At 63.0% G+C, this 56,408-nt stretch carries 53 protein-coding genes and 1 pseudogene (2 of these 54 cut by a window edge); 23 read left to right on the forward strand and 31 right to left on the reverse strand.

Annotation, left to right across the window (positions count from 1 at the left end; translation table 11 throughout):
• A protein-coding gene (locus RGQ15_RS14470; protein WP_311161168.1) for a TAXI family TRAP transporter solute-binding subunit crosses the window boundary here: on the reverse strand, positions 1-419 show its 5' portion. 598 nt of this gene lie to the left of the window's left edge; only the first 419 of its 1,017 coding nucleotides appear in the window; its start codon is at positions 417-419; the stop codon falls past the left edge of the window.
• Positions 420-534: 115 nt separating this feature from the next.
• On the opposite strand from RGQ15_RS14470, the gene RGQ15_RS14475 reads away from it, so the two are divergent.
• Positions 535-1,491 carry a LysR family transcriptional regulator gene (locus RGQ15_RS14475; protein ID WP_311161169.1) on the forward strand — a complete coding sequence of 319 codons (957 nt, stop codon included), beginning with the start codon at positions 535-537 and terminating at the stop codon, positions 1,489-1,491.
• Here RGQ15_RS14475 and RGQ15_RS14480 read toward each other — a convergent pair.
• The 5 genes from RGQ15_RS14480 to RGQ15_RS14500 all read right to left on the reverse strand — a co-directional run bounded on the left by RGQ15_RS14480 (position 1,422) and on the right by RGQ15_RS14500 (position 6,620).
• Positions 1,422-1,826 (reverse strand): hypothetical protein, encoded by a 405-nt coding sequence (locus RGQ15_RS14480; protein ID WP_311161170.1) that lies wholly within the window; start codon positions 1,824-1,826, stop codon positions 1,422-1,424. The two genes, RGQ15_RS14475 and RGQ15_RS14480, sit on opposite strands and share 70 nt — an antisense overlap.
• A complete protein-coding gene (locus RGQ15_RS14485; protein WP_311161172.1) occupies positions 1,813-3,078 on the reverse strand; it encodes a glycosyltransferase in 1,266 nt (421 codons plus the stop codon). The genes RGQ15_RS14480 and RGQ15_RS14485 overlap by 14 nt, the downstream gene beginning before the upstream one ends.
• A gap of 447 nt (positions 3,079-3,525) precedes the next feature.
• A complete protein-coding gene (locus RGQ15_RS14490; RefSeq protein WP_311161173.1) occupies positions 3,526-4,194 on the reverse strand; it encodes a type 1 glutamine amidotransferase domain-containing protein in 669 nt (222 codons plus the stop codon).
• Between the two features lie 537 nt (positions 4,195-4,731).
• Entirely contained in the window at positions 4,732-5,970 is a 1,239-nt protein-coding gene (locus RGQ15_RS14495; protein ID WP_311161175.1) for a histidine kinase dimerization/phospho-acceptor domain-containing protein, read from the reverse strand.
• A complete protein-coding gene (locus RGQ15_RS14500) occupies positions 5,967-6,620 on the reverse strand; it encodes a response regulator transcription factor (RefSeq protein ID WP_311161176.1) in 654 nt (217 codons plus the stop codon). The genes RGQ15_RS14495 and RGQ15_RS14500 overlap by 4 nt, the downstream gene beginning before the upstream one ends.
• A gap of 215 nt (positions 6,621-6,835) precedes the next feature.
• Between RGQ15_RS14500 and RGQ15_RS14505 the strand changes: the two genes are divergently transcribed.
• The 7 genes from RGQ15_RS14505 to RGQ15_RS14535 all read left to right on the forward strand — a co-directional run bounded on the left by RGQ15_RS14505 (position 6,836) and on the right by RGQ15_RS14535 (position 11,997).
• Entirely contained in the window at positions 6,836-7,417 is a 582-nt protein-coding gene (locus tag RGQ15_RS14505) for a thermostable hemolysin (RefSeq protein WP_311161177.1), read from the forward strand.
• Positions 7,414-8,796 carry an AMP-binding protein gene (locus RGQ15_RS14510; protein WP_311161178.1) on the forward strand — a complete coding sequence of 461 codons (1,383 nt, stop codon included), beginning with the start codon at positions 7,414-7,416 and terminating at the stop codon, positions 8,794-8,796. Before RGQ15_RS14505 ends, RGQ15_RS14510 begins: the two co-directional genes overlap by 4 nt.
• Positions 8,793-9,590, forward strand: a complete 798-nt coding sequence (locus RGQ15_RS14515) for an SDR family NAD(P)-dependent oxidoreductase (protein ID WP_311161179.1) — start codon at positions 8,793-8,795, stop codon at positions 9,588-9,590. Before RGQ15_RS14510 ends, RGQ15_RS14515 begins: the two co-directional genes overlap by 4 nt.
• Positions 9,587-10,447, forward strand: coding sequence for a TauD/TfdA family dioxygenase (locus tag RGQ15_RS14520; protein ID WP_311161181.1), 861 nt, complete (start codon positions 9,587-9,589; stop codon positions 10,445-10,447). Before RGQ15_RS14515 ends, RGQ15_RS14520 begins: the two co-directional genes overlap by 4 nt.
• Before the next feature lie 16 nt (positions 10,448-10,463).
• A complete protein-coding gene (locus RGQ15_RS14525) occupies positions 10,464-11,072 on the forward strand; it encodes a DUF6134 family protein (protein WP_311161183.1) in 609 nt (202 codons plus the stop codon).
• Between the two features lie 96 nt (positions 11,073-11,168).
• Entirely contained in the window at positions 11,169-11,426 is a 258-nt protein-coding gene (locus tag RGQ15_RS14530) for a PepSY domain-containing protein (RefSeq protein WP_311161185.1), read from the forward strand.
• Positions 11,419-11,997: a cytochrome b/b6 domain-containing protein gene (locus RGQ15_RS14535; protein WP_311161187.1), complete on the forward strand. Its 579-nt coding sequence runs from the start codon at positions 11,419-11,421 to the stop codon at positions 11,995-11,997. Before RGQ15_RS14530 ends, RGQ15_RS14535 begins: the two co-directional genes overlap by 8 nt.
• A 102-nt stretch (positions 11,998-12,099) precedes the next feature.
• Here RGQ15_RS14535 and RGQ15_RS14540 read toward each other — a convergent pair whose 3' ends face one another.
• Positions 12,100-13,083, reverse strand: coding sequence for an alpha/beta hydrolase (locus RGQ15_RS14540; protein WP_311161188.1), 984 nt, complete (start codon positions 13,081-13,083; stop codon positions 12,100-12,102).
• Between the two features lie 385 nt (positions 13,084-13,468).
• Between RGQ15_RS14540 and RGQ15_RS14545 the strand changes: the two genes are divergently transcribed.
• The 4 genes from RGQ15_RS14545 to RGQ15_RS14560 all read left to right on the forward strand — a co-directional run bounded on the left by RGQ15_RS14545 (position 13,469) and on the right by RGQ15_RS14560 (position 17,477).
• Positions 13,469-14,749, forward strand: coding sequence for a flavin-containing monooxygenase (locus RGQ15_RS14545; protein ID WP_311161189.1), 1,281 nt, complete (start codon positions 13,469-13,471; stop codon positions 14,747-14,749).
• A 119-nt stretch (positions 14,750-14,868) separates the two neighbouring features.
• A complete protein-coding gene (locus tag RGQ15_RS14550) occupies positions 14,869-15,285 on the forward strand; it encodes a RidA family protein (RefSeq protein ID WP_311161191.1) in 417 nt (138 codons plus the stop codon).
• Positions 15,286-15,289: 4 nt separating this feature from the next.
• On the forward strand, positions 15,290-15,964 hold the full coding sequence (locus tag RGQ15_RS14555) for a DUF1028 domain-containing protein (RefSeq protein WP_311161192.1): 675 nt from the start codon (positions 15,290-15,292) through the stop codon (positions 15,962-15,964).
• A 16-nt stretch (positions 15,965-15,980) separates the two neighbouring features.
• A complete protein-coding gene (locus RGQ15_RS14560) occupies positions 15,981-17,477 on the forward strand; it encodes an aldehyde dehydrogenase (protein ID WP_311161193.1) in 1,497 nt (498 codons plus the stop codon).
• A 39-nt stretch (positions 17,478-17,516) separates the two neighbouring features.
• On the opposite strand, the gene RGQ15_RS14565 is transcribed toward RGQ15_RS14560, so the two are convergent.
• The 6 genes from RGQ15_RS14565 to RGQ15_RS14590 are packed head-to-tail and all read right to left on the reverse strand — an operon-like array spanning position 17,517 to position 24,670.
• A complete protein-coding gene (locus RGQ15_RS14565) occupies positions 17,517-19,112 on the reverse strand; it encodes a GMC family oxidoreductase (protein ID WP_311161195.1) in 1,596 nt (531 codons plus the stop codon).
• Entirely contained in the window at positions 19,112-20,767 is a 1,656-nt protein-coding gene (locus RGQ15_RS14570; protein ID WP_311161196.1) for an amidohydrolase, read from the reverse strand. Before RGQ15_RS14570 ends, RGQ15_RS14565 begins: the two co-directional genes overlap by 1 nt.
• Before the next feature lie 45 nt (positions 20,768-20,812).
• Positions 20,813-21,829, reverse strand: a complete 1,017-nt coding sequence (locus tag RGQ15_RS14575; RefSeq protein WP_311161197.1) for an extracellular solute-binding protein — start codon at positions 21,827-21,829, stop codon at positions 20,813-20,815.
• A gap of 32 nt (positions 21,830-21,861) precedes the next feature.
• On the reverse strand, positions 21,862-22,665 hold the full coding sequence (locus RGQ15_RS14580) for an ABC transporter permease (protein WP_311161198.1): 804 nt from the start codon (positions 22,663-22,665) through the stop codon (positions 21,862-21,864).
• Complete coding sequence (locus RGQ15_RS14585; RefSeq protein ID WP_311161199.1) at positions 22,662-23,600, reverse strand: ABC transporter permease; 939 nt, start codon at positions 23,598-23,600, stop codon at positions 22,662-22,664. The genes RGQ15_RS14580 and RGQ15_RS14585 overlap by 4 nt, the downstream gene beginning before the upstream one ends.
• Positions 23,597-24,670 (reverse strand): ABC transporter ATP-binding protein, encoded by a 1,074-nt coding sequence (locus tag RGQ15_RS14590; protein WP_409201343.1) that lies wholly within the window; start codon positions 24,668-24,670, stop codon positions 23,597-23,599. Before RGQ15_RS14590 ends, RGQ15_RS14585 begins: the two co-directional genes overlap by 4 nt.
• 377 nt (positions 24,671-25,047) lie before the next feature.
• Here RGQ15_RS14590 and RGQ15_RS14595 point away from each other — a divergent pair, with 377 nt between their 5' ends.
• The 4 genes from RGQ15_RS14595 (at position 25,048) to RGQ15_RS14610 (ending at position 31,722) form a co-directional block, all read left to right on the forward strand.
• Entirely contained in the window at positions 25,048-25,989 is a 942-nt protein-coding gene (locus RGQ15_RS14595) for a LysR substrate-binding domain-containing protein (RefSeq protein WP_311161202.1), read from the forward strand.
• Positions 25,990-26,074: 85 nt separating this feature from the next.
• Positions 26,075-28,180, forward strand: coding sequence for an FAD-dependent oxidoreductase (locus tag RGQ15_RS14600; RefSeq protein ID WP_311161203.1), 2,106 nt, complete (start codon positions 26,075-26,077; stop codon positions 28,178-28,180).
• Positions 28,177-29,340: an acetylornithine deacetylase gene (gene argE, locus RGQ15_RS14605; RefSeq protein ID WP_311161204.1), complete on the forward strand. Its 1,164-nt coding sequence runs from the start codon at positions 28,177-28,179 to the stop codon at positions 29,338-29,340. The genes RGQ15_RS14600 and argE overlap by 4 nt, the downstream gene beginning before the upstream one ends.
• Before the next feature lie 1,188 nt (positions 29,341-30,528).
• The gene (locus tag RGQ15_RS14610) at positions 30,529-31,722 is read left to right on the forward strand and encodes a hypothetical protein (protein WP_311161205.1); all 1,194 of its coding nucleotides are present in this window, start codon (positions 30,529-30,531) and stop codon (positions 31,720-31,722) included.
• Positions 31,723-32,012: 290 nt separating this feature from the next.
• Here the strand turns inward: RGQ15_RS14610 and RGQ15_RS14615 are convergent, their stop codons facing one another.
• The 5 genes and pseudogenes from RGQ15_RS14615 to RGQ15_RS14635 form a co-directional block, all read right to left on the reverse strand.
• Positions 32,013-33,251, reverse strand: coding sequence for a polysaccharide pyruvyl transferase family protein (locus RGQ15_RS14615; protein WP_311161207.1), 1,239 nt, complete (start codon positions 33,249-33,251; stop codon positions 32,013-32,015).
• Positions 33,252-33,397: 146 nt separating this feature from the next.
• Positions 33,398-33,855 (reverse strand): annotated as a pseudogene (locus RGQ15_RS14620) (hypothetical protein).
• Positions 33,856-33,861: 6 nt separating this feature from the next.
• On the reverse strand, positions 33,862-34,032 hold the full coding sequence (locus RGQ15_RS14625; RefSeq protein WP_311161209.1) for a hypothetical protein: 171 nt from the start codon (positions 34,030-34,032) through the stop codon (positions 33,862-33,864).
• A complete protein-coding gene (locus RGQ15_RS14630; protein ID WP_311161210.1) occupies positions 34,029-34,661 on the reverse strand; it encodes a response regulator transcription factor in 633 nt (210 codons plus the stop codon). Before RGQ15_RS14630 ends, RGQ15_RS14625 begins: the two co-directional genes overlap by 4 nt.
• Positions 34,662-34,712: 51 nt before the next feature.
• Positions 34,713-35,105, reverse strand: a complete 393-nt coding sequence (locus tag RGQ15_RS14635) for a response regulator transcription factor (RefSeq protein WP_311161211.1) — start codon at positions 35,103-35,105, stop codon at positions 34,713-34,715.
• Positions 35,106-35,324: 219 nt separating this feature from the next.
• On the opposite strand from RGQ15_RS14635, the gene RGQ15_RS14640 reads away from it, so the two are divergent.
• Entirely contained in the window at positions 35,325-36,818 is a 1,494-nt protein-coding gene (locus RGQ15_RS14640; RefSeq protein ID WP_311161213.1) for a sensor histidine kinase, read from the forward strand.
• On the opposite strand, the gene RGQ15_RS14645 is transcribed toward RGQ15_RS14640, so the two are convergent.
• From RGQ15_RS14645 to RGQ15_RS14700, 12 genes are all read right to left on the reverse strand, one after another.
• Positions 36,815-37,612, reverse strand: a complete 798-nt coding sequence (locus RGQ15_RS14645; protein WP_311161215.1) for an alpha/beta hydrolase — start codon at positions 37,610-37,612, stop codon at positions 36,815-36,817. The genes RGQ15_RS14640 and RGQ15_RS14645 overlap by 4 nt on opposite strands.
• Before the next feature lie 12 nt (positions 37,613-37,624).
• Entirely contained in the window at positions 37,625-38,110 is a 486-nt protein-coding gene (locus RGQ15_RS14650) for a hypothetical protein (RefSeq protein ID WP_311161217.1), read from the reverse strand.
• A gap of 127 nt (positions 38,111-38,237) precedes the next feature.
• A complete protein-coding gene (locus RGQ15_RS14655; protein ID WP_311161218.1) occupies positions 38,238-38,921 on the reverse strand; it encodes a glutamine amidotransferase in 684 nt (227 codons plus the stop codon).
• A 72-nt stretch (positions 38,922-38,993) separates the two neighbouring features.
• Entirely contained in the window at positions 38,994-39,740 is a 747-nt protein-coding gene (locus tag RGQ15_RS14660; protein ID WP_311161219.1) for an isochorismatase family protein, read from the reverse strand.
• A 145-nt stretch (positions 39,741-39,885) separates the two neighbouring features.
• Positions 39,886-40,431 (reverse strand): carboxymuconolactone decarboxylase family protein, encoded by a 546-nt coding sequence (locus RGQ15_RS14665; RefSeq protein ID WP_311161221.1) that lies wholly within the window; start codon positions 40,429-40,431, stop codon positions 39,886-39,888.
• Between the two features lie 27 nt (positions 40,432-40,458).
• The gene (locus tag RGQ15_RS14670; RefSeq protein WP_311161222.1) at positions 40,459-41,166 is read right to left on the reverse strand and encodes a hypothetical protein; all 708 of its coding nucleotides are present in this window, start codon (positions 41,164-41,166) and stop codon (positions 40,459-40,461) included.
• Between the two features lie 19 nt (positions 41,167-41,185).
• Positions 41,186-42,040 carry an alpha/beta fold hydrolase gene (locus tag RGQ15_RS14675; protein WP_311161223.1) on the reverse strand — a complete coding sequence of 285 codons (855 nt, stop codon included), beginning with the start codon at positions 42,038-42,040 and terminating at the stop codon, positions 41,186-41,188.
• Positions 42,041-42,141: 101 nt separating this feature from the next.
• Positions 42,142-42,348, reverse strand: a complete 207-nt coding sequence (locus RGQ15_RS14680) for a hypothetical protein (protein WP_311161225.1) — start codon at positions 42,346-42,348, stop codon at positions 42,142-42,144.
• Positions 42,349-42,360: 12 nt separating this feature from the next.
• A complete protein-coding gene (locus tag RGQ15_RS14685; protein ID WP_311161227.1) occupies positions 42,361-43,842 on the reverse strand; it encodes a catalase in 1,482 nt (493 codons plus the stop codon).
• Between the two features lie 249 nt (positions 43,843-44,091).
• Positions 44,092-44,655, reverse strand: a complete 564-nt coding sequence (locus tag RGQ15_RS14690; protein WP_311161228.1) for a cysteine hydrolase family protein — start codon at positions 44,653-44,655, stop codon at positions 44,092-44,094.
• A 21-nt stretch (positions 44,656-44,676) separates the two neighbouring features.
• Entirely contained in the window at positions 44,677-45,645 is a 969-nt protein-coding gene (locus RGQ15_RS14695) for an alpha/beta hydrolase (RefSeq protein ID WP_311161229.1), read from the reverse strand.
• A 101-nt stretch (positions 45,646-45,746) separates the two neighbouring features.
• Positions 45,747-46,682 carry an MBL fold metallo-hydrolase gene (locus tag RGQ15_RS14700; protein ID WP_311161230.1) on the reverse strand — a complete coding sequence of 312 codons (936 nt, stop codon included), beginning with the start codon at positions 46,680-46,682 and terminating at the stop codon, positions 45,747-45,749.
• A gap of 239 nt (positions 46,683-46,921) precedes the next feature.
• Between RGQ15_RS14700 and RGQ15_RS14705 the strand changes: the two genes are divergently transcribed.
• Positions 46,922-49,717 carry an ATP-binding protein gene (locus tag RGQ15_RS14705; RefSeq protein ID WP_311161232.1) on the forward strand — a complete coding sequence of 932 codons (2,796 nt, stop codon included), beginning with the start codon at positions 46,922-46,924 and terminating at the stop codon, positions 49,715-49,717.
• 158 nt (positions 49,718-49,875) lie between these two features.
• On the opposite strand, the gene RGQ15_RS14710 is transcribed toward RGQ15_RS14705, so the two are convergent.
• Positions 49,876-50,763 (reverse strand): NAD(P)-dependent oxidoreductase, encoded by an 888-nt coding sequence (locus RGQ15_RS14710; RefSeq protein WP_311161234.1) that lies wholly within the window; start codon positions 50,761-50,763, stop codon positions 49,876-49,878.
• A gap of 152 nt (positions 50,764-50,915) precedes the next feature.
• Here RGQ15_RS14710 and RGQ15_RS14715 point away from each other — a divergent pair, with 152 nt between their 5' ends.
• From RGQ15_RS14715 to RGQ15_RS14735, 5 genes are all read left to right on the forward strand, one after another.
• Positions 50,916-52,304: an FAD-binding oxidoreductase gene (locus RGQ15_RS14715; RefSeq protein ID WP_311161236.1), complete on the forward strand. Its 1,389-nt coding sequence runs from the start codon at positions 50,916-50,918 to the stop codon at positions 52,302-52,304.
• 243 nt (positions 52,305-52,547) lie between these two features.
• Positions 52,548-54,044, forward strand: a complete 1,497-nt coding sequence (locus tag RGQ15_RS14720) for a tripartite tricarboxylate transporter permease (RefSeq protein ID WP_311161238.1) — start codon at positions 52,548-52,550, stop codon at positions 54,042-54,044.
• Between the two features lie 26 nt (positions 54,045-54,070).
• Positions 54,071-55,063 (forward strand): tripartite tricarboxylate transporter substrate binding protein, encoded by a 993-nt coding sequence (locus tag RGQ15_RS14725; protein ID WP_311161240.1) that lies wholly within the window; start codon positions 54,071-54,073, stop codon positions 55,061-55,063.
• Positions 55,060-55,527 carry a tripartite tricarboxylate transporter TctB family protein gene (locus RGQ15_RS14730; RefSeq protein ID WP_311161241.1) on the forward strand — a complete coding sequence of 156 codons (468 nt, stop codon included), beginning with the start codon at positions 55,060-55,062 and terminating at the stop codon, positions 55,525-55,527. Before RGQ15_RS14725 ends, RGQ15_RS14730 begins: the two co-directional genes overlap by 4 nt.
• Positions 55,473-56,408: the 5' portion of an AbrB family transcriptional regulator gene (locus RGQ15_RS14735; RefSeq protein WP_311161242.1), read on the forward strand. The gene runs 156 nt beyond the window's last position; the window shows 936 of its 1,092 coding nt (coding positions 1-936); its start codon is at positions 55,473-55,475; its stop codon lies off the right edge, out of view. The genes RGQ15_RS14730 and RGQ15_RS14735 overlap by 55 nt, the downstream gene beginning before the upstream one ends.

Raw genomic sequence — 56,408 nt, forward strand, 5'->3', positions numbered from 1 at the left:
TTGGGCAGCACGAGATGCAGGAACTCGGGTGACAGGTTTGCGACGATGCGCAGCTTGTCATGCGGCTTGCCCTCGAATGTGCCGGTGCCCTTGTACATGGCGCTGGTGACGTCGGCCGACGCCATGCCGGCCTCAAGTTCGCCATTCTGGACGGCTGCGTTGTTGAAGACCGATGCCGTGGTCGCCTGGGCGATCGCGATCAGGCCGGGCACGCCGCAGGGGCCGCCCTTGTCGCAGGCGAGCGCACCCGGAGGCGCCGAAAGCGCGCTGGCCAGCGAACCGCCCAGGGCGAAATAGGTTCCGCCCGCCCCGCCGGTGCCGATCCGCAGGAAGCCCGGTTGCTCGGCCATTGCCGGCGCCGAGATCGCCGCATGGGCCAGAAAGGCCCCCAGCAGGAGCGAGAGTTTGCGATGATGCATGTTGAAGATTCCCTGTTCGTTTCAGATTTTTTGTGCCGCCAGTAAAGCTGCCCTATTCAATAAGGACAAATGACTTTAACTAAGCATTACGAAAGTTTTCCTTATGGGTTGAGCGATGAACCTGATCCAGATGAACGTCTTTCGCGAAGTGATGCGTCACGGCTCGATCACCGCTGCGGCACAAGCCCTGGGCCGGACCCAGCCGGCTGTCAGCCTGATGCTGAAGCAACTTGAGGATGAGCTTGGCCTGCGCCTGTTCGAGCGGCGCGGTCGGCGGCTGGTGCCCGTTCCCGAGGCGGATTATCTTCTGGCCGAGGCAGACCAGATCCTCGACCGCATGGCCGGGCTGTCCCGGACGATGAAGGTGATGTCGGCGGGACGCAGCGGGTCGCTGCGCGTCGCGGCGATGCCGGGCCCTTCGGCGCATCTTTTCCCGCGCTTCCTGAGCGAGGCTCTCAAGGATCTGCCAGAGGTCGAGGTCTCGATCGCTTCGCGCAGTTCGCTGCAGATCTACGAGATCGCCAGCCTGCAAAGCATTGATTTCGGATTTGCCGACCTCGCCTCCGAGCCCGACCACAACCGCCATTACACGCAGATGATCATTTCTGGACGCTGCTTCTGCGCGCTGCCCCGGGGCCACCGCCTCGCAGAACGGGCCGAGATCGGGATCGCCGACCTGAACGGCGAACTGCTGGGCACGCTTCAACACGGGCATGTTCTGCACAGCGCCTTGCGGGACGCGTTCCAGCAGGCTGGGGTCCGCTTTCGTACTCTGATCGAAAGCCAGGCATTCCTGCCGCTTCTGCCCTTTGTCGCGAACCGCCAATGTATCGCGATCGTCGACCCGCTGACCGTTGCGACCGAACGCGAAATCGACGCGATGCGCGATCAGGTGGTCTTCCGGCCCCTGAAGGCGGCAACGCGCTATCACTATGCGATCGTCTCGCCCAGCCACCGCCCGTTGTCGCGTCTCGCCGGAAATCTGCGCGATCTGTGGCGGGACTACCTGCTTGCCGTGCTGGCCAAGATCGACGCCTGCCCGGAAGTCGAAGATGGAAGGAAGCCCGCCTGAGGGCGTTGTTGCGAAAGTGCGGAAACGCTGCGCATTGCCAGCCAGCGCCGATATGCGCCGATCCGACCCTGCTTCCCGCGATAGATCCGGTTGTCGCGCAACTGGAAACCCTGAAGGTGCGGGTGCACCTTGGCCGCTGCCCGCATCGCCGTCGAACGTGCCCGTGCCAGCACGCATCGCCACACCTCGGCTTCCGGCATCCAGATCGCTGTCAACTCACCGGCCCGGTGGAACTGGGCCAGCATGACGGCCTCGCGGCGGGAGGTTTGTGCAAATGCGCAGCCCTGGTCAAGGCCGGGGCCATACACGTTGCATTGCGCTTCAGGTGCGATCATGCCGGCCCTCCAGCGCGCTGCCATACAGGTCGAGCAGGTGATCGACCCATTGCGCGGGAGTTGTGGACAGCTGGCCTGCCTCGTCCATGGCACGCAGGCTCATGCGGCGAACTTCCTCGGCTGAAAGATCGTGCAAATCGGCGATGCACGCGGCAAACGCCACCACATCTCGGGTGTTGCAACTTTTGCCGATGCCCAGTCGTGTGATGCCCTCACTCAGAAAGGCTGTCTCGGCAATGATGACCGGCAGCCCACTTCGCGCGGCCTCGATCGCGACCAGTCCGAATGGTTCCGGATAGCGCGACGGCATGAGCAATGCGCGTTTGGATGAGACGATTTCGGCCATTTCGTTGCGGGATTTCCAACCGGTAAAGAGGATGTCGGGGTTGGCAGCGGCAAGGGCTTCGCGCAGCGGGCCTTCGCCGACCACGGTCAGTTCGACATGGGCGCTCCGTGTGGCCGCAATCGCATCCTCGATACCCTTTTCCGCTTCGACCCTTCCGATGAAGACAAAGCCGCGATTTTCTTCCGCACGCACGCGTTCTGATGTCAGCGGTGACGTGGGATTGGGCAAGGGGACCAGCAGATCACGATTGAGGCCCGCTTTTTCCAGGTAGGTGGTCATCTGCTCATGGATCATCACGACCCCGGCCCAAGGCACTTCCAACAAGCGTCGGTTCAATGTCGCCTGTCGCATCGCACGCCAGAGTTTCTGCGCGTAGGACCGCTTGTCACAGTTCGTGCCGAGGCATCCCACCGTCAATGGCGTCAAGCTGCAAGGGCGATTGCGGCGGTAATCCATGTAGCCGCCATTCGGACAGGCCAGGAAGAAATCATGTGCATGTATGAATGTCCGCTCTGCCACATTGCGAAGGGCATCGAATATCGCCGGTGAAAGGATCTTCGACCAGCCGTGCAAATGGTAGACGACACCGGGCGAATCGTTGGTCGCAATCCACCCTGCAAGCAGATCGCGTGCCGCCGGATTGTATATCCCGTGCGTCGCGGCCCGCAGTGGTGTCTCGGTCACCAAACCCCGTCCGCCCAACGCCACGATCTCGACACCGGCCGATGTCAGCTGCGCGCCGGTACCCTCATCCCCGGCCACGAACGTCACGGAAATGCCTCGCTCGACAAGAAGTTCGGCGGACAGAATGGCGAGGCCCGTCGCTCCTCCCCAAGCCGTGCTTGCGTCATTCACGATGACGACCTTGTCGGGAATCGGTGCGCCTTGTTCCCGTTCAGGCTTCAATGAATCATCCTTCTGATCTCCACGAGGGTCGCGGGGGTCGCATGCATCAAAGCGCAGTCTCCCGATATCGGGCCCGAGGTCTCGGCGCGGACCTGACCGCACGGGCGCGACAACGGAAGACGACGCGCCATCTGATGGCACGACATCGGCGTCTGCTTTCAACGCCCGTGCAAGCCCAAGCACTGCAGCTACGCCTATTTCGTGAAGGCTAGGTCAACTTGGATCGTGTGTCTTCCAAATTAGCGCTGACGGCTTGCTGTGCGGCACCCGTCGCCGCGTCGCTTGGCAGCATTCATTCGCATAATTAGGCATTGCCAAAAGGGACGGCGGAGCCCGCGATCGCAAGACAGCAAACGTTGGACGTTTTCCAGAGCCTCGGGCCCGGCTACGAAATGGGCGATCGAGGCGCAGGTTGGCGACACACTGACCAATGGTGGCGGTCGCGCGTCACGCCTTCACCAGATCGGCAATCGCTTCGCCGACGGCGGTGGCGGATTGTGGGTTCTGACCGGTCACGAGGCGGCCATCCACAGCGATTTTTTCGGTCCAGTCGGGGCCGGGCTGCATCTCGGCCCCGAGTTCCGCAAGGCGCGAAGACAGCAGGAAGGGCACGACGTTTTCCAGCTCCACCGCGCGTTCCTCGTCATCGGTGAAGGCCGCGACCTTGCGACCCGCAACCAGCGGCCTTCCGTCCGAGAGTGTGACATTGGTCAGCGCGGCCGGGCCGTGGCAGACGGCGCCAACGACGCCACCCTGTTCCCAGATGGCGCGCGTCATGTCGTTCACCGCCTGCGTCTTCGGGAAATCCCAGACCGCTCCATGGCCACCGGCGAAGAAGATCGCCGAGTAGTCGCCCGGGTTGACCTCTGCCAATTTTACGCTGGCCGCGATGCGGGCGCGGAAATCCGGATCGTTCCAGTAGCGGGCATTGGTCGCATCCTCCAGATCGAGCCCATCGACAGGAGGATCGCCGCCGTCGATCGAAGCGAAGGCCACCGGAAGCCCCTCGCGTTCGAAGACGGCGAGGGGGTGGGTAACTTCCGAAAGGTAATAGCCGGTTGGGCCGTGTCCGGCCTTGTCTGCGTGCGAGGTCATGACGATCAGGATCGGTTTCATGCGTGTCTCCGTGGTTTCGGGGTTAACGTCCCAAGCTGGTGCCTGTTCCAGCGAAGTCGTCCAGACCGTATAGGCGCGGGGACCTTTGCCGTAGAAGGTGGCGGGACCGGGTTGGCGAAAGGCCAGACGTGGCGCAGCCGTTCGATCAGCTGGGGATCTGGGCGTAGAACGCCGCGCCCAGAACGTCCACTGCCTGCTTGCAGGGTGCTTTCACTTCCGGTCTCGGCCCTGGGCGTCGGCGGAACAGGTCAGTTCGTGTCTGGTGCTCGAGGAGGATCCCGAAGGGCCTTCGACATAGTCCGTGCGCCAGCCGCCCCCTTCTTTGAACCGCAGGACCCATATGATGTGAATGATGCTGGTGTGGAAATAGAGGCCCGTAGGCAGGCCACGTGACTGGGATCGACATGGGAGCCGGCAGAGCAGCTTGGGGGGCGCCATCCTTCGCTGGAGATGGAACGCCAAGATCAAGGCAAAATTCGACGCATCGACCGCCATGTATGTTCGTCTTGGGAACAAGCTTCCTTGTGTCGAGCCGGGTCAGTCCGCCGGGCGAACCGCCCGCGCCGAGAAATCCAGCGTCAGAGTGGCGATCTCTCCGGTTATCCGTGCATCGAAGCCAAGGCCGTTGCGCTCGGCGATCTTGCGCATGATCGTCAGGCCCAGTCCGGCCCCGGTCGAGCCTGTCGACTTCGCAAAAGTCTCGTGCCGGAACTCGGCTCCCGGCGCGACCGGGTTGCGGATGCGCAGGACAGGGCCGGGGCGTAGGGTCACGGACACAGGTCCGGTGCCGTGGTCGATCGCATTGCGCAGTGCATTGCCAAGCAGAAGCGCCGCCGCATCGGGATGGATGGCAATCTCGGCCTGCTCGATATCGCCATCGTCGAAGGTGATCGAGGCCCGTTCCTCGGCGGTGATCACGATCCGGATGATCCGCAGCAGATCGCAGCGGGACTGCCCGCCGATCCCGGCCTCGGCGCGGGACAATTGAAGCAGCCGCTCGATGATCCGGCCCAGACGATCCAGCGCGGCGGTCATGGCACGCGCGGCGTGCGCACCGCCGCGCCCCGCGGCGATCAGCTGCGCCTGCGCCGAGGCGCTGGCCAGCGGCGTACGCAATTCATGCGCGGCATTGGTGGCGAATTGGCGCTCGGATTCAACGTGGTTGTTGATGCGCTGCAAATAGCCGTTGAGGGCGACGGGGATCGGCTGCAATTCGCGCGGCAGGCCGGCATCGGCAAAGGGCGACAGATCCATCGCGGGTCGATCCTTCATCCTTGCGGCAAAGCGCAGGGCCGGGTCCAGCGCGGTGGCAATGGTGCGCCGCACGGTCAGCAGCACGACCAACAGGACAGGCAGCATCAGGACCAGCAGCGCCTCGACGCTTTCCAGAAGCTCATCCTTGCGCCATTCGTCGCTTTGGCCGACCTCGACCACCAGCGCATCCCGATCCCTGCTCAGCCGATAGATGCGCCAGCCGGGCAGTTGATGCGCTCCGTTCTCCCGTTGGGCGGGCCAGGGCGCCGGGTTGCTTTCGACCCCGTCTTTCAGGATGCGGATGGCGTGATCCGGGTCCAGATCTAGCCCTTCGGGCACCTGACCCGCGGCAAAGGCCGCCGAGGCGACATGGGCCGAGGCTTTCAGGGAATCGTCCAGAAGTTCGGTCATCTCATGCGAGATGACGAAGATCGCAATGGCAAGTCCGGTCAGCCAGCCAATGCTGACGCCGAGAACCAGGCGGCGCGTCAGACGGCTGCGCAGTGACCAGTCCCGGCTCATTTCAGCAGATAGCCCAATCCGCGCCGGGTTTCGATCAGGTCCGCGCCAAGCTTGCTGCGCAGGCGCGAGACATAGACCTCGACGGCATTGCCTTCGATCTCGTCTCCAAACGAATAAAGCCGCTCCTCCAGGGCCTTGCGCGACATGACCCGGCCCCGCGCCGAAACCAGCGTGTCCAGCACCGCCCATTCGCGCGAGGTCAGGCGCACCTCGTCCGCGCCGCGAAACAGCCTTGCGCCGGCGCGATCGACGCGGAATTCGCCCAGCGTGATCTGGGTCGAGGGCTCGCCGCCGGCGCGGCGGACATGGGCGCGCAGTCGGGCTTCGACCTCGCCCAGGTCAAAGGGCTTCACGACATAGTCGTCTGCCCCGGCATCCAGCCCGTCGATGCGGTCGCTGACCTGATCGCGGGCAGTGGCAATCACGACGGGCAGGCGATCGCCCCGCGCGCGCAGGGCGCGCAACAGGGTCAGGCCCGAACCATCGGGCAGCGCCAGGTCCAGCAGCATCACGTCATATCGGACGACGTCCAGGGCCGCCTCGGCATCGGCAATGCTGGGCGCGACATCTATGGCATGGCCAGAAGCCACCAGATAGCGGCTGATCCCGTCCGCAAGATCCGGCGTGTCCTCGACCAGAAGAACCCTCATCGCGCCCTCGTTACGTGGTTCATGGTGGCATCCTATGCTGAGTGGACGGCGAAATGGCCACTGATTTCGCGACACCCATCGCGCTTTCGTGAAGACCGATGACCCGCGCTGTAAGCAAGGCGCAAGATTGCCGCGCAACCTGCTGGGTAGAGAAGAACCCGTAGGTGAATGATGAACAGTCTGGCAAATTGCTCCCCGTTCCGGGGGCGGGCGTCATGAGGATCGAGTTTCTCGACTGGCGCGACCCGGCATGGCAGGACGCGGCCAACCTGATCGGCGCGCATTTCAAGGCAGTCTATGACGCTCGGATCTCGCTTGCCGGGATCGAGCTGGCCGCAGCAACCTCGGCGTCAGGCTGGCTGGCGGGCGCGGCGGGCATTCGCGAGGTCGGGCAGGGCTTCTTCTCGCAGACCTATCTGGACCGGCCGATTGCCGACCTGCTCTCTGAGAGGAGCGGGCACAGGGTCTTTGCCAAGGAGATCATCGAGGTGGTTTCGCTGGCCTGCCCGCAACCGCGCGCGACACTGCCGCTGATCGAAGCCATCACCGAAGAAGGCCGAAGGCGCGGGAAAAGCTGGGGCATTTTCACCGCGACGACCCCGCTGATGGGGCTTCTGGAACGGGTTGGCGTGCCGCTGATCGCCCTTGCCCCTGCCCGGCCCGAGCGCCTGACTGATGCCGGAAACTGGGGTCGATATTACGATAGCTTGCCGTGGGTTTGCGCGCTTTCCGACGAGCAGGCGCTGCGCTTCGTGCCGCAGCGCGCGGCGGTGACAGCAAGGATGCATCTGAAATGAAAAAGGTCTTCACCGCCTTGGCGCGGCATGGGGCGGAGCGGCCTTTGGAAATCGCGTTCCGCGAGCCCGATCGCAGCATCACCTGGGCGGCCTTGGCGCGCGAGGTCGGCGCCCAAGCCGCAGGCTTGCGCGAAGCGCCCGCCGTGCTGGGGATCGGGTTTTCCGGCATCGACTATGTCATCTCCGATCTGGCCGCCACGCTGGCGGGGCGCCGGGTCGTGCCAGTCCCGTCCTTCTTCGCCACCGCACAGGTGCAGCATCTGCTGCGCGATGCCAAGGCCGAAATGCTGGATCGGCTGCCCGATCCCGCCGCATATCCCCTGCCGCTTGACTATGCCGGCGGTGCCGACCGTGTGATCTATACTTCGGGGACGACGGGCCAACCCAAAGGGGTGGTGCTGGGCGATCGGCAATTGGAGGCATCGATAGCCGGATTGGCGGCCGCCCTGCGGCCGGGTTCGGGGGATCGCTACCTGTCTGTCCTGCCGCAGGCGCAGCTGCTGGAACAGGTCTGCGGCATTTTCCTGCCCATACTGGCCGGGGCCGAGACGCTGATCTGCCCCGAAGGCCTTGCGGCGCTCATGGGGGGTGACGGGGCGGGCCTTGCCCGTGCAGCCGAGGAATTCGGCCCCACCATCACGGTTCTCGCCCCGCGCCAATTGGCGCTTTGGGTCGCGGCTTTGCGGCAGGGATGGGCCAAGCCCCCGTCAAGCCTGCGCTATGTCGCTGTGGGCGGCGCACCGACTTCGCCCGCGCTGCTTGCCGAGGCGCGCGGGCTGGGCCTGCCTGTCGCCGAAGGCTATGGCCTTTCCGAAGCCTGCTCGGTCGTCGCCTTGACCCCATCCAATGCGGGGTCGATGCGGGTGATCGAGGGGGTGTCGGTGCGCATCGACGCGGGCGAGATCGTCATCTCGGGGCCGACGGTGATGCAGGGCTATCTGCATAGCGACGCCGTGCAGGGCGAGTGGCGGACCGGCGATCTGGGCGAGATCGAGAACGGCGCCCTGCGCGTTCTGGGCCGCCGCGATGCGATGATCCTGCGCCAATCGGGCCGCAACATCGCGCCGGAATGGATCGAGGCCGCGGCACTGGCCGACCCATTGGTGCCTTTTGCCGCGCTGGTTCAGGTTGCTGGCGACCGGCTGGTGCTGGTGCTCGCGCCGGCCGCCGCGCCCGACATGCAAGGGTTGGTGACGCGGCTTTCCGCGCTGCCCTTCTATGCTCGTCCGGAACATGTGCTGATGGTCGATGCCCGCCTGCCCGGGCTGATCCGGCCCTCGGGGCAGATGGACCGCACCCATGCCCGCGAGCTGGCCGCGAAACGCGAGGCCGAGTGGATCTCGCTGCGCGAAAGCCCGGATGAAAGGAGGCTCGCATGAGCGGGAAAATTGTGCTTGTCACCGGCGCCGGATCAGGAATCGGGCAGGCGCTTGCGCTCGAGGCCGACCGGCTTGGGCATCGCCTGATACTTGTCGGCCGGCGCGAGGCCAGCTTGAGCGACACCGCCTCTGTGCTGTCACGCCGGGCCCGGATCGTGCCGGCAGACGTCACCACCCCTGACGGCCGGAATGCCATCCGCGACGCAGTGGCGGACGAGGGGCTGGACATTCTGGTCAACAATGCGGGACGGCTGGCCTCGGGCAGGCTCGAGGGGCTGAGCGATCGCGACCTTGCCGAACTGGTCGCGACCAATATCGCGGCCCCCGTCGCGCTGACCCGCGACCTTCTGCCCGCACTGGAAAAGCGGCGCGGACAAGTGGTGAATATCGGCTCGGTCTTCGGCGACATCGCCTTTCCCTATTTCGCGCTTTACTCGGCCAGCAAGTTCGCGCTGCGGGGCTTTTCCGATGCGCTGCGGCGCGAGCTTGCCCCGCGCGGCATCGGCGTCACCTATATCGCGCCGCGCGCGACCCGCACCGCCGCGACTGAAAGTTTCCGCGCCCTGATCGGGCCGATGGCCATGAGCCTTGACGATCCCGAGGCCGTCGCGCGGCATGCCTGGCGCGCCATTTCGGCCCGCAAGCGCGAGCAATTCCCGCCCAGCCGCGAGCGCTTCTTTGTCGCCCTGCAACGCCTGCGTCCGCAAATCATCGACCGGGCGCTGGCCGGGATGACGAGTGACCCCGCCGTGATCGCCGCCGCCCGACATGACGAAACCAGAGAAAAAGCATGAAATACAATATTCTTCGCCAAAGCGACTTTGGCGCGGGCCTGGACGATCCCGATCTTCTGGACGCCATCCGCGCCGATCTGACCAGCGATGGCTGGACGCTCCTGCGCGGCTTTCGGCCCGGCATGGCCCAATTCGCGGGCCTCGTCAGCGCGCTTTGTTCACGGGTGACCTTCGATCCGGCCCGCAATCATTCCAGCGACCACACCCAGATGGTGGATGCCGGGCTTGGCCCGATCGGGCTGCATATCGAGAATGGCAATACTCCTCGCTGCCCCGATATCGTGACCTTCTTCGCCGAACGCGCCGCCTTCGAGGGTTCGCAAACCACGATCTGCGACGGGGTGCAGGTCTGGGACAGCTTCGATGACGCCCGCAAGGCGCGCTGGTCGCAGAAGATGACGGTGGAACGCGTGCTGCCTGAATTGCTGTGGAAGCGCTACCTCGCAAATGAACATCCCGCGATCTCGCGCCCCGAAGAGGTGACGATGGCACATGTGCTGCAATTCCAGCAGGCCTTGCCGGGTCAGGGCTTCGATCTGCATGAAGACGGCTCGCTGACCTATCGGCTCAGCGTCGATCCGGTGCGCGCCTCGGCGTTCAGCGGCGGTATGGGCTTTGCCAATGCCGTCCTTGGCCCGTCGCATAATTACCAGCCGCCCCGCTACCGCCTGGCAGATGGCAGCGACGTGACACCCGACGAGATCGAGGAGATCCGCGCCCTCGCCGAAACCGTCACCCATGAGATCAACTGGCAGGACGGCGATATCGCGGTACTGGACAATACCCGCGTCATGCATGGCCGCCGGGCCATCGCCGATGCCGATCGCAACCTTTTCATCGGCATGGGTTCGCTTTGAACCAAGGGAGGATCAGATGAGAAACCAATCTGGCGCCGCAGCCATCCTGGCCGGCCTTCTTCTGGCCGGGGCCGCCGCCGCCGCGCCGACAGGCAGCGTGCCCGCATCCGGGCGCCTGACCTTCGACGTTATCCGCAAGGGCAAGGATATCGGCGATTACAGCCTGAGATTTCAGCAAGATCGAGATGAGGTGACAGTCAGTGTCAGGACCGATATCGCCGTCAAAGTCCCGGTCATCGGCGTCGCGGCATATCGCTTCGAGCAGACCAGCACCGAGAACTGGAGCGGCGGCAAGCTCCAAGGCCTCAGGTCCCGGACGAATGACAATGGCAAATCCTATGATATCAACATCGGCCCCAGCCCGCTGATTCCCGCGAGCCTTTGGAATGCCGAGATCGTCAAGCAGCGCAAGGTGCTGAACACGATCGATTCCAGCGCGGATTCGGTTGCGGTGCGCAATCTGGGCAGCGACAGCATCGCGACCGGCCATGGCAAGGTCAGCGCGACGCATTACGCGATCTCTGGCGGGTTGAACCGGGAGTTGTGGTTCGACGGCAAGGGACAGCTTGTCCATGTCCGCTTCGCCGCCGAGGACGGCTCGACCGTGGATTACGTCCTGCGCTGAATTTTCCGGCGCGACGTCCGGCCGTGTAAGCGGCGCGCAAGGTCGGCCTGTCATCAACAGAACTGTCACACCGCATTTCGTCAAAAGGAGATCATCATGCGGAAGATCCTGATCCTGACCATCGCCAGTCTCGTCGCCCTGCCTGCGCTCGCCGAAGAGCGCTGCAATGTGGACAAGGCGGAATGGCGCCCGGTCGAGGAACTCAAGGCCGAACTCGGAGCCAAGGGGTGGACCATCTCGAATGTCAAGGAAGAGGACGGCTGCTACGAGGTCTACGGCAAGGACGCGAATGGCAAGAAGGTCGAGATCTTCTTCGACCCGGCCACTTTCGAGGAGAAGGGGTCCGATGACTGACCCCGTGGAAGACGGCGAAATCCGGGTCTGGGATCCGTTCCTGCGCGTCTTCCACTGGTCGCTGGCCAGCCTGATCGGGCTGGCCTGGCTGACCGAGGACGGGCCGAAATCCCTGCATGAGGGTGCAGGCTATGTCATCGTCGCGCTTCTCGCCGCGCGCCTGGTCTGGGGCTTTGTCGGCCCCAAACACGCGCGTTTCAGCGATTTCCTGCGCGGTCCGGGCGTGGTCCTGGCGCATCTGCACGATCTCGCGCGGGGGCGCGAGCGGCGCTATCTGGGGCATAACCCGGCGGGGGGCTGGATGATCGTTGCGCTGATCGTGACGATCTCTGCCACGGCGCTGACCGGCTGGCTTCAGACCACGGATCGGTTCTGGGGTTCGACCATGATGGAGGAAACCCATGAATGCTTCGCAAGCCTGATCCTTGTCCTGCTGGCTGGTCATCTTTGCGGCGTCTTGGTCGAAAGTCTGCACCATCGCGAAAACCTCGTGCGGGCGATGATCACCGGAAGGAAACGTCCGCTTCCACCACTGGGGTCGGACGCGCATCCGGAAGGGGGCGCCCAATGACCCCGGCGCTGGCCCTCTCTTGACGGACCTTGCTGGAAACGACATGCTGGTGGGGCGGCACTTCTCTCGGCCCTCAGGTCCATTGACCCGATGGTCCGCCGTCTACAGGCCCATCAGCGCCAATGCCGCACGTCCATTCATGCCGTAGGGATTGCCGAGGGTGGCCCGCGTTTCATCGTGGTAAAGATATGGGCCCTGCAGCAGGGTCACCTGTTTTCCCGCAGCCCCGAGCGCGTCCGCGAATTCCGTTGCCTGGCGCTGAAATTCGGGCGTTTCCAACGTGCCATAGGTTACCACGACCGGCGCCATGATCTGGTCGAGATGGCGCTGCGGGCTCATCTCGTCCTCCATTCTGTCGGTGAAGGAGATGTAACTTCTGCGCCAGGATAGGCGAACCGGGGCAAGATCATACATCCCGCTCATGCACAGGCCGCCCTTCACGGCATCATCCGGCAGGTCATAGGCCGTCCAGTCAGTCGTCAGCGCAACGGCGGCCAGATGCCCGCCCGACGAATGCCCGCCGATATAGACCTTGCCCGGATCGCCGCCAAAGCTTTCCGCGTTGCGGATGACCCAGGCGATGCCCCGCCGCACCTGATCGGCCAGACGACCCAGATCGCCTGCGACTTGCCGGACATCGGAAAAATCCAGCGCAACAAAATGAGCCCCGCGATCCAGGAATGGCTCGGCCGCGAAACCTGACGAACTTGCATCCATGAAGCGCCAGGTTCCTCCGTGGATGAAGACGAAGATCGGCGCGCCCGTTGCCTCGGCCTTGTAGAGATCCAGCTGTTCAACTTGCGGCTCACCATAGGACGCGCGCTGCGGATAGCCCCGTCGCAATCTGAGATCATAGCTTTCCGCAGATAGCCTTCTGGCGACCACGTCGAGGTTAGGCTGGTAGGCTTCCTGCCGATAGGCAGCATCGAGTTCGACCTGGTCATAGTCCCGCCAGATCCTGGGTCCCTTCACGTGACCTTCGAGAGGCTTGCCACATTCCTGACCCAAAGCTGGGGCGGCCAGGACGCCTCCGGCGATGGTAAGCGCCATGCGGCGGGAATACGAATGGGACCTGCGAGACAGCATGGGGGTCTCCCTCGACCAGAAATAAGTCCGATGTCGATTGGTTCAGCCAGGGGCCGGGTCGTTATGAGCATCGGGACAGTGAATTCTACGTCGCGATGTCATGACCAACGACTATAGCACCACCGTAATGCAGATTCATTCCCCGTCTTTGCGATGCGCGAAGTTCCGGCGCTGAAAGGGCAGGGTGTTGGATGCCAGCACCGCGTAACCGGGGCAGCATCGCCGATGCTCAAACCCAATGTCCATGCATCTGGCTTGCGGGTTTCTTCGCAATTTAGCGCCAGCCTAAGCATTGATGTCCGATTTCATAATTTTCGGAATGAAGGGCTCTGCCTACACCTATGCGTAGGTTCAGCCGACGAATGACGCAAACAGGGATGCGCAGATGCAAATAGAGACAACCGACACGCTTGTTGTTGGGGCAGGACAGGCCGGGATCGCGATGAGCGAGCATCTTCTGGCCAGCGGCGTGCCGCATCTGGTGCTAGAGCGAGAACGCATCGCCGAACGCTGGCGCTCGGCGCGGTGGGATTCGCTGGTCGCAAATGGCCCCGCCTGGCACGATCGCTTCCCCGGAATGGAGTTTCCCCAGGCTGATCCAGATGCCTTCATCGCCAAGGACAAGGTCGCGGACTACTTTGTCGCCTATGCCGAGATGCTGAATGCGCCGGTGCGTTGCGGCGTCGAGGTGAAGGAAGTTCGGCGCAACAGCGGCAAGCCGGGTTTCACGGTCGAGACCTCGAAGGGCGTGATCGAGGCGCAGCGCGTCGTCGTCGCGACTGGCCCTTTCCAGATCCCGGTCATTCCGCCGATGATCCCCGAGGCGGCCGGCATCGCCCAGATGCATTCGAGCAGCTACCGCAATCCCGAAGATCTACCCGAAGGTGCGGTTCTGGTCATCGGCGCGGGCTCGTCGGGGGTGCAGATCGCAGATGAGCTGATGCGCGCGGGCAAGAAGGTCTATCTCTCGGTTGGCCCGCATGACCGCCCTCCACGCGCTTATCGCGGTCGCGATTTCTGCTGGTGGCTGGGCGTTCTTGGCAAATGGGACATGGCCGCGCCGCGTCCGGGAACCGAGCACGTGACCATCGCCGTCAGCGGCGCTTATGGCGGCCAGACGATCGATTTTCGCAAGCTGGGGAACCAGGGCATGACCCTGCTCGGCCGGACCGAAGGCTATGAAAGCGGCGTGTTGAAACTTGGCCAGGATCTGGCGCAGAATATCGCCAACGGTGACGCGAACCTGTACTCCCTCCTCGACGAGGCCGATGCCTACGTGACGCGCAACGGCCTTGACCTGCCGCTTGACCCCGAGGCGCGCCGCCGCGAGCCCGATCCCGACTGCCTGACAAAGCCGATCCTGTCGCTGGATCTCGCGGAAGCGGGCATCACACAGGTCATCTGGGCGACCGGCTTCGGCGTGGATTACAGCTGGCTCAAGCTCGATGCCTTGGACGAAAATGGCCGCCCCCGGCATCATCGTGGCGTCTCGGTCGAGCCGGGGATCTATTTCCTTGGTCTGCCCTGGCAATCGCGGCGCGGTTCCAGCTTCATCTGGGGTGTCTGGCACGATGCCAAGCATGTGGCCGAGCAGATCGGTATCCAGCGCAAATACATGGACCATCACGCCGAGCGTAGCCTGCCACAACGCGACGCGGCAGAATGAGCGCTTGCACCCAGCACCCTTAGGCTCATCCTCATCAAGGATGAGCCAGACTTTTCTTTTCCTGCCGCCGCGTGATGTGAAAATCCGCATAAGACCGCGGCAATTCGACGGAGACTCCGATGGCCCATACCCGCATCCGCAAGTTCAACACCAAGGAAACATATCCCGAGCAGAACCTCGACAACGACCTCTGCCAGGCTGTCGTGACCCAGGGCGGCAAGACCGTCTGGCTGCGCGGCCAATGCCCTCAGAATCTTGATGATGCGAAGAATATCGAAAGCCACGACCCGGTCGAGCAAACCCATAAGGTCATGCAGAACATCAAGCAGCTGATCGAGGAAGCCGGCGGCAGCATGGAGCATCTGGTCAAGGTCGTGGTCTATATCACCGATGTCCGCCACCGCGAGGCGGTCTATCGCACGATGGGCGAATACCTGAAGGGTGTGCATCCGGTTTCGACCGGTCTCGTCGTGCAAGCCCTGGCCCGTCCGGAATGGCTGGTCGAGATCGACGGCACCGCCGTCATTCCGGATTGATCGCATGACCTTCTCGATTGTCGCGCGCTGCCCCGAGACGGGCATGTTCGGGGTCGCCATCTCATCCTCGTCGCCGGCGGTCGCGGCGCGCTGCTCTTATGCCCGGGCAGGGGTGGGGGCGGTCGCATCGCAGAACGTCACCGACCCTTCGCTGGGGCCGCTGACGCTGGACCTGATGCAAGGCGGGCTGTCTGCCTCGGACGCCATTGCCAAGGTGCAAAGCCAGGGCCGGTTCATCGAATATCGTCAGGTTCTGGCTGTCGATGCCGAGGGCCGGACCGCGATCCATTCCGGGCCGAATTCGCTGGGCATCTGGACGCAGGCGCAGGCCGAGAACGTCGCCTCTGGCGGCAATCTTCTGGCAAATGACGGCGTGCCGCAGGCCATTGTCGATGGGTTTCGCGCCTCGACCGGCCATCTCGCTGACCGTCTGATCGCCGCAATGCGCGCGGGAATGGCAGCAGGTGGCGAGGCCGGGCCGGTCCATTCTGCGGGCCTCAAGATCGTGGACAAAGTCAGCTGGCCCGTCGTGGATCTGCGCTGCGACTGGACGGACGATTGCCCGATCGAAGCCATCGCCACACTTTGGGACATCTACAAACCGCAGCTTGACGCCTATGTCCAGCGCGCCCTCGACCCGCGCGCCGCGCCGTCTTATGGCGTGCCGGGCGACGAGTGAAAGGAAAGGGAGCACCATGCTGGACATGAGCCATCAGGATTGGAAAATCCGCGCCGCCGGACTGAGCTTTCGCAGCCGGGCCTTCATCGACGGCAAATTCGTCGATGCGGTCTCGGGCAAGACCTTCGACAGCATAAACCCGGCAACGGGTGAGGTGCTGGCACAGGTCGCCGAGGGTGACGCCGCCGATATCGACCATGCGGTGGCTGCCGGCCGCCGCGCCTTTGACGATGGCCGCTGGTCGCGCATGGCACCCGGCGCGCGCAAGGCGGTGATGCTGAAGCTTGCGGATCTGATCCGCGAGAACCTGCAAGAACTGGCGCTGCTGGACAGCCTCGACATGGGCAAGCTGGTCACCGATGCCGTCACCATCGACGCGCCGGGCTCCGCGCATTTCTTCCAATGGTATGCCGAGGCCATCGACAAGCTTTACGACGAGGTCGCCCCCACCGGCCCCGGTGATCTGGCGCTGGTCCGCCGCGTGCCGTTGGGCGTCGTCGGCGCGGTCGTGCCGTGGAACTTCCCGCTGGACATGGCGACGTGGAAATCCGCCGCCGCTTTGGCCGCCGGGAACTCGGTGGTGTTGAAACCCGCCGAGCAATCGCCGCTTTCCGCACTGCGTCTGGCGGAGCTGGCGGCCGAGGCAGGCGTGCCGGACGGCGTCTTCAATGTCGTGCCGGGATACGGCGCGACGGCGGGCCGCGCGCTTGGCCTGCATATGGATGTCGATTGCCTGGCCTTTACCGGTTCGACCGCCATCGGCAAGAAGTTCATGGAATATTCAGGCCAATCGAACCTCAAGCCGGTCTGGCCGGAAACGGGCGGGAAAAGCCCGAACATCGTCTTTGCCGATTGCGAGGATCTGGACGCCGCCGCCGACATGGCCGCATTCGGCATCTTCTTCAATCAGGGCGAGGTGTGTTCGGCCAATTCCCGGCTTTACGTCGAGCGCTCGATCCGCGACGTCTTCATCGAAAAGCTGGTCGCGCGCGCCGAGGCGATGCAGCCCGGCGATCCCCTCGACCCGGCTTCGAAAATGGGCGCGATCGTCGATGAGGCCCAGACCCAGGGCATCATGCGCTTTATCGAGGCGGGTAGGCAAAGCGCCCGGCTCGTCACCGGAGGCGAGCGCGTCCGGATCGAAGGCAAGGGCTGTTTCGTCCAGCCAACGATATTTGCCGACGTGACGCAGGACAATCCGCTTGCGCGCGACGAAATTTTTGGCCCGGTCCTTTCGGTCATCGCCTTCGACAGCGAGGATGAGGCGGTTAGACTGGCGAATGACTCGATTTATGGTCTTGCGGCCTCGGTCTGGACGGACAACCTGTCGCGCGCCTGCCGCGTCGCGGACCGGCTGCATGTCGGCACGGTCTCGGTGAACACGGTCGATGCGCTTTCCGCGCAGACGCCCTTCGGGGGTATGAAGCAATCGGGCTTCGGCCGCGACCTGTCGCTGCATTCGCTGGACAAATACACCGCGCTGAAGACGACCTGGATCAAGTACAGGCCCTGATCCGATCAGACGCCCGGCCGTTGGCCGGGCGTTTTCGCCCTATGCCGCCAGCATCGCTCGGGCGCATTTCTCGCCGATCATCATCGAGGGCGCGTTGGTATTGCCGCCGATCAGCGTCGGCATGACAGAGGCGTCCGCGACGCGCAGGTTCGCGATGCCATGCACCTTCATCGAAGCCGGGTCCGTGACCGCCAAGGCGTCGCGACCCATCCGCGCCGTGCCGACCGGATGATAGACGGTCAGCGCCTCGGCCCGTAGATAGGCGAGGATTTCATCGTCGCTTTGCACCTCGGGTCCGGGCAGAATCTCACGCCCCTTCAGCCCTGCCATGGGCGCTGCGGCAAAAATGCGGCGGGCAAGCTTGATCCCCTCGACCAGCACCTGCGCATCATCCCCGGCCGAGAAGAACCGGTGATCAATCTGCGGCGCGAAACCGTCGCCCGCGCGGGCAATGCGGATTTCGCCCACGGATTTCGGGCGCAGGACGCAGGTATGGACCGCGAACCCATGGCCCCATTCGACCAGCCGCCCGCGATGGCTGCGATAGCCCGGCACGAAATGGAACTGCACATCCGGCAAATCGCTCGCCAGCGGCGTGCGGGCAAAGCCGCCCGCGACCACATAATTTGTCGAAAGCTCGCCCTTGCGGTTCGCTGCGAACAGAAACGGCGAGGGCAAGAGGCGGCGCAGGTTCGGCAGCGAAAAGCCCAATGTGCGGGCGGAATCGCTGCGGACCGTAATCATGCCATCGACATGGTCGCGCAGGTTCTGGCCGACACCCGGCAGGTCATGCGCGACCTCGATCGCCGCCTCGCGCAGCGCCGAAGCCGGGCCGATCCCGGATGCCATCAGCGCCATCGGCGTGCCGATCGCGCCCGCGCTCAGAACCACCTCGCCTTCGCAGGCGACCTGCTGTGTCTGGCCGTCGCGCGTGATCTCGATCCCGGCTACACGGCCATCGGAAAGGATCAGTCGCCTGAGTTCTGCGCCGGTCCATACGGTCAGGTTCTGTCGGTGACGTACCGGCTCCAGAAAGGCGTTATAGGCCGAAAAGCGCAGCCCGTTTCTTTGCGTCACGTCATAGACGCCCAGCCCCAGTTGCGACGGGCCATTGAAGTCATTGTTGCGCGGCAGGCCAAGGGCTTCCCCCGCCGCGATGAAATCCTGGCAGACCGGGTTCGGATCGGTCGGGCGGCTGACGATCAACTCGCCCGTGTTGCCATGCAGCGCGGGGTCCTGTCCGTTCTGATTGCGCTCAAGGTCCTTGAACACCGGCAGGACATCATCCCAGCCCCAGCCCGCGCAGCCCAGATCGCGCCATTCATCGTAATCCTCCGCCGCGCCGCGGATATAAAGCATCGAGTTCATCGAGGATGACCCGCCCAGCATCCGCCCCCGATTGACCGGGATGCGGCGGTTGTTCAATTCCGGCTGGGGCGTTCCGGCATAGCCGTAATCGAAGCGCGGGCGGCCATACATCGCCAGAATCCCGGCCGGGACCTTGACGCGCAGATCGCGGTCGCCGCCTCCGGCCTCAATCACCAACACGCGATGCGCCGGGTTCTGGGACAGGCGGTTTGCCAGCACGCAGCCCGCCGAGCCCGCGCCGATGACAATATAGTCAAAGCTCTCCATCATGCCTCGGGGATCGAATGGGTGACGCGCCCGCCACAGATGGTCAGGGCGATCCTGGCGGCATCGGCGCGATCGGAAAGCCCCTCCAGCGCGCCTTCGATCAGCACCAGATCGGCGTCGAATCCCTCGCGCAGCGCGCCGCGCCGGTCCTCGCAGAAATCGGCGTAAGCGCCGCCTGAAGTATAGGCTGCAAGGCATTCCTCCAGCGTCAGGCGCTGATCGGGCAGGTCATCGGCCCAGGGCTGACGGGTCAGGGCGCAATGGATCGCGTAAAGCGGCGAGATGGGCGAGACCGGCCAGTCGGTCCCAAAGGCCAAGGTCACACCGCGATCCCGGATCATCCGCCACGGAAAGGCCGTAGGCCAGCGCGACTTGCCCATGATCGTCACCGTCGGTTCCAGCGGCAGGCCCGCCGAGCCCGGCGGATGCACCGGCTGCATGGACGCCACAATCCCCAAGGGGTCCAGCCGGTCCAGATCCTCGGGCGTGATCGTGTCGATGTGCTCGAGCCGGTGGCGGGCGTCGCGCGGGCCATTGGTCTTGGCCGCTGCTTCATAGGCGTCGATGGTCGCGCGCACCGCGCCGTCGCCCACGGCATGGGTCGCGATCTGCAGGCCGCGCCGGTCGGCCTCGACGCAGATGGCGGTGAAATTATCCAGATCGAAAAGCGGGGCCGAGCGGAAGCCGGGCCGGTCGGGATAATCCGTCACCGTCAGCGCGGTCCAGGTGTCGAAGACACCGTCGAGCAGCATCTTGATGCGGCCGAAACTCAGCCAGCCGGGAACCTCGGGGCCATAGGCGTCGAGCCGGTCGATGCCCTCGGGGCCATCCTCGCCCCCGAGGCGCAGTGGCAGGCTGACCCGGACGGGCATCTCGCCGGCCAGCGCCAACTCGCGCATCAGCCCTGCCTGGTATTCGTTGCCGTCCATGTTCACCGCCGAGGTGATGCCGTGGCGGGCGCAGTAATCCCCGGCCAGGCGGATCACGTCGCGGTCATGGGCGCGCTCTTCCTCGGTGGGCGGCACGGCGGCGGGACGATAGGCGAGGCTGTCGCGCCCCTTCAGTATCGAGAGGTTGCGCACCCGCTTCATCGCCGCGAATTCGCGCAGCTCGCCCGTGGCCAGCCCATCCTCGCCCATGACGATCTCGGCACCGGGGCCGACATCCGCGCCCTGCAGGATGCCCGCAAGCTCAAGCGCGCGGGTATTGGCCCAAGCGCAATGCAGGTCGGTCGCAAGCAGGCAGATCGGGCGCTCGGCGCTGATCTGGTCCAGAAGATGGCGGTCTGGGCGGCGATCCTCGCCGAAGATGACGTAGTTCACCCCAAGGCCGAACAGGATCTCATCGCCCGGATTGGCGGCCATGAATTCCTCGAAGGCGGCCTTGGTCGCCTCGAACCCGAAGGTGCTGCCAAGGGGCAGCATCGACAGCGAGGCCCCGCCCATGAAGAGATGCAGGTGGCTTTCAACAAAACCCGGCAGCAGCTCGCGCCCGGCGGCGTCGATGACCCGGGTCTCGGGAGCGACATGCGCGCGAATGGCGGCGTCGTCGCCAAGGGCCAGGATGAGGCCATCGCGGGCCGCGATAGCGGTCGTTCCGGCAGGCGCGAATTGCGCGCGAATCCGCGCGTTCAGGATGACAAGATCAGCGGTCATGATGTTCCGAAAAGGTTTGCGGGGGCCGAAGCCCCCGCGTCAAGGTTATTGCAGAAGCTGGGTCCAGACCTTGGTGACAAGGTCCTGGGCCGCGGGCGAGCAGGTGCGCGAGAATTCGACCGGCACGTCGGGGTAAAGCTCGGGTGCTTTCTCCTTGGTGTAGACGACCTGCTCGGGGATCACCTTCATCGGCGACGAGTGTGCGTAGAAGTTCATCTGCGCGGTCGCGTTCTCTGGCGTCGACATGAATTCGATGAACTTGATGGCGTTTTCGCGGTTCGGAGCACCCTTCGGGATCACCATGCTGTCGATCCAGCCGACCAGGCCTTCCTTGGGCATGGCGTAATCAAGCTTCGCGCCGCCCATGCGGGCCTTGAGTTCCTCGCCGTCCCACCAGAAATGTGCCGCGACCTCGCCCGAGGCCAGGCGGCTGTCGATATTGTCCGAGGAATAGACGGCAACCGCCGGCTTCTGTGCTGCCAGCAGGTCGAGAACCTTCTTCATCTCGGATGGATCTTCCGAGCAGAACGGAACGCCGAGGTAAAGCTGGGCCGCCCCGACCACCTCGTCGGGATAGGACAGCATGGCAATCTTGCCCGCCAGTTCGCCATCGGGTTCAAAGAAGTATTTCAGGCTGTCCAGCGGTCCCTTGTACTGATCCGTATTCACTGCAAAGCCCGCGGTGCCATAGGCGACGGGAACCGAGTATTCCTGCGTCTCGTCCCACCACTGGTTGCGCCAGCGCTCGTCGATATTGTCAAAGGCTTTCAGCTTGTTCGCGCCGTAATTCTCGATCAGGCCTTCGTCGATCATGATGCGCAGGAAATGCTGCGAGGGGGTCGAGATGTCATAGCCCGAGGCACCCGCCTGCAGCTTTGTCAGCAGATCCTCGTTCGAGGTATAGCCGTCGACGCTGACCTGAACGTCGTTCTCCTTCGAGAACTTCTCGATCAATTCGGGATCGATCGAATCCGACCAGACATACAGGTTCAGCTTGCCCTCGGCCTGCGCGGCCGAAGCCAGAGCCATCCCCATGGCGGTGGCAAGAAGGTATTTTTTCATTTCAACTCTCCTGTTGGCTTTTCTTTTTTGGGTTAACTGTTTTCGCGACCGCCGCGTGCCGCGACCAGCAGCGCCACCGTCGCGAGAACCAGCGAGGCAAGGATCAATAGCGACGCGATGGCATTCAGTTCGGGCGAGGTGCCGGAACGGATCAGCGAGAAGATATAGACGGGCAGGGTAGTCGTGCCGCCCGAGCTGAGCATGTTCGAGGTGATGAAATCGTCCATTGAAATCAGGAAGGCCAGCATTGCCCCGGAAAACAGGCCGGGCAGGATCAAGGGCAGGGTAACGCGGCGGAAGGTGGTCCAGCGCGTGGCGTAAAGATCGGCCGCGGCCTCTTCGTAATCCATCGACATCCCCTGCAGGCGGGCCCTGATCGGCAGGAAGGCGAAGGGCGTGCAGAATGCCGAATGGGCAATGGCCAGCTTCAGCAAACCGTTCTGAACGCCCAGCAGCGAGAAGAGGATCAGCGTGGCGACGGCCAGCACGATCTCGGGCAGCAGAAGCGGCAGGTTGACCACTGTTTCAGAGAGTTTGCGGAAACGGACATTCTTGCCCCGCATGATCGCGAGCGCCGCCAGCAGCGCCACGGTGGTTGCGAACATGGTCGCGATGGCTGCGACCAGGAGCGAGGTCTTCAGCGCATTCATCAGGGCCGTGTTGTTCAGCGCCGAGCCATACCATTTGAGGGAAAACTGGGTCCAGACGCCGGTGATCTTGTTGTCGTTGAAGGAATAGACCACCACCACGACAAGCGGCAGATAGAGGTAGAGGAAGAAAAGGACGCTGAGCGGCCGCAGCCCCGGATAGCGTTTGACGTCGTGATGGGCGCTCATGTGGTGGCTCCCTTGGCAGTGGCGCGGCGGGCGGTAAGGATCAGGACGATGACAACGAAGGCAAGAAGCGTCATCGCGATGGCGGCACCGAAGGGCCAGTTCCGCCCGCCGCCGAATTGCAGCTGGATCAGAGAGCCCATCATCATCTGCTTACCACCGCCCATCAGCGTGGGCTCAAGCACGGCGCCAAGGGCAGGGACGAAAACCAGTATCGCGCCTGAAATGATGCCCGGCGCCGCCAGCGGCAGGATCACCCGGCGGAGTGTCACCCAGCGATTGCCATAAAGATCATGGGCGGCTTCGATCAGCGTGCCATCCAGCTTCTCGATCGAGGCAAAGACCGGCAGCACCATGAGCGGCATGTAGCTATAGACCATGGCCGCGAGCGTCGCGCCGTCGTTATACATGAAACTGAGGCCCGCAGGCGCGCCGAAGAATTCCACGAAGCGCGGGAGCGGCCCGTCGCGTCCCAGAATGATCATCCAGGCGTAGACGCGCAGGATCATCGACACCCAGAAGGGCAGGGTAACGAGATACACCAGAGCCGCCTTGCGCGCGGGGGGCTGATTGGCGATGAAATAGGCCATCGGCACGGCCAACACGAGGCAGAGCAGCGTCGTGGTCAGCGCAAGGCCGAGCGTGCGCAGGATGATCGAAAGATATTGCGGCGTGAATTCCAGTTCACCGCTCCATCCCTCATTGAAAAGGATCTGGCGATAACCGGTCAGGTCGAACCCCCAGTCGAAGCCGCCATAGGCGCCACGCGAGGCGACCGAGACGGCCGCGATAATGATCATCGGGACCAGTAGCGCGAATGCCATCAAGAGCCAGGATGGCAGGAGCCCCCAGAAGGGCAGATTGCGCCAGAAGCCGCGACCAGCGGGAGGATGGGACGGCTCTTGCATGGGCAGGCCGTGGTGCGTGGCATCGCTCATGATGCAAGTACCCGCGCCGAGGCCCTGGCGAAGCCGACGGGGACGGTGCTGCCCACCGCGATCGCATCGCCCTCGCGCGAGGCATTGCGGCGAGAAGCGCGAAATTCGACGCCATTCGCGGCCAGCAGGTAGTGGGTATAGCCGCCCATGTAATTCTTGTTCACGACCTGGGCCGAGAAGGCGGAGTCCTGCGCTTGGTCGCCGAGATTGATCTTTTCGGGGCGGATGGACAGCGTGCCACGCCCTTGCAGCGTGTCGCGAGGGGCCGGGACGGTAATGACCTGTCCGAACGGCGTGCGGATCGTCGCGTTTCCGGAAGCGGTTTCCAGCACGTCGACCTCAAGGAAATTGGTCTCGCCCACGAAATCCGCGACGAAGCGGTTCACAGGCTCTTCGTAGATCTCGGTCGGGGTGCCCAGTTGTTGTACCTCTCCGCTGCCCAGCACGGCGATGCGGTCGGACATGTCCAGGGCCTCTTCCTGGTCATGGGTGACAAAGACAAAGGTGATGCCGGTATCGCGTTGCAGGTTACGCAGCTCGTCGCGCATCGCCTGGCGCAGCTTCAGATCCAGTGCCGACAGTGGCTCATCAAGCAGCAGCACCTCGGGCTCGGGGGCAAGCGCGCGGGCCAGCGCGACGCGCTGGCGCTGGCCACCCGAAAGCTGCGCGGGCTTGCGCTTGGCAAAGGCCGACATGTGAACGCGCTCCAGCATCTCGCCGACGCGGGCGCGGATCCGGGCGCGCTCCCAGCCCAGGTTTTCCAGCCCGAAGGCCACATTCTGCTCCAGCGTCATATGCGGGAAAAGCGCATAGCTTTGAAAGACCGTGTTCACCCGGCGCTTGTGCGGCGGGATGTTCACCAGCTCCTGCCCCTTGAGCAGAATGGTGCCCCTGTCGGGCGTCTCGAAACCAGCGAGCATTCGCAAGAGCGTCGTCTTGCCGCAACCCGAGGGGCCGAGCATGGTGAAGAATTCGTTGTTGCGGATGGTGAAGCTGATCGATTTCAGCGCCTGATATGTTCCGAAATTCTTCGAGACATCTATGACGTCGACGGCGTTAGTCTGGCTCATCTGGCGACCTTGAGTAGCTTGAGGGGGCGCCGAAGCGATGCGGCGAGTGGGACCGATGCCCGAGCGGACCGCAAGGCGGCCACGGCGCAGCGTCCAGTAATATGATCGGGCAAGGGTTCCATAAGGTCTCATAAAAAGAAGAAAGCCCGCTTGCCATAAATGAGAAGTTTCAAAACCCTTGCTTAGGGTCAGGCGAAGAAGTTGAAAACGCACGACAAGTTAAAAATCGACCCTGCGGAGTCCGCGTTGTTGCTTGAAAAAAGGGCAAACTGCCCCGATCCTGCACAAACTGGTTGGCGCTGCTTTTGCCGGGCTAGGAACTCCCAGAGCGCTCGTGTAAGCGAAAGCCCTTTCCGAGGTTAGTGTTCGAGGCCTTCATGCCGCTCCGTTACACACTGAGACAGCTTGAGTATTTTGTGGCCGTGGGCACGACCGGGAGCATTGCTGCCGCCTCGCAGCAGGTGAATGTTTCCTCTCCGTCCATCTCGACGGGGATTTCGCAGCTTGAAGAAGAGTTGGGCGTCCAGCTTTTCGTGCGCCACCATGCCCAGGGGCTGACACCGACGGTCGCCGGTCGCAAATTGCTCGATCATGCCCAGATGGTGCTGCGCCAGGCGGCAGGGCTGCGCGACCTTGCGGGGGATCTGTCGGGCACGATCCGTGGACCTTTGGCACTCGGCTGTCTAAGCACCTTTGCCCAGATCGTTCTGCCGGGGCTGCGCCGCAGTTTTGTCGAACTCCATGACGAGGTCCGGATCAGCCAGCTCGAAGCGGATCAATCCGAGCTTTTTTCGCTGCTGCGCCAGGCCAAGATCGAAATGGCTCTGACCTATGATCTGGATCTGCCCCGCGATCTGCCTTTCGTGCCGATGATCGAACTGCCACCCATCGTCGCCATGAGCGAGGATCACCCGCTGGCGGGGGGCACATCGGTAACCATCGAGCAGCTTGCCCCCCATCCGATGGTGTTGCTGGATCTGCCCCATAGTGCGGATTATTTCCTGTCCTTCTTCGTCAATGCGGGATTGCGCGCCAATATCACCGAGCGCACCCGCGACATGGCCGTGATGCGTGGGCTTGTCGCGAATGGATTTGGTTACTCCATCGTGAATGTCCGTCCCTTTGCCGACCGTGCGCCGGACGGCAAGCCATTGCGGTTCCTGCCATTGGCGGGCAATCAGCGTCCGATGAAGCTAGGACTGCTGATGGCCTCGGCAACGGATCGGACACAACTTCACAAGGCCTTTCTGGCCTATGCGCGATCCTGGATCGAAGAGCGCAAGGGCCTGCTTTCGGGCGCTTCCGCGCGGGTCGATTAGGCTAACCCGAAGCGGGGCTTTCGGAAGCGCGAATTTTCATCTTTGCCGCTCCAGCTATGGTGACAGGACTTCAAAGGAGGCTGGATTGCGCGATCCCCGTTACGATATTCTGTTCGAACCCATGCAGATTGGTCCGGTCACGGCCAAGAACCGCTTCTACCAGGTTCCCCATTGCAATGGCGGCGGATATCGTGATCCCTCGGCCGCCGCCGCGATGCGCGGCATCAAGGCCGAAGGCGGCTGGGGCGTGATCTTCACCGAGCAGTGCGAGATGCACCACACCTCGGAAATCACCCCCTTCATCGAGCTGCGCCTGTGGGAAGATCAGGACATCCCGGCCTTGCGCCGCATGTCCGAAAAGATGAAGACCCATGGCGCACTGGCCGGGATCCAGCTGGCCTATTCGGGCATCAACGGGCCGAACCTTTACACCAAGGAAGTGCCGCTGGCCCCCTCGGCCCTGCCGATCCGCACCTTCACCAATGACCCGGTCCAGGCCCGCGCGCTTTCCAAATCCGAGATCCGTGACCTGCGCCGCTGGTTCGTGAACGCGGCCAAGCGCTCGAAACTGGCTGGCTTCGACCTGATCTGCCTTTACGGCGCGCATGGCTTCGGCATCTTCCAGCATTTCCTGAGCCGCGCCACGAACCAGCGGACGGACGAATATGGCGGCAGCCTGGAAAACCGCTCGCGCTTCGTGAACGAGGTTATTGCCGACATGCGCGACGCGGTTGGCGACACGATGGGCATCACGTTGCGCGTCAGCCTTGACGAAACCATCGGCGAGCTTGGCTTCTCGAACAACGAAGTCCGCGAATTCATCGAGATGAACCGCAACCTGCCCGACCTGTGGGACCTCGCCCAGGGCACCTGGGAAGACTGCTCGGGCACCACGCGCTTCAAGGAAGAGGCCGCGCAGGAACAGCTGGTCACGGGCATCCGCGAGCTTTCCGACCGCCCGGTCGTCGGCGTCGGCCGTTTCACCTCGCCCGATGTCATGGTGCGGATGATCAAGTCGGGCACGCTGGATTTCATCGGCTGCGCCCGCCCCTCGATCGCCGATCCATTCCTGCCCAAGAAGGTCGAGGAAGGCCGCATCGAGGACATCCGCGAATGCATCGGCTGCAATATCTGCGTCACCGGCGACATGACCATGTCGATCAGCCGTTGCACCCAGAACCCCACCTTCATGGAAGAATGGCGCAAGGGCTGGCACCCGGAAAAGATGAACGCCAAGGGCAGCAGCGACAACGTGCTGATTGTGGGTTCCGGTCCAGCCGGACTTGAGGCCGCATGGGCGCTGTCGCGTCGCGGCTATGACGTGGCGCTGGCCGAGGCCCGCACCGAGTTGGGCGGCCGTGTTTCCCGCGAAAGCCGCCTGCCGGGCCTGTCGGCCTGGGGCCGCGTCCGCGACTACCGCACCTATCAGCTGAGCCAGCGCAGCAATGTCGAGACCTATCTCGACAGCCGCCTGACGGCCGATGACATCCTGGAATTCGGCTTCCAGAACATTGCCATCGCGACCGGGGCAACCTGGCGCCGCGACGGCGTCGCCCGCCAGCACGTCGTGCCGATGAAGATCGATGCCGCGGCCAAGATCTACACCCCGGACGACCTGATGGACGGCAATGTCCCGGGCGGCAATATCGTGATCTTCGATGATGACCACTATTACATGGGCGGTGTCCTGGCCGAGCTCCTGGTCCAAAAGGGCGCCAAGGTCACGCTGATCACGCCCTCGGCCTATGTCTCGGACTGGACAAACAACACGCTGGAACAGGCGACGATCCACCGCAAGCTCGACGCGCTTGGCGTCGATATCGTCCTGAACCGCGGCGTTGCCGAGATTGCTGCCGATCACGTGGTTTCGGATTGCGTCTATACCGGCAAGACCCAGACCCATGCCGCCGATGCCGTGGTGATCGTCGCCGCCCGCGAGGCCAATGACCAGCTGTTCCACGACCTGTTGGCGCGGCAAGAGGAATGGGCCGATGCCGGCATCCGTTCGGTCAAGGTCTTTGGCGACGCCGAGACGGCGGGCCCGATCGCCTGGGCGACCTATGCCGGCCACCGTTATGCCCGGGAACTCGACGGCGAACCTATCGGGGATGCTTTGCCCTTCCGCCGCGAGATCACTGAGCTTGCGCCGGAACTCGCCCCAGAAATTGCCCCGGAACTTGTCGCGGAATGAACGCCCCCTATCCCGCCACGCTCGAAATCCTGGACAGGCTGGTGGCCTTCCCGACGGTCAGCGCCGAGAGCAATCTTGGCCTGATCGGCTATGCCGAGGACCTGCTGAAGACCGCGGGCTTCCAGACGTATCGGCTGCCCGCGTCCTGCGGGCGGAAGGCCGGGCTTCTGGCCCGAAGGGGCGGCGAGGGACCCGGGGGCGTGATGCTTTCGGCCCATAGCGATGTGGTTCCGGTCGCAGGCCAATCCTGGAGCCGCGATCCCTTCGCGCTGACCCAGGATGGAGAGCGGCTCTACGGGCGCGGCACCACGGATATGAAGGGATTTCTGGCCTCGATGCTGTCGCTGGCACAGCGGATGGGGGATCAGTCCCTTGCCGCGCCCTTGATGCTGGCGATTTCCTATGATGAGGAAGTCGGCTGCCGGGGCATTCAGGAGATGTTGCCAGGCATCGAGGCGCTTGGCTGGCAGCCGGAGCTTTGCATCGTGGGCGAGCCGACCGGCATGCGCCCGGCCATCGGACACAAGGGCAAGGCGGCAATGGTCGCGACTTGCCACGGCGAGGCGGGACATTCTGCCCAGGCCCCTCAATTCGTCAATGCCCTGCATTTGGCGGCCGATTTCATCTGCGCCCTGCGTGATATCCAGTCGGATTACGCGCTCTCACCGGTGTTCGACGCCAGCTACGACATTCCCTATTCGACAGTGCATGTCGGCAAGATGGCTGGGGGGCAGGCGCTGAACATCGTGCCCGAACATGCACGGATTGATTTTGAGCTCCGGCACCTCCCGGGCGACGGAATTCAAGCATTTCTCGAAGCGATCCGCGGCAAGGCCAACCAGATCGTGCGCGCGCTGCCCCAGGCTGATACGCGTGCTTCGATCGAGATCGATTTGACCAATGCCTATCCGGGGCTGGATATTCCGGCCAATGATCCGATCGTGAAACGGGTAGCCGGTCTTTGCGGCTCGGATCAGGTGACCAAGGTCGGCTATGGAACCGAGGCCGGTTACTTTGCCCAACTTGGTATTCCGACCGTGGTTTGCGGGCCGGGCGACATGGCCGAGCAGGGGCATATGCCGGATGAATTCCTGGCTCTGTCGCAACTGGCGCTTTGCGATCAGATGATGGACCGATTGGCCCGGGTTCAAACAGCATAGCGGCGACACTGGATCGCATGGCGTTCTGCTGACCGGTCGGCATATCCTTGCGCCTGTCAATCGTTCCTGCATCGCAGCAATGCGACATGAACGGACAAAAGGGCTTGTCAGGCTTGATCGGGTTCTGACGGTTGATCCAGTTGACGGGGTCCGTAGACCTTGCTTCTGCCGGTGCGGGACATTTCCGGAAGACAGGGCGAGCCATGGACCTGTCCGAGCTTCTGGCCAAGCACGATCAGAGAGACCTGCCCCCGCCGCATAGCTGAAGCTGGGGTTGCAGTCGAATCATCGTAGGGAAGAAGGATGTTGACGGGTTGGCGCAAACGGGGAATCGAGAGCGCGCTTTCCATCCCGGTTCGATTTTCACGGCTTCCTCGCGGCCCGCAAAACATCCGAGCAGGCCTTGGTGGCGGTCATCCAGCGTGAGGCAGGTCGCCATCGGTCCCAGACCGGTGTCGAACTGGATCGGTGGGGTGTCGACGCTTCAAAAGTGGCCGTTCGCCATCAGGCCAGGATCCATGCCGACTTCGATGGCTCGCTCTGGCTTGATGCCACCTATCTCGCGTGGCGCCCGGGCAGTTGGATCGTCCCGGTTGGCCATACTCGTCAAGACCGCCTATGCCGAAGGGCGGCGGAAGAACATCGGTCCGGGCATCAGCCCTTCACAGCCGTCGGCACGGGGTCGTTCAACGAACGCCCGCCTTGTCCCTTCGGTATGCGAAGCGTCCTGCTTATGCTGGCATCGAGTTACTGTCGGACGCTTTCGCCACTTCGTAACTGTCTTGGGTTTAATACCCATTTCGCGGCTCATCGCTGCGGTCGAAGCCTCAGATCATCCTTCCGATCGGAAGAAGGGACCGCAGCATAGAATCGTGGGATCAAATCCGCCAGGAACTCCGATAGATTCGGGCGAGCTGCGTGTTCGACCATATTCTTATTCTGGCTCAGACTGCTCGTCCCTGTCCCCGCCTGCTCGCGGCGCGGCAAATTTCAACTGCCCAAAAATCAATCGCGCGAGGTTCTTTGCGAACGGTCAAAGCACCGCACCGGTCATCCCGGATAATGACGGTGACACACCGTCGGTTATTGATTTGACGAATCAAATTTCACTGCTCGACAGTTCATGATGAGTGGCTGCCACTCACCCGGTTCATCATTGAAATTTTTCACGATTGCGTAAGGGTGTGAATGAAACCTGTTGGCTCTCGCGCATTTCCGCTCGCTGCGGCAATGCTGTTCCTTCTGGGGCAGGCCTATTTGATCCCCAAGGTTTTCAACTCGACAGACGGGCTGGATTTTCGGTTGATCTGGCTTTCGGGGAAATTATGGGCTCAAGGCATCGACCCCTATTCTTCCGAATTCGAAATAGCCTACGCCCGGATTTTCGGAAGCGGCCCGGAAAGCCATTTTTGGGTTTATCCGCCGTCCTGGCATCCATTCGCTGCGATCTTGTCATCTTTCGAATTCGGTCGGGCGGTTCAGATCTGGAACCTCTTCAACCTGTCGCTCCTGCATGGAGCATCCCTGCTGGCGGCTTTGGCGCTTCGTCCAGCGGGCGGCAGTTCGATGCTTGCACTTTATCTCATGCTTGTGGGCGTCGGTAGCCTCATGCAAGCGACGCCGGTCGCTCTGTCGATCGGTCAAACCTCGTTCATCCTGTATTTTTCCATCGCCCTCTTTGCCCTCAGTCTTCGCAAGGGCAGCATGGTGCTGATGATGGCCGCGATCATGATGGCCGGGTTCAAGCCAAGCATTGGTGCCGTCCTGTTCGTGGCTGCTCTCGCCCGTCCCGAGTTGCGTCTTGGCGCGCTCTTCGCAGTCCTGGCGCATCTCGCGGTTGCCGTAATCTCGGGGGTAAGCCATGGATTTGCGCGAGACTTTTATGGGTTTCTGTCGGCGCTTGCTCGATATTCAGACGAGGGAGGCCCGGCCAATGCGCCGCAAAACCTTGTCGGCATAACCCAGATTTTTGATCTTTTCGGAGGCCACGTCAGCGGCTTCCTCTTGATCGGCCTCGCTGGAGCGCTGGGGTTCGCAACAATCCGTTTCGTCGCGGATTTCGGTCGCTCGGTCCTGGCGATATGTGCCGTGATCGGCCTGCTGGTGGTGCCGCTTCACACCTATGATCTGACCTTTACCGTACTTGTACTGGGCGTTGCTGTTTCGACTTGGCCATCGCGATATTGCATTCTTGCAAGCGCAGGTTTTCTGCTTTTGTTCCGTCCAGAAAACTTTGCCCAGCTGTCGGGTGTCATGAACCCGGATGGAAGCATCTTCCCTGGAAGCCTGCTCGCGACAATCGGGCTGATCTGCGTCGCACTGGCCTCGGTCATCGGCCGGCGGCAGGTTGAGCATTATCACCAAAAAGCGGAAATATCATGAAAATCCATGATCTGCTCTGCCTGCACCTGCCAAGTCGGCCTTCAATCCATTGTCGCTGATCTAGACGGCCGCTTTGTGCGATCACCACGCGCGAGCAATGCTGCCTTTTGATGGCCTATTCCGATCGAGCGACGTCTTGGCTCGTCTTGATTTGCCGCCGTACCATCCGGTTCGTGCAGCGCCGCATTTTTCGATCGACGACCGCAACAGGTATCGCGGACTGACGTCTGCAATGCGCCAAGGGCCTTGAACTGGCGGCGTCTTGATGGCGGGTGCCTTCTGCCAGATACCTAGCTGCTTTCCGTGGAACCAGGCGCAAGACCAACTTGGGTCGCATGATCTGTTTGTGGCGGCGGCAGGTTCGCGACTCTCAATCCAGCCGCCAACATGCGTTGCGCGCCTAGCCAGGCTTCCTCGATGACCAATGCATGAGTGACATCGTCGATACCCTCGGCAAGAGCTGCCTCGACGACCTGCGCCGCATGTGCGGCATCCAGCGACGATGCGGGGAGAAAATGGCGGCTCAGACCGACCGACTGGAAAAAGCATTCCACCTTCTTGTCCCAGCCCAAGCCAACGATGGGCAGCGCGTAGGAATAGCCGACGATGCAGGCATGAAGCCGATGCGCGACCACTGCCCGGAAGCCGCCAATCATTTGCGCCAGTTCAATGGGACGCGTGGGAGCGTCAAGGAACTGGATTTCCGCCCGACGGGCCAATGGCTCACGTTTCGCCAATTCGTCCAGGATCGCCTTGTCTTCAGCGGCGCCATTGCAGAACAACCCGACGCGATGGCCGCTATCGGCAAGCCTGATCGCCAACTCGCCGAAGAAGTCGATCGTTGCGTCGATCTGCACGTTGGCTTCGCCATGATAGGTCAGGATTGCGGGTGACATGACGCCGATGCCGATCAGTGACGACGGCTTCCCCTGACCATAGCAGGCCCTTGCCAGGAGCCCGGGATCGCGCGTCAATTCTGCTGTCGGAAGATTCTCGTACTGGGTCGCCATTTGCTCGTTCCAGGAGGCCAGGGACATCTTGTCCCGCAACCCAGCGAAGCGCAGATCGCATTGGGCCAGTTCACCAAAAAGCTGGGCGCCGCGCGCCGACCAATTTCGCGACACCCCCGCCGCGTAGACGACTGTGGGGGTGTTGCAGGCGCGCAGGATGCGGCTGGCACCCGCGATCTTCATGCAGAAATTGAGATCAGCGTCGGAAAAGATTTGCCCCCCGCCCAAAATGGCAAGATCCGCTTGCTTCACCTCGGCCTTCCAATCTGCGGCCACCCGAGCCATCAGCCTTCGAAGACGCGCAACCACGAGGCGTTGACGCACGAACCGAGGCAGCCTGCTCAGCAGATTGATGAGCAGCATGCGGTTGCGCACCGTCACCTCGCCAAAATCTGTGCGTCCGGAAAGATCGACAGCCGAGAATTCCGCTGCGGGGCAAAGGCTTCGGAGCGCGTGGGCGAGGCAGTCAGAAATCACCCCATCGCCCAGGTTCGGGCTGTAGGGCACGGCAAATTGCACGATCCTGAACCTTTTTCGCGCTCGGCCTGAACCGGCTCTTCGCGCGCCATAATCTGCAGAATCCATGGTGATGCTCTCTGGCCGGATAACAGGTCGAGGCGGATCGATACCGATCATGGGTATCGAATGGAGACCTGTCTAGGCTGCTACGCGCACCGATCCCCGTTCATTCGTTCGGTGCGCGGAAAACAGACACGGCCATGTCGCAAGATCACGAACGGAGCTAGGTCATGTTGGTCGATGAAGACCGAGAGAGCTTCGGCGATCTTGTCGTGCCGGGTGGCGCGCGTTCTTCAGCTTGCTGAAGCGTCGCCCGACAAGGTTACGCAGTTGCTAGCGCGGTCGGTCGACCGCGACGCACAGCTTGCGGGAGTTCCGCATATCGTCAGGGTCAGGGCCGCAGTCGGTCAGCGGAACGTGAGGATCGGGGGCCGACGCTCGACCACTTGCCGAATTCGTCCGGCAGGGCCCGCAATCGAGATCCTGTGGGTGCGATCCGGAAAAGGCCACCCGAGACAAGATCGTGGTTCAGGGGCTTGCGGCCGATCGGGGCGCGGCCGGCCAAGATGAAGCGCCCAAGCAACGCCCATTCCGCGGCCGAGATGAGGTGTCATGCCAAGCTGATCTCCATCGCAGATACCAACCCTGACTCGCGCTTGGCCGCCGCAGCGATCCCCTTTGTCAGAACGACCACGGTGTCACCGGCTGCGGGAATGCGCAGATCGCCCGTCAGGACAAAGGGGTCGTCCCCCCGCGTTCGCCGCGGAACCGCATCATTCATCCTTCATGCGTGCGTTCGCCGACCCCCAACCGTCCCGCCATACGCACCAGGTCCGCCAAGGTGCGCGCCTCCATCTTCTTCATGGCCGAGGCACGATACAGTTTCACGGTGATTTCGCTCAGGCCCAGCTCATAGGCGGCCTGCTTGTTCAAAAGCCCTGCCGTGATCAGACCCATCACCTGCCGTTCACGCTCGGACAAGGCATTGTAGCGATCGCTCAGGCCCGAGGCCTCGTTTTCAGCGTCGCGGCGCAGCCGATCACGGGTAATCGCGTCACTGACCGCGTCGAGCAGGTCCTGATCGCGAAAGGGTTTGCTCAGGAAGTCGACCGCCCCTGCCTTCATCGCGCGGACCGACATGGGCACGTCTCCATAGCCCGTCATGATAATGACCGGCAGGCGAATTCCGAGATGCTCCAGCCGGGTCTGGAAATCGAGGCCGCTTGCGCCTTGCAGCCGCACGTCGAGCAGCAGGCATGAGGGGACATCGGGCAGGGGCTCAGCAAGGAAGCTTTCGGTGCTGGCATGGCAATGGCTGCGAAACCCGACCGAGCGCAGCAAGGTGTCGATCGCTCCGCGCAGCAACGCGTCATCATCGATCACATGAACCGCGGATTGCTGGTCTGACATGCCAACCTCATCCATTACGGGCAAAGAGGATACGCAAGAAGAACCGGCATGTCATATTGAATTTCTGCCCAGATCATTGCGCCCGACCGCCCGACCGACGCATCGCAGCAGGTCCTGATCGTCGAAGGGTTTGCGCAGGAAACAAACCGCCCCTGCAAGCATGACCTGTTCGCGCAGGCTGGGCTGGGGATAAGCCGTCATGATCAGCACCGGTATCGCTGGATGCGCGACCCGCAGGTGAAGTTGAAGGTCAAGCCCGCTCAGCCCCGGCAATTGAATGTCGGTCAGCAAGCAATGCGGGACAGAGGAGCCCAGACTTTCCAAGAATGCCTCGGCTCTGTCGTAAAGCGTGACGTGGTAATCCTCCGAGCGAAGCAGGCTCGAAAGGCCACGCCGGATCGCATCGTCGTCATCGACGATGGCTATGTGCGGACCTGCGTCCATGCTTGCTATGTCGCCCCCTTCCGTGTGACCCCATGCAGCGGGTCCACCGCAAGCCTGTCAACCGTGCGGGGCCATTGCTGCCAAGGGCCTGGTTCCAAAACTGTTGTCGAAACCCGAGCAGGGCAATTATACTTTGGTTCAGTCGCCCAATTCGGCAGCTCTGGAGCATGCGCGAGCGGTCAATCGGCGGCTCCAATGTGCCAGTCTCGGGGCAGGTCGATGCGTCAGGTTTTCACTCTCTGGCCGACAGAGGGCCATGCGGCCCCGCAGCGCAGGATCGCGCCGGACGGGCTTCCGGCATGGGCCAGCGACCCTGGCCCTGCCGCGCAGACCCTGCGCTGGACGCGACAGGATTGGCTGTTTCTCGGCCTTGCCGCCCTCCCGGTTCTGGCATTGGGTCTGCTGGTCGCGGAGGGCGTTCACCTAAGCCTCGCCTCGGTCCTGATCTGCAGCTTTGCGATCGGGCTTGCCGCCTTTGCCATCAGCACCCATCGCCGCCAGATCTCGGCGCTGCAGGGGGAACTGGCGGATGCGCGGCGCTGGAACGACACCTTGTTCCAGCGCAGCGGCATCTCACTTTGGCGGGAGGATTGGTCGCATGCCCGAGATGCCGTTGAGGATTTGATGCGGCGCGGCATACGTGACATGCAGTCCCATTTTGCTGCCCATCCTGATGAGCTTCGCGCGATCCGGCGCCGCGTCACCATCAAGGATGTGAACGATTTTGCCATCCTTCGCGCCGGGGTCGAGAGCAAGCAGCAATTACTGGGCACGCTCGATCAGCTTCTGCCGGACACGGACCAGACCTTCGTGCAATGGCTCGTGGCCTTTGCAAACGGGGACGACTTCTACCGCTCCGAGACCCATATCACCATGCCCGACGGGCAAGAGGTGGATACGCTATTCACGGCAGGATTGCCGAAGAACCGGCGGGAATTCGAAGATATTCTGGTCAGTGATCTGGACGTGACCGAGTACAAGTCAACACAGGCTCGCTTGGCGCAGGCCGAACAGGATCTGGCCCGTGCCGTGCGGGTCAGCACGATGGGCGCCCTGACGGCCTCGATCGCGCATGAGGTGAATTCGCCTCTGGCCGCGATCGTCTCAAGCTCAGAAGCAGCGTTGCGCTGGCTCAATCGCGACAAGCCTGAACTGAGCGAGGCCCGCGAGGCGATCGGCAATGCACTGGCCGCCGCCACCCGCGCCAAGACCGTGGTCGAGCAGACCCGCGCCTTCCTGAGCAATACCAGCACCACAACTGCACCGCAGAACATGGCGACAATCACGCGGGACAGCGTGCTGCTGATCGAGCGCGAGCTGCGCGCCCATGGCGTCTCGGTGCATATCGATGCGCCCGAAGAGTTGCCCTTGGTCATGGCTGACCGGGTGAACATGCAGCAGGTCATGGTGAACCTGTTGATGAATGCTGCGCAGGCGATGAAGGACAGCCCCGGCAAGCGTGACCTCACGATCGCGCTTCGTCCCGAGGGTGACAGCGTTCGAGTCGAGATCCGGGACAAGGGTCCGGGCATTCCGGCGGATCATCTGCATTCGGTATTCCAGCCCTTCTACTCGACGCGCCAGGGTGGAATGGGCATGGGACTCGCCATATGCAAAAGCTGCATCGAGGCGCATGGCGGACGGATCTGGGCCAGCTCTGCGCCGGATCACGGCGCGGTCTTCCATTTCGAATTGCCGATGGCGCCGCCCTAGGCCACGCGCGCTGTTCTTTCGCTTCGGGCATTGGCGAGCGCCCAGTCCAGCGCATAGTCGGCAACCGTTTCCCACCCTGCATCTAGACAGGTCCAATGCGACCGACCGGGAAAGATCTTCAGATCCGTCCGCGAAGGGGCGCGGCTTTGCTTTCGCCAGATCGCCGCAGTCATCTTCGCATCCGCGATCAGGTCCAGTTCGCCACCGATCAGCAGCAGCGGTGCGCGATCGGGATTGTCCCAACGGATCTTGATCGGATTTACCACGCCGTTCCAATAGACCCGGCCTGGCGTCGGAACGATATAGCGGTCGTAAAGTGCGTCAACCTGATCCCTGCGCGCGGTTTGGGCAAAGCGTGTCGCAAAAAATTTGCGCGACATCACCTTGGCCTTGCGCCAACTGAACGAGTCGGAAAAGACCGGCAGAGCCGAGCGGATCGCATGGGGATAAAGCGGCACACCGGGCGTCGGCGCGGGATTGATCGCCACCCCGGCAGCCCCAAGCCCGCGGTCCAACAGGTGCTGGACGAACACGCCCCCCAGAGAATGCCCGATCAGGATCGGAGCCTCGGCCAGTTTCGAAATCCGTGCAGCATAGGTGTCCACGATATGGCGCTGGTTGACATAAGCGAGCTCAGGTCTGGGATAGGCACGCAACTCGGGCGGGCTGCGTTCGTCATGAGGCCAGTCCGGGCTGATGACCCTATGACCTGCAGCCTGATAACGTGCCTTGAAGTTTTCCCAGCTGAGCGAATTCAGCCAGGCGCCATGGATCAGCATGATGGTGCTCGACATGCGGCCCTCCGGTCAGGCTAGGGGCGATTTCGCGCGGTTGCGCAGGGTGCTCGCGATCGGATCGGCGGCCCGTCCGGGAACCTGATGCCGCCGACCATATGCCAATTGCGGCAGGATCATCAGATGCGGGCCTATCCAGCGCCGGCTCGGCGCGAACCGGTTCGGTGCCGGAAAGGCGATCCCGCAATCTCGGTCTATGACCCGCATGGGGATGGGGCGTGCGGCAAGATCGCCCCCCGAACCCTCTGTGCCGGCGAAAAGATCCACGTCCGCGTGCTCATGCAACAGGTGCAGATGGGTCACGGGCGGGACGCGGAATTCCTGCGCCAGAGCACCCAGGAATCCCCCCAGCCAGTCGACGAATATGTGGTGCGATCGAATGCAAAACTTGATCGGCTTGCCCGGCCCCAAGGTGCGATAAGCGCGCCTCCGGCCCATGGCTCCAACAAGGCGTATGGCGCTGGTCCGGGCGGCTCGAAAGGCTGCGGGGGCGTACATGGCATCCTCCTCGGGTTGGGTCGGGCGTTGGACGGTCCGAACGCGCCGGTAGCGAGACCCTCCGACCGTCCGGCCGCGCGATATTTTGGGCTATGGGTGGCAGAGCTTCGCTTCTTCTGTTCTCGGTTCATCTTGAAAGCCCATCGAGCCATTCTGCGAAAGTACGCCGCGCGGCGTCGGCCAGGGCATCTCCACAGCGTTCGGCATCCGCGCGCAGCTCGGCGGGATTGATGCCCGCTACAGCGATTTCATGGGCGTAGCCGACCAGCCAGCGCTCGAAGCCGGGACCACGTTCGACTTCCGGATGGAATTGCAGTCCCAGAACCTGCGACCCGATCGCAAACGCCTGCGAGGCTAGATTCTCTGCGCCTTTCGGCAGTTCGTAGGTATCCCCATGCCAATGCAGGACGAGCACGTCTTCAAGATGGCGTAGGGCGCTCAACTTTCCCGTCTGGGAAAGCCGGATGGGTGCGAAGCCAATTTCCTTCACCTTCGCGGGGAACACCTTGCTTCCCAAGGCCGCCGCAACCAACTGTGCGCCCAGGCAAATACCTAGTGTGGGAAGGCCACGGGCAAGGCGGGCCGCGATCAGGTCCATTTCGTGCGACAGGAATGGATAGGCGGTCGTCTCATAGGCACCAACTGGTCCGCCAAGGACGATCAGCAGGCCCGGTTCCAACGGGTCGAACTCAAGGAAATCCCGATCGCCAACCGTGCTGTAGCGCAGCGCATAACCGCGCTCGGAAAGCGGGCGTACGAAGCTGCCCAGATCCTCGAAATGGACATGCCTGATCGCCAATGCGGTGTTCATGATCAAGCTACGGTCACAAGCGCCATGACATGCAGGCCGCGGTCAGTTTCGTCATTGGGCATGGTCTTTTCCCTAATTCTCGGTCGCGACCTGTTGCGCCTTGGCGTAGCTCTCGGCAACAGCCGCATAGTTCGGGGCAGCCAGTCCATAGAGAACAGCCAAATCCGCAGCCTCGGGGCGCGCCCATGTCCTGTGGGTTTCGGAGAGCAATGCATTTGTCGTGGTGGGAATGACCCCCCCCTGCACAAATCGCGCGAGGCTGGTCCGAGATGCCATTTCGCTTGGATCGCCTGATGCGTCGATGACCGCATAGACATTGTAGCCGGCCAGCTTTGCGTCGAGCGCGGGAAACATGACGCAGACGCTTGTCCATACCCCGGCCATGACCAGAGTCTTGCGGCCAGTCGCGCGCACTGCCTCCACAAAATCCGCGTTGTCCCACGCGTTCACCTCACCCTTTCTCGGCACATAGACGGCATGGGGGGCGAATTCGTGGATCTCGGGCATCAGCGGTCCGTTGGGCCCGTTCGGCTCGGAAGCCGTCGTGATGACCGGAATGTCGAGAAGCGTAGCAAGCCTTGCCATCGTGGCGGCATTTGCCCGCAGATCGGAAATGCCTATGTCCTTGACGGTCTGGAACAGACCCGTCTGGTGATCCAGCATCAGGAATACAGTATCCCCCGGATCAAGAAGCGCGGCACCGCCGCCTGTCGGAAGGACGCTCGATTTGCTGTCCTGGGCCTGGGCTTGCAAGCCGTCTGAGAAGGCGACGGCGACAAGCACCAGCAGCGAGAGAACGAGATTGCGAGGGCTGACCATGTCCGGTCCTTTTCGGTTGCGAGGGCCCCCGGCGAAAGCGCTTCGGTCGCGCCTCGAGATTGCGATTTTCCTGCATTGTCAGGGCTGTCGGATAGGCGGGCGCGGATCGCGGGGAGGCGGGGGACGGCGATCCGCGCCCTTTCCCTCATGCCGCGCGTGTCAGCTTCACGCCGGGGAAATCGACCGGCACGTCCAGCGCGACATTGAGGTAATTCGTGAAGAGGTTAAGCGCGACATGCGCGATGATCTCGACCACCTCTCCGTCGTCGAAGCCCGCTTCCCGCAAGGCATCCACATCGGCAGCCGCGATATCTGCCCGGTTCTCGACCAGCTTGATCGCAAAGGCCAGTGCGGCCGCAATGCGCGGGTCGGCCGAGCGACCGGCCTGCGCCTCGGCCATCTCCGAGCTGCTTGCTCCGGCCTTCCGGCCCAGACCGGTATGCGCAGCCAGGCAGTAATTGCAATTGTTGCGGTCGGCGATCGCCACGGCGATCTGTTCGCCGAGCTTCGCGCCGATGCGGCCCGAGCCCAGGGCGGCGAAGGACCCCCACATGCTCGAAAGCGCGGCAGGCGAGTTTGCGGCTGCCTTGAACATGTTCGGGACCATACCGAACGCGTCCTTGATCTGGGCCAATTGCTGGGCGGTGCTGCCCGTGGTCTGGGATGGGTCGACCAAATTGATCCGGCTCATCGGTGATCCTTTCATGCGTGCAAAAGTTCAATCGAGTGGGACGACCATGCCCGGCAGGCTGAGGTTGCCCGAAGCGACCTTGAAGACATCGCCGACGCAAAGCAGTGGCGCGTGAAGGTTGCCATCGACCTTCAGTCCCGCGGTGACACCGTCATACGATGCCCCGGCAATTCCTGCGATCAAGTGCAGCGGGATTTCCACGTCCACCGCGTCGCCCATGAAACTTGTCGGGTAGTCCGGACTGTCGATCAGCAGCGGCACGCCAGGCCATGTCGAAGGCAATTTCGGCATCGCGCCTTCCGGGATGTCGATGACCTTCAGTCCCCCGCCGCAGGCCTTGTCCTCGGCCAGAACGACCCAATGCGGGTGCCAGACGTCACGATTGACGCCGCCATTCGCAGCATCGTCGAAATCGGGGTGAAAGGTCACGGCCAATGCGACAATGCCCTGCTTCGCCTCGAATCCGACTTCGCTGCTATCAAGCGATGTCGGCCAGACATAGGCATAGACATCCGAGCCTTCGAACTTGCCGGTTTTTGACGGCTTCTGCGACCCCGCCTCGCCCCGGACGCGGGTCGAGAAGACAGCCGTATCATCCCTGATCGAGATCCGGGTCTCGATGATGTCAAAGGCCGCTTCCACGGCTTCGTCAACTTCGGATTTCACTGAATGGGCATGGAGCTGCCCGACCAAGGCAAGCAGGGCCATCGTAGAACAAATCGGGATGCGGATCATGGCGATGGCTTGCTTTGGTTCACTGGTTGCGCACAAAGCTGGCGATGATATCCGCTGCAAGCTGCGGATGTTCATGTTGCGGCCCATGGCCAGATCGAGGGAAGGTGACAAGGGTCACGCTTGGCAGGACCTCGTTCAGTGCGTACCAGTTCTCGACAGGGAAGATGATGTCGTGATCGCCGGCGATATGCAGGATCGGAACCTGCGTCGTTTTCAGCATCTGAAGGACGGGTTCAGCCGGAAAGGCCGGACTTCTGGGCCCATGCGCCAGAACCGGCCGCGCGAATTCTAGGGGAACCGGCGGCGAAAGGTCCTGCTTTCGAGCCTCGATCCGAGCCTGTGACCGAACGGCCGCCGCGCGGCTCTTCTCGGATTTCGGTTCGAAGAATAGCGCTGTGATATCCTCGATCGAATAGCTTTCCTTGCCTGCGATATCGTAAAACAACTGTTCGGCAAGTTTCACGAGATCGCCGGGCGGCGTCGTCCCCAAAAGCGCAAGATGGCTGATGCGCTCGGGGTAGAGCATCAGCGCGGCCTGCGCGGCCATACCGCCCAGCGACCAGCCGCCAAGAACCACATCACTCAGTCCCAGGCCCGCGATCAAATCGCGCGGATCGGCGGCCATGTCGATCGGATTGTAGCTTGGGGTTCCGTCCGAGAGGCCCAGGCCCGTATAGTCAAAGACGATGACCTGAAAGCCCTGACCCACCAGGGCATCCAGAAAGGCAGGGTCCCAAAGGTCCATCACGCCGCGAAATCGGTGGCAGAGGATGATCGGACGCCCTTCGCCCATTGTTCGATAGGCGAGAGTCCGGCCATTCATCGTCAGGTAGTCCGTAGGTGATGTTATCGCGGAAATCTGCTGGATATTCATGTGTATTCTCCGATGAGCGAGGGCAAACTTAGCCTCCTAAGCCTTGCCGTTGGTGTCGTGTTGCACGCGTCTGCTGCGCGTGCGGCTGCGAGTGCGCGAGATCATCTGGCCGGCAGCTTGCCGGTGACATCGCGGATGGGTCCGGTGAAACGCGCCCGGTCAGCGACTTCGGCACGCATCCTGTCTTGGCCGGTTTGCGCAGGAACGAGGCGTCGATGAGGTGTGCTTTGGGTCTGCGAGACCTGCTTCCAGACCTCGGGTTCGAATATTTGCGCGGTCTGGCCGACACGGGAATGGCAGAAGCGCATCGCGACTTTCTCCTAAGTACCGGCCGCTGCCAGCCGGTCTGGCGCGGGGTTTTCGCGCATGAAACCGAAGGACAGCGCCGCCGCAACGCCTGCGCCATAGGCCGGATCGGCCCGCATGCAGTTCGCGATATGGCGCTCGATGACTTCAAGCCCGGCCCCTGCGATGGCACGGGCGGTATTCTCGAATAGGCGCTGCCGTTCGTCGGCGGACATCAGGCGGAACAATGCCCCGGGTTGCTCGTAATGGTCTTCGAGAAGGCGGTGGTCGTAGTGACCGGCATCACCTTCCAGCGGCAGCGGCGGGTCCGCTTGGCCGTGGCTTGCCCATTCATCGACCGAGTTCGGCCAATAGGCGACAGTTGATCCGGCATTGCCATCGATCCGCATCTGCCCGTCGCGATGATAGGAATGGGCGGGGCAGCGCGGCGCATTGACGGGAATGCTCATGTGATTGACGCCAAGCCGATAGCGCTGCGCATCGCCATATGAGAAAAGCCGCGCCTGCAGCATCCGGTCGGGGGAAAAGCCGATGCCTGGGACAATGTTCGCGGGACTGAACGCGGCCTGCTCGACCTCGGCAAAGACGTTGTCCGGGTTACGATTCAACTCCATCACCCCGACCTCGGTCAGGGGGAAGTCGCGTTTCGGCCAGATCTTCGTCAGATCGAACGGATCGTGCTCATGCACGCGCGCCTGCGCCTCGGTCATGATCTGGACGCAAAGGGTCCAGCGCGGGAAATCGCCACGTTCGATTGCAGTATACAGGTCGCGATGATGGCTTTCTCGGTCGCCCCCGATCAGGGTCGCGGCCTCGTCATCGGCAAGGTTTGCGATCCCCTGTCCGCAGCGCCAATGGAACTTGGTCCAGACGCGTTCGTTCGCGGCATTGATGAGGCTGAATGCATGGCTGCCAAAGCCGTGCATATGCCGATAGGAACGCGGGATGCCCCGATCGCCCATCAAGATGGTAACCTGATGTAGTGCCTCGGGCAGCAGGGTCCAGAAATCCCAGTTGCTGTGCGGGTTTCGCATTCCGGTCCGTGGGTCTCGCTTCACCGCGTGGTTCAGATCGGGAAAGCGCAGCGGATCGCGGAAGAAGAAAACTGGCGTGTTGTTCCCGACGAGGTCCCAATTGCCCTGCTCGGTATAGAACTTCACCGCAAAGCCGCGAATGTCGCGTTCGGCATCCGCAGCCCCTCTTTCGCCGGCAACTGTCGAGAAGCGCACGAAGACGGGCGTCTGCTTCCCAATCCGATCGAAAATCGCGGCTCTGGAATGGGCTGTGATGTCACCGGTCACGGTGAAGGTGCCGAAGGCGCCCGAGCCCTTGGCATGCATGCGCCGTTCGGGGATCACCTCGCGGTCGAAATGCGCCAGTTTCTCGATCAGCCAGATGTCCTGCAACAGCGCGGGGCCGCGTCGCCCCGCCGTCAGGATGTTGACGTTATCGGCCACCGGTGCGCCATTGGCATGGGTCACGGGCTTCTCGCTCATGGCATGGACCTTTCCGGGGCTATGTGGCGTCCAGCACCTCGATGAAATCGATTGTCGTCAGGATCGTCCGGGCACATACAGGCGCTATAGGGACCGGCAGATAGCAGCGCCGTCCGCGCTGGGTCACAGGAAGCAGGTCGGGACATGGGGGAGCAGTCCTCGGCTTGATTTTCAGGGATAGTCTGGTCCCGCGTGCGGCCAGCGGAGTCTTTCGGGCTTGTCGCGGGACCAGGCCTCGGGCAGGGCGGATCAGGCGGCCTTGGCGGCCTGACCCAGATATTCTGCCGTCGAAAGCGCCTTGGCATAGGCAAATGACAGGGCGGACATGAAGGCCGCATGCGCCATCGCCGCCGGGACACGTGTGCCGTTGAACTCCAGATCGCGCGACGCACAGGCGTCATGGATCAGAACCACCGGATAGCCGAAATCGGCTGACGCCCGCGTCGCGGCATCGACGCACATATGGCTCATGTTGCCGCAGATCACGAGTTCAGAGACGCCGTTTTGATCCAGGTGTGCCCTGAGGTCGGTGTCCAGATAGGAATTGATCTGGTGCTTCAGCACGACATGTTCGTCCTTGGCAGGCGCGACCAGGGGATGGATCGCTGCCCCCTCGCTGCCAGGCCGGAAGAAGGGCGCATCGGGGCTTTCGAATTCGTGTTGGATATGCACCACCAGATCACCCGCTTTCCGCGCCGCCGCGATCAGACGCGCGGCATTGGCGGCAGCCTCCTCGACGCCCGCCAATGGCCAGTCGCCATCGGGAAAGTAGTCGTTCTGGATGTCTATGACGATCAGGGCTTTCTTGGGCATGGCGGATTCCTCCGTTAAGGATCAGCTTTCGAAGAAGGCAAGGAGGTCGGCGTTGATCACGTCGGAATGCGTCGTGCACATGCCGTGATCGAAACCGGGATAAGTCTTGAGCGTCCCGTTCTTCAGCAGTTTGGCGGATAACGGGGCCGAATCCGCGTAGGGCACGATCTGGTCGTCATCACCATGCATGACGAGGACCGGGACGGAGATCGCCTTGAGATCCTCGGTGAAGTCGGTTTCGGAAAACGCCTTGATGCAGTCGTAATGCGCTTTGGCCCCGCCCATCATGCCCTGCCGCCACCAGTTCTCGATCACGCCGGAACTGGGCGTCGCGCCGGGGCGGTTGTAGCCATAGAACGGCCCCGAAGGCACGTCCTTGAAGAACTGCGCGCGATTGGCAAGAAAGGCCGCGCGGAATCCGTCGAAGACCTCGATGGGAAGGCCGCCGGGATTGGCCTCGGTCTTGACCATGATGGGCGGGACCGCACCGATCAGCACCGCCTTGCCAACGCGGCCGGGCTTGGCGCGGGCGACATAGCGCGCAACCTCGCCGCCACCGGTGGAATGGCCGACATGGATCGCGCCCTTCAGGTCGAGCGCGTCGGTCAGGGTGGCGACATCGGCGGCATAGGTGTCCATTTCATTGCCGCTATCGGTCTGGGTCGAGCGGCCATGCCCGCGCCGGTCATGCGCGATGACCCGGAAACCCTTGTCCAGAAAGAACATCATCTGGCTGTCCCAGTCATCCGACGTCAGCGGCCAGCCGTGATGGAAAACGATGGCCTGCGCGTCGCGCGGACCCCAATCCTTGTAGAAGATCTCGGTGCCGTCAGAGGTGGTGACATAGGACATTATGAATTCTCCCTTTTTGGCGGTATCGGCCGCGAGGGCCGGGAAAGGCGGCAGCATGCTTGCAGCGATCGCCGCACTGCCTGCGATCAGCACGTCGCGCCGCGTTGCGTCGGGGAAGGGTGAGGTATTGCGGGTCATGGGCACCTCGAGGCTGAAAGGCGGTGGGATGCGATAAGGTCATGCTGGCGGCGACGGCGCCTCTTGACGAGTAAATCGCCGTAAAAAGTTGCAAAGGCGGATCAGCCCGGCACGAACCGATAAGCGCCGTCATGGCGCTCGGCGCGGCCGATCCCTGGATAGGACCAGTGGTAGCCAAGCAGTTTCAGCCTTTCGGAGGCAGCACGGTCCAAGAGCTTCTGCCGGTTTGACAAAGCGAGCTCGGGATCGGTGTCGAAGCCAAAATGCCAGCCGGGATGGGCAAAGAAGATCACATCATGCGTGCAGGCATCGCCCGTGATCAAAAGGGGTTCGGAGCCTGCGAGTTCGACCGAGATATGGCCTGGTGTGTGGCCGGGCGTTTCGTTTACCGAAAGCCCGGCAACGATCTCGTCCCCGTCGCGCAGAAGGGTCAGGCGATCCTCGACAGCCAACAGATCGCGTTTCGCGCCTAGCGCGAAGCCGTGCAGGGCGGCGGCGTTATGTGTCTCGAATTGCGGGTCGGTCCAGAAATCCCATTCCTTCCGGCCGACGTAATAATGCGCATTCGGATATCGCAACTTGCCGTCATCGCCCAGGGTCGCCCCTGAATGGTCGGGATGCGCGTGGGTCAGGATGACCTTGGTAATCCGGGCGGGTTCGATCCCGGCTGCCTTGAGATTGTCCTCCAGTCGACCCGTGCTGGGCTGGAAATTCCCACCGGCGCCATTGTCGATCAGGATCAGATCATCGCCTGCACGGATAACCGGGACGTTCGCCTGCACCCGCGCGCCGGACGCGTCCCCGCCAAGGGCCGTCAGCAGCGGGCCTCGTTGTTCGGGGGTGGCATCGGGCAGGAGCACTTCGGCGGGCAAGGTCAGGAAGCCGTCGCTCAGGACGGTGATTTCGAAACGTCCATGCCTCAAGCTATGGACTGGCTGAGCCTGGGCCCGGAACCCGGCCAAGGCCGTGCCTGTCGCACAAGCCATCAGCCCGGTGAAACGCTGCCGCGAAACCTGCGGCTTGATACCCATATGCATTGTCGGTTCCCCTTTTCGTGAAAGCGATTGCGGGGAAAAATTTGCGCCTGCACGAACCGACGGGCGAGTAAATTTGTGAAAAATCAGATCATCTCGCAAGCAGTCCGGCGCGAGAGGTCAAATATGTTAGGGCAGAAGCCGATTCCACTCAATATTGTACTTTGGAAAGGCGACAGCATCCGGCAGGTCCACTAACATACCACGATCTATCCTAGATTTCGGCAGTGACGAGGTGGAAGGTGGACGACGCGTTTCAATATTCGGAAAGGCAGCGCGAGGTCCGTTTCGGGGAGTTTCGCTTCTTCTTCAGCTCCGGCGTGCTCTTGCGACAGGACAGCCCGGTCAGGATTGGCAGTCGCGCGCGCATGCTGTTGCAAAGGCTGGCGCAGAGCCCAGGCGAAACCATAGGATATGCCGAATTGATCTCATCCGCCTGGCCCGGCATTCATGTCGACGAAGCGAACCTGCGCGTCCAGATGTCAACGCTTCGGCGTTTGCTCGACGCCGGATCACCCGGACCTTCCCATATCGTGAACACACCCGGGCGCGGTTACTCGCTGAACTGCGAGCAACTGCCCGGGCCGGAATGCTCGCCGAAGATCGGTCAGAACGTCGTTGGGCTGCTTGCGCCATTGTCCACGATGATCGGCCGGGGGGAGGATATGGCCGTTGCCCTGGACCGGCTCCAGTGCCATCGCTGTCTCAGCATCGTGGGGCCGGGCGGAATCGGCAAGACCCGCCTGGCCGTCTCATTGTGCTGGCACATAGCAGAAGCTGACGATCGTCGGATTTGTTTCGTTGATCTGGCACCTCTTGGTTCGTCCGATCTAGTGCCAGCAACCATCGCCGCCACATTAGGCGGGACCGAGGAGCTGCATGCCCCGGCCGAGCAGCGTATATTGACGGCGATCAGAGGCAGTCCGACGCTGTTGGTCCTCGATAATTGCGAGCATGTGCTTGAGGCGACCGCGGAGCTTGCCAACACTCTCCTGCAGCAAGCCCCAGAACTGCGCATCCTCGCCACCAGCCGCGAGCCATTCCTGATCGACGGCGAGGCTGTCTTGCGTCTGGGCGGCCTTGCGCTGCCACCCGACGATCCTGTGCCTGCATCTCTTGCCGAGGCGCTCGACTATCCTGCGATCGAGCTACTGGTCGACCGGGCGATGGCCGCGCATGGCGTTGTCTTTTCGGGGCAGGACGTTCCCGCGCTGGTGCGCATCGCACAGCGTTTGGACGGAATTCCGCTGGCGATCGAACTGGCCGCCAGTCGGATCGAGGCCATCGGCGTCGCAGCCCTTGCGCAGGCGCTTGACGGTCAGATCACCCTGCTTGACGGCGGCAAACGTTCGGCCTCACCGCGGCACCGAACCTTGGTGGCGACGCTCGAATGGAGCTTCGATCTGCTCTCCGACGATGAGCGGAACCTGCTGGTCACCCTTAGCGTCTTTCAGGGCGAGTTCCAGCTTGAAGGTGCCGGGCAGGTTTCGCAAACCGAGTTCGAAAGCCTGCTGCGCCTTGTTTCTTCGCTTGTCACAAAATCCTTCATCATTGTCAGCCGCTCGGGCCAAACGGTGCGATATCGGCTGCTTGAGACGACGCGCGCCTTTTGTGCCGCGCGGATGGCAAGTCGGGCGGATGCATCCGAAATCCAGCGCCGCCACGCCGCGCACCTGGTCACGGAACTGGCGCTCGCGATCGGGGCGGGCAGCGCGAATGCCGAAGGCAATGCCGAACTGCGCCGGATCGCCGCCGATGTCCGTGCAGCCCTTGCCTGGGGACTGTGCGAGGGCGGGGACGCAAGGCTGGCCGTGCAGCTGATCGTCGAAAGCGGCCCGTTGTGGCTGCGCCTGTCGATGCTCAAGGATTATGCCCTCATCATCGAGCGGGCAATCGACGTTTTCTCGACCCATCCCGAGCTGGACGAGACCGACCTGGTCTGGCTTGCCCCCAGCCTGCACAAGGCCTGGTACAATTCGCTGGGCCTGTCGCAAAAGGTCCAGCCGATGCTGATCAGGGCCATTGATGTCGCGCGCCGGACCGGGAACCGAAGTTGCCATCTCGACTGTCTCTGGGCGATGTTCGGCACCCGCCTGACGCAAGCCAGGTATGGCGGTGCCTTGGCGTATGCCCGTGAGTTCCAGCAGGTGGCCGAGGCTTCGGGCGACGCCGCGCAGATCGCCATGGCCCATCGCATCGTGGCTCTCAGCATGTGGCGGGACGGCAATCTTTCGGATGCCGCGCGGCATGGACGGGCGGCGCTGCGCTCGAACGCCCAGATGACGGCCCATGTGCAACTGGACCTCATGTACAAGCAGGGCGTGACCTCGCGGGCGAACATGTCGAACCTGCTTTGGCTGACGGGTCAGGCGGATGCCGCGCTGGACCTTGCGCATGAGGCCGTCACCGTCGGGTTGTCAGGCGATCTGCTGGGGCTGGCCTATGGTCTGGGAATGATGATCATTCCCCTGACTTTCTGGGTCGGCGACATCGAACAGGCTGAATCGCTCTCGGCCCTGTTGATGAAAATCTCGTCCGAGAATGACTACAGCTATTGGGGGCGATGGGGCCGAACCTATCAAAGCGCGGTCCATCGCTTGCGACATGGCGCGGCGGCCCCGGACGACGCCATAGACGCTTATGCCGCGGAAATGGATGGGTTGCACCGCCATATCCTTGCCACCATCCTGCCGGACCAGCCTCTGGAATGGGTCACCCAGCACGACGCTGCAGAGGTGCGCACAGCTCCACACTGGTGCACCGCAGAATTGCAGCGCATCGCTGCATTGCAACTTCTTGCCAAGGGAGACACCGAAGGGGCACGCGCTCAGCTCGCATTCGCATTCGATACCGCTCGGGGCCAAGGTGCCACGGCTTGGGCGTTGCGAATTGCAACCAACATCGCCGATCTGGAACGGCACAGCGGTGAAACCGACGCGGCGCGGGACATGCTGACCGAGACGCTCGGACGCATGTCGCAAGGTGCGAAAACGCGGGATGTCAGGCGGGCACGAAGACTTCTGGCCGAATTGCAGTGACAGCCGGTCTGGCCACGTGGCCGCGCGCGTGATCCGGAAAGTGACACGATCCGGATCTGATGGGGCTGGTTCGGCCCTTAAATCGCCGCCTTCCTTGGCGCGAAACGGTCGCCCCTAGGAATGATGGGCAGCGACCCCGATCGCCGGTCGCGCAGCGATCAGAGCGCAGACAGGATCATGTCCGCCCGGACCGAGAGATCATTCTCCAGGGCGGGCAAGGCGAGATCGCCGATCCGTTGCTGCCAGTCTGCCGTGGCAAGGGCCAATCCGTTCGGAAGATCCAGTTCCGCAAGCGTGGCGGCCACTTCCCGCATTTCGGCTGCGCGGCGACGGCCGTGCACCATCATCCGCTCGAGGTTGTAGGCTGCCTGAACCGGCCAATCGATGCCAGGGTTGGAGGCCTGAAGCGAGGCCAGAACCCTTTCCTCGACCCCGGCACGACGGGCCGCGAGCAGGCATTCGGCGGTCAATGCCTCCATTCCCTTGATCATCACCGAACGGATCATCTTGATCGAGGATGCATCGCCGACCGCATCGCCCGCCAGTTTCGCCCGCATGTCCAGCGCCGAAAGAAACGACTCGGCCTCAGCAGCATGCGGTCCGGCAATCAGCAGCGGGGTGTGGTGCAGCTTGGGATAGACGGGCGCCATGATCGCCACATCGACATAGCGCGCGCCCGCGGCCTCGACGATATCGCAAGCGCGCCGCTTCGCTCCGGGAGAGCAGCTGTTTCCATCCAGCCAGAACGTGCCGGGCGTCAGGAACTCGGCGGCCTGCGTCGCGGCCTCGACCGCGCGATCGGCGGTAACCAGGCAGAATACCGCCCGTGCGCCCGAAAGCGCCGAAACCCGATCTGCAGCCAGGCTGACACCCGATCGTGCGGCGCGTTCCCGGGGCAGGGCGGCAGCCTCAGGATCATCGCATTTGGGATCATAGGCCCGCAGGTTCTCCACCGCGTCATGACCCCAGCCGGTGGCGAAAGCCTCGGCGGCCTCTCCAAAACCGATAAAGGCAATTCCGCCAGCCGTGATGTCAAAAGCATTCATGCTCGTCCTCCCGTTTGCTGCATGACTATCGGCTCGGCGAAAGAAGGCAATTCGCCATAGCCGTCACTTATGGATGGTGATGCGCTTCGGAATTGCACCTGCCGGACGAAGTGCCCAGAACCGAGGCCGAATTGTCGCAGGGAGAGAGCAAGATGAGCGATCCGTTTCTGGAATTGCTGGGGGCATCTGGATGGTGGTCTGACCCTTCGGACACGCAGCCCCATGCCCGCGACTGGCTCGACCGCCATGGCGATCGCCCGTTTGGCATCGCGCTGCCAGCTTCGACCGCTGAGGTGGCGGCGACCCTGCGGCTTTGCGCCGACCTTGGGTTGAGCGTCACCCCTCAGGGCGGGAATACGGGGCTGAATGGCGGCAGCGTGCTTTCGCCCGGTCAGCGCGGCATCATCCTGTCGCTGTCCCGCATGAACCGCATCCATGCCATAGATCCGATCGAGATGACAGCGACCGTCGATGCCGGCGTGGTCTTGCAGGCGCTGCATGAGGCGCTGGCCGCCGACGACCTGATGTTCCCGCTGCATCTCGGCGCCGAGGGAAGCGCCCAGATCGGTGGGCTGATCGCCACCAATGCCGGGGGCAGCCTTGCCGCGCGCTACGGCATGATGGAGGCCCAGGTGCTTGGGCTTGAGGCCGTCCTGCCTGACGGATCGGTGTGGGACGGGATGCGTGCGCTGATCAAGGACAATGCCGGCCTGCAGTTGCGCAAGCTGTTCTGCGGCGCCGAGGGCAGGCTGGGCGTGGTCACCCGCGCGATCCTCCGCCTGCAACCCGCTGCTTCCAGGCAGGCAACCGCATTGCTCGCCATGCCCGATCTGCAATCTGCGCTGCAGCTGGGCGCGAAATTGCGTCGCGAGGCAGGTGACATGCTGACGGCGGTCGAGTTCTTCAGCGAAGCCGGGCTCGAGATGCTGCTGCGCAACCTGCCCGAGCTTTCCCGCCCGATCGAAACGAAGGCCCCGTTCTATCTTCTCGTTGAACTGTCCAGCCCACGCAGCAGCGACGATCCAGAGGCGGTGCTGGCGGAGATTCTCGAATCCGCCTTCGAGACCGGTGAGGTGCTGGACGGGACCATTGCCGCCTCGACGGCGCAGCGCTCCGCCCTCTGGCGGCTGCGCGAGGAGATGCCCGAGGGCCAGCGTCGGGAAGGCCCTCAGATCAAGCATGACGTGGCCGTTCCCGTGACGCGCCTGCCCGATTTCATCGCCCGCATCGAACAGGAACTCGGCATGATCCTGCCCGGCTTGCGGATCAATCCCTTCGGCCATCTGGGTGACGGCAATGTCCACCTGAACCTCTCGCCCCCGGTCGATGCGGATTTCGCCGGCCGCGAGGCGGCGCTGTCCACCGCGGTTTACGACCTTGCCACCGCCATGGGTGGGACATTCTCGGCCGAGCATGGCTTGGGGCAGGCCAAGGTCGCCTTGGCGGATCGGCTGCGCGATCCGGTCGAGCGTCGGCTGATGGCGGCGATCCTTGCGGCGGTCGACCCCGAGGCGCGCATGAACCCCGGAAAACTGGTCTGACGACCGTTTCTGCAAAGGCGGGCATGATGGCCGGCCACGCGGCCTGAAACTTGCGGCGGCCTCCGACGGTACCGGGCGCTGCATCCGCATTTCCCGAAGCATTCTTGACGCCTATAGCATGATCTTATTTGCGCCCCGTCAAAACTGATTTGTTCACCCTGCCTCGCAGCCGCAAAAGAGGGGCTGGAGTGAAGCCGGTGCCTTCGTGCGATGGAGCGGCAGGGGAAATCAGGGAGGTATCGGATGGATGGAATCCTTCAGTCACTGGGGGTGATCTTCAGCCTGTCCGGCGTGGCAGTGCTGCTGATAGGGGCGCTGCTCGGGATCATCATCGGGGCATTGCCGGGGCTGGGCCCCTCGATCGGGTTGAGCCTGCTGATCCCCTTCACATATTCCATGTCGCCCGAGCTCAGCATGCTGCTGATGATCTCGCTTTACACGTCGGCCGAATATGGCGGCTCGATCAGTGCTATCCTTCTTTCGACGCCCGGCACCGCTGCCGCCGCCGCGACCGCCATCGACGGCTATGCCATGGCGCAGAAGGGGCGCGCGAACGAGGCGATTTCGATTTCGCTGACCGCTTCGACCATCGGTGGGGTTCTTGGCGGGCTGGCGCTGCTGCTGCTCGCCATGCCGCTGGCAAAGCTCGCGCTGCAATTCGGACCGGCAGGCTATTTCGCGGTAGGGCTCTTCGGTCTCAGCTCGGTCGCTGCGCTGTCGGGCGGCTCGCTGGTCAAGGGGCTACTGGGCGCGGCACTGGGTCTTGCCCTGGCGACGGTCGGGATCGACCCGATCGCGGGCACGCCGCGTTTTACCTTCGGCCAGTTCGAGCTTTACGAGGGCGTGCCGTTTCTTGCCGCGCTGATCGGGCTGTTCGCGGTCTCCGAGGCGATGGCGCTGGCCGAGAAACACGCCCGCGCCGTGCCGCAGGTCAAGGAACGCGTCGGCCATGTCTTCATGTCGTTGGCGCTGTGGCGGCGGACCTGGCGGGCGATGATCTCGGGCTCGGTGATCGGCACGCTTCTGGGCATCCTGCCGGGGCTCGGCGGCAATATCGCCTGCTGGGTGGCGCGCGACTATGCCCGCGCCCGCGACCCCGAGCCGCAGGAATACGGCCATGGCGCGCCGAACGGGATCGCGGCGCCCGAGGCATCGAACAATGCCACGGTCGGCGGGGCGCTGGTGCCGCTGCTGGCGCTGGGTGTCCCCGGTTCGCCCACCACGGCGATCATGATGGGCGCGCTCATCATGCACGGCCTGCATCCGGGTCCACAGCTTTTCACCGAAGCCCCGAGCCTCGTCTATGCCATCCTGTTCGGGGTGATCATTGCATCGCTCGTGCAATATCTGGTCGGCTCGCTGTTCCTTCCCGTCCTTGCACGGACCGTGCGGCTGCCCGACGGGGTGATCGCGGCGGGGATCATGGCCTTTGCCATTCTTGGCGCCTTCGCGATCCGCAACCTGATGTTCGACGTCTGGATGACGCTGGGCTTCGGCCTGCTGGGCTACGCGATGAAGAAGCTGGATTTTCCGGTCGCGCCGGTGATCCTCGCGATGGTGCTCGGCTACCTGATCGAGTCGAACTACCGCACTGCGCTTGTCGCCTCGCAGGGGGATTATTCGGTCTTCGTGACCGATCCGATCAGCCTGCTGTTCCTGATCCTGAGCCTGATCAGCGTGCTGGTTCCGGTGCGCCGCGCATGGCGCGCGCGCCGCGCCCGCGCCGTCGTCACCGAATGAAAATTTCATCAAAGGGAGAGAGAAAGATGAAACCTGCCGATTTTGGTCAGCGCCTGCGCAGCTTCATGCGCGCGGCCGTGGCCACCTTCAGCCTTGCCGCTGCAGCAACAGCCTTGCCGCAAACTGCCGCAGCCGAATTTCCGGAAAAGCCGGTGACGCTGGTCGTCTGGTCGGGCGCAGGCGGCGCGCTCGACACCTATGGTCGCAAGCTGGCCGAGCTTCTGGAAAAGGAATCAGGTTGGACCGTCAAGGTCGACAACCGCCCCGGCGGCAGCGGCGCGGTCGGCCTGTCGCAGATCGTGACCCAGCCCGCCGATGGCTACAGCATCCTGGTTCTGACCGGCACGCTGACCTTCGGCATCGCGCAGGGTCTGATCCCGTTCAAGCTCGATGACCTGCGCCTTCTGCGCGCGATGCAGTCCGAGCCCTCGTCGCTGGCGGTGCTGAAAGACAGCCCGTTCCAGAACGTGCAGGATTTCGTCGATCACATGAAGGCCAATCCGAACGGGCTGAAGGTCGGCGGCCATTCCTCGGGCGGCTTCCACCAATACATGCTCTACCAAATGATGAAGCAGGGCGGCTTCGAAAGCGGCTGGATCCCGCATGACGCCTCGGGCAAGGTCACGCTGGGCCTGCTGGGCAAGCATATCGACGCGGCGATGATGACGCCCTCGACCGGGCTGTCGCAGGTGAAAAGCGGCGAGATCCGCCTGCTGGGCGTGACCACGGCCGAGCGTTCCCCCTTCCTGCCCGACGCGCCGACCTTCAAGGAACAGGGCTTCGACATCGAAGGCTCGATCTGGCGCGGCATCGCGGTCAAGGCGGGCACGCCAGATGAGGTCGTCGATTCCATCCAGACCGCGATCGACGAGGTGACCGCCTCCGAGGACTGGAAAAAGTTCCAGGAAGAGCAGTTCCAGGACAGCCCGAACTGGGCCGAGGCCGAGTTCACCGAGCGGACCAAGAAAGATCTCGAGGAACAGCGCGAGTTCCTGCAATCCGCCGGGCTGATCAATTGACCGCGCCTGCACCCCTTGCTGACCGGAACATTCCGGTCAGCGAACTTGCCGCAGGCGCGCTTTGCATTGCGGCAAGCGGAACCTTTCTTGCCCTGGCCTTCGCCCTGCCGGACGGGCATTCACGGGGCGATGTCGGCCCTGGCGCACTGCCCGAGCAGATCGGCATCTTTGGCCTGCTCTGTTCGGCGATCTATCTGGTCCTGACGCTGCGCGGCGCCTTTCCCGGCGTGAAGGGCAAGTTCGCGGATGCGCCACGCGCGCTGGCAAGCTTTGCCATCTTCGCACTTGGCATGATCGTGGTGCCCTGGCTGGGACTGGCCCTGTCGCTGGCGACAGCCGCAGCCGGATTGACCTTGCTGTTTCAGGGCGATCGGCGCTGGCTGCGCGCGGCCGCGACGGGGATCACCTTATGGCTGATCGCAACGCTGCTCTTCCAGCGGCTTTTGGGGCTGCCGCTGCCTTGATCCGCCTCGTCGCGATCTACGCCCTCTGCGCCTGCTCTGGTTGGCTTTGCGCAAGGATGGGCCTGCCCTTGCCCTGGATGATCGGCCCGCTGCTGACCACGGCCGCGATGGCCTTGTCGGGGATGCTGCCCAAGGCATTGCCGGTCAGGACAAGGCCCTTCGGCCAGGCCGTCGTCGCCTCGACCGTGGGCCTGTCCTTCACGACCGAGGCCTTGCATGTCGTGATCGCCACCCTGCCTCTGCTGGTCGGGATGGCCACGATGACGGCGGTGCTGGCGCTGGGGCTATCCGTCATGCAAGCCCGCATTGCGCGGGTGCGGCTGTCCCGCATGGCGCTTGCGACATTTCCCGTGGCCCCGGTCGAGGCGGCCATCATTGCGGAAAGTTGCGGCATTCCGCCCGCGCCGGTCGTGATGGCCCAGACCCTGCGGATTGCCGCAATCGTCGTGACCGTTCCCCTGCTGCTTTACGCCATCGACGGGCGCCCGGATGCCTTGTTGCCCGTGCGGGTCGCGGATGCCGGGCATCCCGCGCTGCTGGCGGTCGTCGTTCTGCTTGCCGCCTCCGGCGGACAGATCTTCAGACGGCTTGGCTGGGCCAACCCCCATTTTCTGGGCCCCTTGACCCTCACCGCGATCGTCACCGCCTCGGGTATCGCGCTGCCTCACTACCCGCCGCCGGTCTTGGCCGCGGCGCAGATCCTTTTGGGTGCGTGGCTTGGTTCGACTTTTCAGACGCATCTTTTTCGCGGCGCCTGGCATGAAATGGTCGTCTCGCTCATTGGCACGGTCCTGCTGCTGGCTTTGACGTCCGGCGGTGCGCTGATCCTCGCGAGGCTCAGCGGGTTGAACTGGGAAACTGCCATTCTCGGCACGGCTCCG

The sequence above is a fragment of the Paracoccus sp. MBLB3053 genome (genome assembly GCF_031822435.1).
GTDB classification, from domain to species: domain Bacteria; phylum Pseudomonadota; class Alphaproteobacteria; order Rhodobacterales; family Rhodobacteraceae; genus Paracoccus; species Paracoccus aurantius.

Excerpts from the sequence above, each read along its gene's own strand:
- RGQ15_RS14475 (WP_311161169.1), top strand. The coding sequence starts at position 535 with ATGAACCTGATCCAGATGAACGTCTTTCGCGAAGTGATGCGTCACGGC.
- RGQ15_RS14480 (WP_311161170.1), bottom strand. The coding sequence starts at position 1,826 with ATGATCGCACCTGAAGCGCAATGCAACGTGTATGGCCCCGGCCTTGAC.
- RGQ15_RS14490 (WP_311161173.1), bottom strand. The coding sequence starts at position 4,194 with ATGAAACCGATCCTGATCGTCATGACCTCGCACGCAGACAAGGCCGGA.
- RGQ15_RS14495 (WP_311161175.1), bottom strand. The coding sequence starts at position 5,970 with ATGAGCCGGGACTGGTCACTGCGCAGCCGTCTGACGCGCCGCCTGGTT.
- RGQ15_RS14500 (WP_311161176.1), bottom strand. The coding sequence starts at position 6,620 with ATGAGGGTTCTTCTGGTCGAGGACACGCCGGATCTTGCGGACGGGATC.
- RGQ15_RS14505 (WP_311161177.1), top strand. The coding sequence starts at position 6,836 with ATGAGGATCGAGTTTCTCGACTGGCGCGACCCGGCATGGCAGGACGCG.
- RGQ15_RS14510 (WP_311161178.1), top strand. The coding sequence starts at position 7,414 with ATGAAAAAGGTCTTCACCGCCTTGGCGCGGCATGGGGCGGAGCGGCCT.
- RGQ15_RS14515 (WP_311161179.1), top strand. The coding sequence starts at position 8,793 with ATGAGCGGGAAAATTGTGCTTGTCACCGGCGCCGGATCAGGAATCGGG.
- RGQ15_RS14520 (WP_311161181.1), top strand. The coding sequence starts at position 9,587 with ATGAAATACAATATTCTTCGCCAAAGCGACTTTGGCGCGGGCCTGGAC.
- RGQ15_RS14525 (WP_311161183.1), top strand. The coding sequence starts at position 10,464 with ATGAGAAACCAATCTGGCGCCGCAGCCATCCTGGCCGGCCTTCTTCTG.
- RGQ15_RS14530 (WP_311161185.1), top strand. The coding sequence starts at position 11,169 with ATGCGGAAGATCCTGATCCTGACCATCGCCAGTCTCGTCGCCCTGCCT.
- RGQ15_RS14535 (WP_311161187.1), top strand. The coding sequence starts at position 11,419 with ATGACTGACCCCGTGGAAGACGGCGAAATCCGGGTCTGGGATCCGTTC.
- RGQ15_RS14540 (WP_311161188.1), bottom strand. The coding sequence starts at position 13,083 with ATGCTGTCTCGCAGGTCCCATTCGTATTCCCGCCGCATGGCGCTTACC.
- RGQ15_RS14545 (WP_311161189.1), top strand. The coding sequence starts at position 13,469 with ATGCAAATAGAGACAACCGACACGCTTGTTGTTGGGGCAGGACAGGCC.
- RGQ15_RS14550 (WP_311161191.1), top strand. The coding sequence starts at position 14,869 with ATGGCCCATACCCGCATCCGCAAGTTCAACACCAAGGAAACATATCCC.
- RGQ15_RS14555 (WP_311161192.1), top strand. The coding sequence starts at position 15,290 with ATGACCTTCTCGATTGTCGCGCGCTGCCCCGAGACGGGCATGTTCGGG.
- RGQ15_RS14560 (WP_311161193.1), top strand. The coding sequence starts at position 15,981 with ATGCTGGACATGAGCCATCAGGATTGGAAAATCCGCGCCGCCGGACTG.
- RGQ15_RS14565 (WP_311161195.1), bottom strand. The coding sequence starts at position 19,112 with ATGGAGAGCTTTGACTATATTGTCATCGGCGCGGGCTCGGCGGGCTGC.
- RGQ15_RS14570 (WP_311161196.1), bottom strand. The coding sequence starts at position 20,767 with ATGACCGCTGATCTTGTCATCCTGAACGCGCGGATTCGCGCGCAATTC.
- RGQ15_RS14575 (WP_311161197.1), bottom strand. The coding sequence starts at position 21,829 with ATGAAAAAATACCTTCTTGCCACCGCCATGGGGATGGCTCTGGCTTCG.
- RGQ15_RS14580 (WP_311161198.1), bottom strand. The coding sequence starts at position 22,665 with ATGAGCGCCCATCACGACGTCAAACGCTATCCGGGGCTGCGGCCGCTC.
- RGQ15_RS14585 (WP_311161199.1), bottom strand. The coding sequence starts at position 23,600 with ATGAGCGATGCCACGCACCACGGCCTGCCCATGCAAGAGCCGTCCCAT.
- RGQ15_RS14590 (WP_409201343.1), bottom strand. The coding sequence starts at position 24,670 with ATGAGCCAGACTAACGCCGTCGACGTCATAGATGTCTCGAAGAATTTC.
- RGQ15_RS14595 (WP_311161202.1), top strand. The coding sequence starts at position 25,048 with ATGCCGCTCCGTTACACACTGAGACAGCTTGAGTATTTTGTGGCCGTG.
- argE (WP_311161204.1), top strand. The coding sequence starts at position 28,177 with ATGAACGCCCCCTATCCCGCCACGCTCGAAATCCTGGACAGGCTGGTG.
- RGQ15_RS14610 (WP_311161205.1), top strand. The coding sequence starts at position 30,529 with ATGAAACCTGTTGGCTCTCGCGCATTTCCGCTCGCTGCGGCAATGCTG.
- RGQ15_RS14625 (WP_311161209.1), bottom strand. The coding sequence starts at position 34,032 with ATGAATGATGCGGTTCCGCGGCGAACGCGGGGGGACGACCCCTTTGTC.
- RGQ15_RS14630 (WP_311161210.1), bottom strand. The coding sequence starts at position 34,661 with ATGTCAGACCAGCAATCCGCGGTTCATGTGATCGATGATGACGCGTTG.
- RGQ15_RS14635 (WP_311161211.1), bottom strand. The coding sequence starts at position 35,105 with ATGGACGCAGGTCCGCACATAGCCATCGTCGATGACGACGATGCGATC.
- RGQ15_RS14640 (WP_311161213.1), top strand. The coding sequence starts at position 35,325 with ATGCGTCAGGTTTTCACTCTCTGGCCGACAGAGGGCCATGCGGCCCCG.
- RGQ15_RS14645 (WP_311161215.1), bottom strand. The coding sequence starts at position 37,612 with ATGTCGAGCACCATCATGCTGATCCATGGCGCCTGGCTGAATTCGCTC.
- RGQ15_RS14650 (WP_311161217.1), bottom strand. The coding sequence starts at position 38,110 with ATGTACGCCCCCGCAGCCTTTCGAGCCGCCCGGACCAGCGCCATACGC.
- RGQ15_RS14655 (WP_311161218.1), bottom strand. The coding sequence starts at position 38,921 with ATGAACACCGCATTGGCGATCAGGCATGTCCATTTCGAGGATCTGGGC.
- RGQ15_RS14660 (WP_311161219.1), bottom strand. The coding sequence starts at position 39,740 with ATGGTCAGCCCTCGCAATCTCGTTCTCTCGCTGCTGGTGCTTGTCGCC.
- RGQ15_RS14665 (WP_311161221.1), bottom strand. The coding sequence starts at position 40,431 with ATGAGCCGGATCAATTTGGTCGACCCATCCCAGACCACGGGCAGCACC.
- RGQ15_RS14670 (WP_311161222.1), bottom strand. The coding sequence starts at position 41,166 with ATGATCCGCATCCCGATTTGTTCTACGATGGCCCTGCTTGCCTTGGTC.
- RGQ15_RS14675 (WP_311161223.1), bottom strand. The coding sequence starts at position 42,040 with ATGAATATCCAGCAGATTTCCGCGATAACATCACCTACGGACTACCTG.
- RGQ15_RS14680 (WP_311161225.1), bottom strand. The coding sequence starts at position 42,348 with ATGCGCTTCTGCCATTCCCGTGTCGGCCAGACCGCGCAAATATTCGAA.
- RGQ15_RS14685 (WP_311161227.1), bottom strand. The coding sequence starts at position 43,842 with ATGAGCGAGAAGCCCGTGACCCATGCCAATGGCGCACCGGTGGCCGAT.
- RGQ15_RS14690 (WP_311161228.1), bottom strand. The coding sequence starts at position 44,655 with ATGCCCAAGAAAGCCCTGATCGTCATAGACATCCAGAACGACTACTTT.
- RGQ15_RS14695 (WP_311161229.1), bottom strand. The coding sequence starts at position 45,645 with ATGACCCGCAATACCTCACCCTTCCCCGACGCAACGCGGCGCGACGTG.
- RGQ15_RS14700 (WP_311161230.1), bottom strand. The coding sequence starts at position 46,682 with ATGCATATGGGTATCAAGCCGCAGGTTTCGCGGCAGCGTTTCACCGGG.
- RGQ15_RS14710 (WP_311161234.1), bottom strand. The coding sequence starts at position 50,763 with ATGAATGCTTTTGACATCACGGCTGGCGGAATTGCCTTTATCGGTTTT.
- RGQ15_RS14715 (WP_311161236.1), top strand. The coding sequence starts at position 50,916 with ATGAGCGATCCGTTTCTGGAATTGCTGGGGGCATCTGGATGGTGGTCT.
- RGQ15_RS14720 (WP_311161238.1), top strand. The coding sequence starts at position 52,548 with ATGGATGGAATCCTTCAGTCACTGGGGGTGATCTTCAGCCTGTCCGGC.
- RGQ15_RS14725 (WP_311161240.1), top strand. The coding sequence starts at position 54,071 with ATGAAACCTGCCGATTTTGGTCAGCGCCTGCGCAGCTTCATGCGCGCG.